This window comes from Sphingobacterium sp. N143, assembly GCF_030325625.1.
Taxonomy (GTDB): domain Bacteria; phylum Bacteroidota; class Bacteroidia; order Sphingobacteriales; family Sphingobacteriaceae; genus Sphingobacterium.
In genome coordinates this window covers 1-57,671 of sequence record NZ_JACAIS010000010.1, presented here as the reverse complement: position 1 = coordinate 57,671, position 57,671 = coordinate 1, and the positions used below count along the sequence as shown (strand labels likewise).

Sequence of the window (57,671 nt, the reverse complement as noted above, 5' to 3'; positions counted from 1 at the left end):
ATCCAATTCCGGCGTCAGCGTAATTTTATTTTTGGACATAAAATACTGCGGTAATGAAGCGCGGTATTCCGAAGCTTTTTTACCCAGCTTAGCTAGATGTGTCAAGAAGATTGCCACACCCACCAGGGCATCACGGCCGTAGTGCGACGCCGGGTAGATCACTCCCCCATTGCCTTCGCCACCAATGACAGCGTCGACTTCCTTCATTTTAGTCACCACATTGACTTCACCCACGGCAGCGGCATAATATTCACCACCATGTGCCTTGGTGACATCACGCAATGCGCGTGTGGACGATAAATTAGAGACCGTATTTCCTTTTTTATGTTGCAACAGATAATCTGCTACCGCAACGAGTGTATATTCCTCGCCAAATAGTTCACCATCCTCCATCATGAAGACCAATCTGTCCACATCTGGATCAACTGCGATCCCCAGGTCAGCCTTATTTTCGATCACAGCAGCTGATAGGTCCGTCAAATGTTCCTTGAGCGGCTCGGGATTGTGCGGAAACTGGCCGTTAGGTTCGCAATGGATCTTGTAAACCGTCTGCACCCCCAGCGCATCCAACAAAGCTGGAATAAATGTTCCTCCTGTACTATTAACTGCATCCAGGGCAACTTTAAAGTTAGCTGCTCGCACAGCCTCCGGATCGACATACTCCAATGCCAATACAGCATCGACATGTTTCTGTAAATAAGAATAATCTTTATGCACTTGCCCCAATTCTCCGACTTCGGCAAAGTCAAAATCCAATGATTCCCCAAGTGCCAGCACTTCTTGGCCCTCAGCATCTGAGATAAATTCACCCTTTGCATTTAATAACTTCAGGGCATTCCATTGACCAGGATTATGGGAGGCTGTCAAGATGATCCCGCCAGCAGCCTGCTCCATCGGAACAGCAATCTCAACCGTCGGTGTAGTGGATAAGCCCAGGTCAACTACGTCAACACCAATGCTCTGTAAAGTACCAATGACAAGATTACTGACCATTTCACCTGAAACACGGGCATCTCTGCCCACCACAATTTTATTTATACCACTTTGTTTCACAATGATTTTCCCGTAAGCGGCAGTAAATTTAACAATGTCTATTGGCGTAAGACCCTCGCCTGCACGACCGCCTATCGTACCACGTATTCCTGATATTGATTTAATTAAAGTCATTTCCTTTGAATTGATTAACGTGTAAATTTAGCATTATGGCAATAAAATATCGAATTAAAATTATAATTAATGAATATTTAACGTATCTTTGTTGCAACAAAGTTGTTTTTAAAAGAAACAATCGTTTGCAATGAAATTATTTTTACTTTTGAAAAGGGAGTTTTAAAAGTTTGGGAATTTCATTGTAATCAGCAACATTTATGATTCAACAATTAATACACATCGATCAAGAAATTTTTCTTGCCATCAATCAAGGCTTGAGTAATCCTGTATTTGATTGGTTATTGCCGATATTGCGCAATCCATACACATGGGCACCTTTGTATTTATTTCTGATCATCTTTTTCATCAAGACCTATGGGAAGACAGGTATATTAATTGTTGTGATGACTTTGGTTACATTCGGAATTTCTGATGGTATATCATCTCATCTGATCAAAAAAACAGTAAAAAGAATCAGGCCCTGCAATGATGTGGAGTTCAAGGAGAATGTCAACATCCGTGTGCGCTGCGGTTCAGGCTTCAGTTTTACATCTTCCCATGCAGCCAATCACTTTTCATTGGCATTTTTCTGGATTGTGCTGTTCCGGAGGAGATGGAAATATGTCCTGTGGCTGTGTATTGCCTGGGCATTTCTGATTTCTGTTTCTCAAATTTATGTTGGTGTCCATTATCCGTTTGACATCCTCTGTGGTTCAGCCCTGGGTATCCTGGTAGGCTTAGCAACGGGCTATCTGTTCAAGCGGTTCGTACCAAGCTTTTTTAAAACTGAACACATATAATGAATTCAATTTTATTGATTTTAATTTTATTCATACCTGCATTTGCAAGTGGAATTGCTGTATTTTTTGTACAAAAAAAAGGGACCAATTTTCTAAAACTGATCCTTTCTTTCAGTGGAGCTTATTTATTCTCCATTACGGTGCTGCACCTCATTCCACATGTTTATCAATCCACCAATACCTCCCCCGAAGTCTTGGGGATCTATGTGCTTGCAGGCTTTTTATTTCAGCTTTTTCTCGAACAATTTTCCCAGGGCATAGAACATGGGCATATCCATTCCGAGCATGGGCATCATAGCCATAGTTTCCCTATTGGCATCATGTTCAGCCTCTGTTTGCATGCTTTTCTGGAAGGAATGCCCCTGGCAGCCACACATCAGACTGAGCTGGCACTGGGGATATCCATCCATCATATTCCGGCGGCATTTGCGCTGGGCAGTATCCTGATCAGCACACAGCTGAAAAAGAATACTATTATCATCACCCTGGCCCTATTTGCGGCGATGACTCCTTTTGGCTTCTTGCTCAGTAAAGCAATCAGTGCCGGAGAAGTGGGTGATATTCAGCAATATTTTGATAAGATCATGGCCGTTGTGATCGGTATATTTTTACATATCTCCACCACCATATTATTCGAATCCGGATCCATAGACCATCATAAATTCAATAAAAAGAAAATGATCGCTGTCATTGCTGGCGTAGCCATTGCCCTGGCAAGTTTTGCATTTGTTGACGAACATGGTCATGATCATAGTCATGGTGAACATAACCATCAGGAACACCATGATCATGATCATCATGATCACAACCATTAAATTTGGCTGTACAGGAGCGGCTTTAACCTCTCATTTTATCCAGCAGTTCACTCAGTTGAACCGCCTCCTCTTCGCTAATTCTATTGGGAAGAATATCCTTCAGCAACATGGTTTCATCAAGATTTTTAAGCGTGGTCAGCCCTTTATCCGTAATCACTAAATCCACAGCACGTTTGTCCCCACCAGATTGGCAGCGTGAAACAAGGCCTTTCATGACCATCCTGTCAATCATGCGGGAAATATCCGGTGTCGTACTTAACATTCTGGATTTGATCAGGCTATTGGTTGCTGGCTTAGGATATTGCCCCCTGAGGATACGCAGGACATTAAACTGTTTCAACGTGATCCCTTCTTTAGCCGCCCTTTGTTCAAGCTCATTGTTAATCCAGTTGTACGTATAAAGGATATTCACTGTACAACGATGCCAGTCATTACTGAATTTACTTACCTTGATTTCGTCCTCGATCTTCATTTTGGTTGATAATTAATCCTTTTTTAAACGTAAAGATAGCTGTTTTTTGCGCTAAATACATAACTATGACATTAGAATCATTCTAAATGACAGAAAAACTGTATATTTGAAACAGATAAAAAAACAGGTAGATGCGTAATAAAAATAGCTTGGACAAGCTAAAAAAAGGGGAAAAAGCGGTGATTATTGATTTTGATTCGCAAGATATTCCAGCTAAATTTTTCGAATTGGGTTTTGTGCCCGGCACTGAAGTGGAAGTGAAACATATCGCTCCGCTGAATGGCCCAATATGTTTAAGTATTATTGCTAATAATGCCTTGATTGCCATACGTAAATCAGAAGCTAAAGTCATCCTTATTGATCAGAAATAATGAATAACCCGATTATTGCACTTTTGGGTAATCCAAATGTGGGTAAAACTTCCCTTTTTAACCGGATTACAAAATTAAATCAGAAAGTAGGAAACTATCCCGGCGTCACGGTCGAAAAACGTGAAGGACAGGTTAAAGCCAACAACAAGACCTACCGTATCATTGATCTTCCGGGGACATATACGCTATTCCCAAGTTCAATGGACGAGGAAGTCGTCTTCAATACCTTAGTCAACAAGGAGAACAACTTCAGACCAAATCTTGTTATTGTTGTCGCTGAACCAACCAACTTAAAAAGGTCTATCATACTTTATCAGCAGGCCCGCGAACTTGGGCTTGCGGCCATCTTCGTCATCAATATGATCGATGAAGCCAAAGAAAAAGGGATAAGCATAGATATTCAGCAACTCGAGCAGCTGCTGAATACAAAAGTCTACCAAACCAATGCCCGCACAGGCCAAGGTATTGATCAGCTGATCAAAAATTTTGATGCTGTACCACCGATGTACATCAGTCAGTTCAGCCTTCCGGCCGAAGCAAATGATGCTTTGGAAGAGACCAAACGCCTGTTTCCACTGGAAACGGAATACCACACCTGGCAATATTTAGCAAAAGGTGAGGTTTCATTCTTGTCCAAGGAGAAAAACCAGGCCATTCAGCACATCCGGGATAAATATCAGCTGAAAGCTGAGAAATTACAAAAAGATGAAGCCATACTCCGCAGCAAATCCCTGGATCAGAGCCTCGCTACGATCTATGCCAAGGATGAGACTTCAAATACGAACAAGACCAATACCATTGACAAGATACTCCTCCATCCCATTTTTGGATATATCATCTTCTTTGGTATCCTTTTCTTGATTTTTCAGGCCATATATACCTGGTCAGGGCCCGCCATGGATTTTATCGATGGTCTTTTCGGTGACCTGGCAGCCTATACACAAACCGTACTTCCTCCAGGTCCATTGACTGACCTGCTCAGTAATGGTATCATTAAAGGCATAGGTGGTATTGTGATCTTCATTCCACAGATCGTCATCTTGTATATCTTTGTTTCCATCATGGAAGAAACAGGCTATATGAGCCGGGTGGTATTCTTAATGGATCGCTGGCTCCGCCCTTTTGGACTGAACGGCAAATCTGTCATTCCATTGATATCCGGTGTGGCCTGTGCCGTTCCGGCAGTCATGTCTGCGCGGAATATTGAAAATACAAAAGAAAGACTTGTCACGATATTGGTGACGCCTTTCATGACCTGTTCAGCACGTCTTCCCATCTATATCGTCCTCATCGGACTGGTGATTCCCGACACAACCTATGCTGGTTTTCACCTACAGGGAATAGTATTGTTCGTCATGTACCTACTCGGTATATTTGCGGCCTTATTTTCAGCCATCATCCTGACCAAGATCATTAAATCCAAACACAGATCGTTTCTGATCTTTGAACTTCCGACCTATAAATCGCCGGACTGGAAGAATGTCGCTTTAAACGTTTGGGAAAAAACCTCGAGCTTTGTATTCGGCGCTGGTAAGATTATTTTGGCCATCTCTGTTATCCTTTGGGCTTTGGGCAGCTTTGGTCCAAATGACAAATTCAGCCGGGCAGAAGAAATCGTGCAGCAAAACAACCCTAACTTATCAGCGGAAGACCTGGATCATGAGGTCACATCCTACCGTCTGGAGCATTCCTTCCTGGGTTATCTTGGCATGGCCATTGAACCTATAGTAGCACCCTTGGGCTACGACTGGAAAATGGGAATTGGATTGATTTCTTCCTTTGCGGCACGTGAAGTCTTTGTGGGGACAATGGCTACAGTATATAGCCTTGGTGACGAAGTCGACATCGAAGATGAAGCCACCAAAACAACGGTACTGAGCAAAATGAAAAGCGAGATCAATCGCAACACAGGCCTACCCGCCTATAATTTTGCTTCTGGCATATCGCTTTTGTTATTTTATGCTTTTGCCATGCAATGCATGAGTACAATAGCAGCAGTAAAAAGGGAAACAGGCTCCTGGAAATGGACCTTGATTCAGGTTGGTTTTATGACAGGCTTGGCCTATTTAAGTGCATTAATTGCCTATCAGCTTTTGAAATAAATAACTTGCCTAATTACATCACTTAAAAAAATAGGCTATGGATAATTTAACAGTACAATATCTCATCGTTGGAATTTTGGTCATAGCGGCAGTATGGTATGTCGTTAGGAACATCCAAAAATCACTGAAAGGTAAGTCGAGCTGCTCCAAAGGTTGTGGCTGCAGCTGCAACAGCGCAGAAAAACCTCAAAAAGCAAATTAATTTGTCTTTTCGTGTAACATTTACGAACAAAATTTCGTTTTATAGTAAAGTAGCCAAAAATCACACTAGCTACTAAAAAAGAGAAACGCTGTCTTATACCGGACAGCGTTTCCTATTAAAAACGATATTTTCCCGCATTGTTTAACACGCTCAGCTCCCACAGCACAAAAAACCAATACATAAAGTGCTTTAAATACCTAAGTGTTTTATTAACTTTATGCGCTTGAGAGAGATCGCTATAGTTGGCGTATAGCACACAAATATCAAAACATACAGGGCTTGAAAGAGCCGACAAAAATGTAACCGTATTAACCATACACATGGAGAAACAGAACAATAAGGATTCAAAACAATTAAAGCGGGGCCTTCAGAATAGGCATATTCAATTAATTGCTTTGGGAGGAGCCATCGGAACCGGCTTATTTTTGGGTATTGGAAAAGCGGCTACCCTTGCCGGGCCCGCCGTTATCCTCGGCTATGCATTTGCCGGAATAATCGCCTTTTTTATCATGCGACAACTGGGGGAAATGGTCGTCGAAGAGCCTGTTTCAGGGAGTTTCAGTTATTTTGCCAATAAATATTGGGGGGCCTTTGCCGGCTATGCCTCAGGCTGGAATTATTGGGTACTCTATATTTTGGTCAGTATGGCCGAACTGACCGCAATAGGGGTCTATGTCCAGTTCTGGTGGCCTGAAATCCCATTATGGGGATCCAGTTTGTTTTTCTTCTTTGCCATCAACGCATTAAATCTTGCTTCTGTAAAGATTTATGGTGAAACTGAATTCTGGTTTTCAATCATCAAGGTCGTGGCTATCATTGCCATGATTGTCTTTGGTGTCTACTTGCTGCTGAGCGGCAGTGGCGGTGAGGAGGCTTCACTGAACAACCTGACAGCACATGGTGGATTTTTCCCCAAAGGCTGGTTCAACCAGACAGCAGATGGAAATTATGAGGGCCTGCTCTCAGCCATAGCACTTATTATGTTTTCTTTTGGCGGTCTGGAGTTGGTGGGCATCACAGCGGCCGAAGCTGAACATCCCGAAAAAAATATTCCAAAAGCGACCAATCAGGTTATCTACCGTATCCTTATTTTTTATGTGGGCGCCCTGGTCATCCTATTTTCCTTGACACCCTGGACCAATATCACGGCAGATACCAGCCCCTTTGTGCTGGTATTTGACAAGCTCAATGGCTTTGAATTCACGATTTTTGGTCAGACCTTTTATTTCACAAAAATTATCGCCAACGCTTTAAATCTGATCGTTCTTACCGCAGCATTATCCGTTTACAATAGTAGTGTCTATAGTAATAGCCGGATGCTGTATGGTCTGGCAGAACAGGGCCATGCACCGAGGTTTTTATCCAAACTCAATAAAAACCATGCACCGATCAATGCAATCCTGGTCTCAGCTTTCTTTGCTGCGATCTGCGTATTTATCAATTATGTAGCACCAAAGAATGCCCTGGAAATACTCATGTCATTGGTTGTCTCTTCCTTGATCATCAATTGGCTGATGATTTCCATTACACATCTCTATTTCCGGAAAAATAAGCTCGAAGCACATTTACAGACCAAGTTCCCCTCATTTATGTACCCGCTCAGTAACTACATCTGTCTTATCTTTCTGGTCGCTGTATTGGGTATTATGTGGGTGACCGGCATGAAATTACCCGTCGAACTGATCCCTGTCTGGTTAGTATTGCTATATATCAGTTATATATTGATCAAAAGAAAAAAGTAAGGAAATTAAAATAACCCCAATTGCTTCCCTGCGTCCGGTAGGCGAAATAGATCTCTGCGCAGGGAAGGCAAGACAGCATTACCCATATATTTTTTGACCGACAGCTTAAACAGATGCTGCAGGCTGTCGGCCATATTGCCATCCCCTTTTATCCTTCGTCCAAAGTCGGTATCATTAATTTTTCCGCCATGACAGGCTTCGATCCAGTGCAGTACCTTTTCAGCACGCTCTGGATAATGCTGATACAGCCAATCCTTAAAGATGGCACCGATCTGTCCATTGAGCCTCACAATGGTATAAGAGGCTGTAATTGCACCCGCATTTGCACCCGAGCGGATTAAATCTGAAATTTCATCACTATTGATCCCGGGAACGATGGGTGCCATCATCAGCATCACAGGTACGCCTATCCCCGTCAATCCCTCGATGAGTTTTAAGCGTGCTGATGCAGTAGCGGTACGGGGCTCCATCTTTTGGCGCACATCTTCCCGCAAAGAATTGATGGTCACGGCAACCGAGATCAGATTAAGTGCCGCCAGCTCGCGCAGGAGATCAAAATCTCGCCGCATCAATACATTTTTGCTGATGATGGAAACAGGATGTTGATATTTTAGCATCAATTCTAAAAGGGACCGGGTGATGCCCAGTTTGCGTTCAATAGGCTGATAACAGTCCGTATTTCCGGATAACATAATCAGTTCCGGCTGATAGTTTGGTTTGCGAAACTCGTGCTCCAAAAGCTGAGCTGCATTGTGTTTGACCAGAATCTTGCGTTCAAAATCCAACCCGGCACTAAAGCCCCAGTATTCATGCGAATTGCGTGCATAACAATAGATGCAGCCATGTTCACATCCCTGGTAAGGATTGATCGATCGTTCAAACCGGAGGTCCGGACTATTGGATTTGGATATGATGGATTTGGGATGTGTGGGAATAAATTGAGTTTTTTCAGCCCCGAGAAATTCTTCATCCAACCCTTCAATATGCTCCTGTACGTACTGGTTGGCAAAGAATTTATTATTGGGATTGATCTGTGCCCCTCTGCCCTTAAAATATGCTGACTGATTCATAAGTTAAAATTACTAAAAATATTAGCAATAATCGCAAAAATATGTCACCCTTTCTTTCCATTAGAAAGCAGAGACTAAGCAACACACAAATTCACCCCGATCTGCCACATATATTTCCTATGTTAGTAGGCTTGAAACTCCAACAACTGCTCTTCCATAATTGCTCAAATAAAAAGCAATTTAGATCAATTATTGCTTTTTATTTGAGCAATATAACCTACTAAACCTATTATCATCTTAAGGTCCCTCAATCCGACCTGAGTCCGTGTTCACTCCGTGTTGACAGCGACTATATCACGCTTACAAATCGGTATGATCACCGAAACATCCCGCTCACACTCCCTTTCTTAACCGAATCTATACTCTATCTCAACTAGAGCTACAGCGAACAATACTGGTATCCATTGCCAATTTAATAATCGTGAAGTACCCAACATTTCAAAATTCATAAAACGCAGTATATCACTATTTTAAACCTTATAAAAGTTGTAAAAAACTACCTTTCAGCGATTTAAATAGTTAACTTTAACTATGGCAATAATTGAAAATGGATATTTGAAAGGCCAACTTGGAAATTTGGTCAATCGTAAAGTTGGAGACAAAAATGTCGTACAGACTAAACCTTCGGACAAAATGCGTCAAACGATATGGACGGAAGCTGCCGCGTCTGATTTCGGGACAGCGAGCACAGCAGGCGCAATAATCCGCCGGGCTTTCAATGCTGTACATCAAAAACTACATGACAGCGAAATGCACAACCGACTAGTTAAACGTATGCAGCGTGTATTGCTTGGCAATGGAAAACACAACCCCGGCGATCAACGAGTTAGCCAGGGAAATATCCAGCGATTGGTCGACTTTCAGTTCAATAAGAATTGTCATATCTACGATTACCTTTATTTCGATACCACCGTGAATTTCGCAACTACAGGGGCTATATCAATCCACATACCCGAATTAAAAGGAGATGAAAATTTCTATTGGCCCAAGTCATGTAGCCATATTGTCTTAAAGATTGAAATTGTAAGCCTGTCTTTTGATAAAAGACAGGCTCAAACGATTGTCTCCCACGAAATCGAATTAACACGGTATAGTAGTGAACGACATGAGGCAAAAACACTTACTTTTGGTTTAACTGATAAGGATTACGATACAATTTTAGTATCGCTTTCGACCCTCTATCTTGACAAAAGAAATAGTTACGCCTTTCTGCTCAATTCGATCGACTTAAATCCGGCAGGCATCATAGCCGCCCATAATCTCAGAAATTCCTAATGAAAAAAATCCCTATACTGTAACAGCATAGGGATTAAAATTTTATTCTGGAATTCAGACCAGCTTTATTTATTTCATCAAGAAACCACCGCCTAAAAGATCATTTCCTTCATAGAATACGGCGGATTGTCCCGGCGCAATACCTTTCACATTGTGTACAAAATCTATACGCACTTTATCGCCCTCTTGCGAGATGGTAGACAGAGCTCCTGAATCTTTATACCGCACTTTTGAAATTGCTTCCATCGGTTGATCCAGTCCTGCATATTTGACAAAGTTCACATTACGAACATAGGCATGTGATTTTTCAAGTTCGTGTTCCTCGCCCAATACAACGGTATTACTTTCAGGGAGAATTTCGATCACAAACATCGGTTTGCCTAAAGCGATGCCTAAGCCCTTACGTTGACCGATCGTGAAATAGGGATAACCAATATGTTTGCCCACAACCGTTCCATCTGAAAGGATAAAGTTACCCGGACCGATCTGTTGATCCAACGTCGGTACCTTATGCCTTAAAAAGGCACGGTAATCATTGTCAGGGACGAAACAGATCTCATAGCTCTCCGATTTATTGGCCAGCTCTTTTTGTCCCATATCCAACGCCATCTGACGGATTTCTTTTTTGGTGAACGATCCTAACGGGAATTGTGTACGCGCCAGGTTCTCTTGGGATACCCCCCATAGCACATACGACTGATCCTTATTCTCATCCTTACCTTTGGATATCACATAACGGCCATTATCGTGCATACGGATGTTGGCATAATGCCCCGTAGCGATAAATTCACAATCCAATTTATCGGCACGCTTCATCAGCGCTTCCCATTTAATATGCGTATTGCAGAGCACACACGGGTTAGGTGTACGCCCGGCAATGTATTCTTCGACAAAATTATCAATCACAAAATCTCCAAACTCATCACGTATATCCAATATATAATGAGGGAAACCATAGTTTACGGCTAATGTACGAGCGTCATTGATACTGTCAAGACTACAACATCCGGTTTCCTTTGACGAACCGCCTGCGGATGCATAATCCCAGGTTTTCATGGTGATACCTATAACCTCATATCCTTGTTCGTGAAGCATGACGGAAGCTACAGAGCTATCCACCCCCCCACTCATTGCAACTAAAACTCTTCCTCTTTTACTCATCGCTAATTATTGAAATGCAAAGATACAGCTTATTCCCTTTCCGATGTGTTAGTTTCTTGTAATTTTATCTCGATCAAAATCAACCTGTTCGAAAAAAGAGTAAAAATAATATGCCCAAAAATTTTAGAATTCAAATTATCACACTATATTTGCAACGCAATCGGGAATAAAAACGACTGCAAAAAAGCGGTGCCATAGCTCAGTTGGTAGAGCAAAGGACTGAAAATCCTTGTGTCGCTGGTTCGAATCCAGCTGGCACCACGCTTCAATCTGATGATCACAGATTTAAATAAAAGGTCAGCATGGTGCCATAGCTCAGCTGGTAGAGCAAAGGACTGAAAATCCTTGTGTCCCTGGTTCGAACCCAGGTGGCACCACAAAAAAAGCCTGTTCAAATGAACAGGCTTTTTTTGTTTGTATCTTTTTGTCTCCAACAGCGCCTGTGGAGTATTTTCTCATCAGCGGTTGTTCTGCATAAAATTCATATTGGACCTTGGCCGTAAATGAGCAGCGCTGTGCGATCCCCTCATGTTTACCTTCCAAAATCCAATATGTGCCAACTTCGCTTATTCAGCGATAATGGAACGGTCCAGATGAACGTATCCACCGTCCACATGAATCAATTGCCCTGTGGTATGGCTTGATTTATCGGACAACAGAAATACAGTGGTATTCGCAATCTCCTCAGCTGTAGTCATCCGATGTTCCAACGGAATACGGTCTGTAATTTTTTTCAAGGTCTCCACTGGATTTGGCAAAGTCTGGATCCAGGTATCATATTGTGGTGTCGCACATTCGGCAACAATAATCGCATTCACACGGATCGAATAGGGCAACAATTCTACAGCCCATTCGCGTGTCAGCGCATTCCGTCCACCGTTAGAAGCTGCATAGGCAGAGGTATTTCCCTGTCCTGTTTCCCCGGTTTTCGATGAAATATTCACAATACTTCCTTTGGCTGCTTTCAGTGCATCTAAAGCATGATGGGCCATTAAATAGTAATGAATTAGATTTTTATGCAATGAAGCGACGAATTTTTCATAATTACCGGAGGCTAGGCCAACACCATCATTCTGTCCGGCATTGTTCACCAGACCATCTATGCGGCCATAGATTTCCAAGGTCTTCTGCACAGCCTTTTCACAATCCTCAGGTTTAGACAATTCAGCTTCGATACACAGCGCATCGATTCCGAACTGTTTGATTTCTTCCTTGACTTTTTCATTGTCTGCCTGCTTGCGCCCTACGATGACGGGGGTAGCGCCTTCTTTTGCCAGGGCATGTACCACGGCACGTCCGATTCCCTTTGCTCCCCCGGTCACAATAATAATTTTATCTTTTAAATGAAGATCCATAATGTTTTTTTCTTAGAGATTGTATATACGTATTGCGTTTTCTGCCCAAAATGCCTTCTTTTCAGCTGCTGTAAAGTCACCCAGTTTATCTTCGACAATGGCAATGCTCTCTTCATAAGAGGCGGCCAATAAACATACTGGCCAATCAGATCCATACATAATGCGCTGTTTTCCAAAACGGGTGAAAATATGGTCCAGGTACTGTTTGAAATCATCGAGCTTCCATCCAGTCCAGTCCGCTTCAGTAGCCAGGCCGGAGACTTTACATACCACATTCGGATAAGCCGCTAGTGCATCAATAAAGGCTGCCCATTCATCAAACTCTCTAGTTTTTATCGGCGGTTTGGCAATATGATCCAGCACAAATTGCAAATTTGGGTTTTGGTCCACACATTGTAATGTTGCTTTGTAATGCCGTGGACGGATCAACAGATCATAGGTGTAGCCATAATCTGCCAAGGCCTTTAATCCATTCAGCACAGCTGGACGGATCAGGAAATCCGGATCGGCTTCCCCTTCAACGACATGACGGAAACCTTTCAGGACCTGTACAGTCTGATAATTTTGCAGTTGCTCGCTGATATTTTCAGCCTGCAGATCAATCCATCCAACCACCCCTTTAATGAAAGGATAATCTTTGGACAGCTGAACCAAGTAGTTTGTTTCTTCATCGGATTGACTGGCCTGAACAGCAACAGTCCCTGAAAATCCATTACGCTCCAGCACAAACTGAATATCCAGTGGTGTAAAGTCGCGCTGTATGGCCTTCATTTCATCCGTAATCCAGCTATCTCTGACCGGATCGAACTGCCAAAAATGCTGATGGGTATCTATACGCATAATAAACGAGAAAGGTTACTAAAATTATTTTTTCGAATAAGCAACGACCGTTTGACGGGACTCTCCAAGACCTTCTGCTCCCAGTTCGATCACATCGCCTGCTTTAAGGTAAATCGGCGGATTGAATCCCAGCCCCACTCCTGCAGGTGTACCTGTCGAAATCACGTCTCCAGGCAACAATGTCATAAACTTAGAAACGTAAGATACCACATGTGCAATGGAGAAAATCAGATCTTTGGTATTTCCATCCTGATAGGTTTTACCGTTTACCTTCAACCAGATACGTACATTGTTAATATCCTTGATCTCTTCTTTGGTTGCCATAAATGGTCCCATCGGAGCAAATGTGTCGCAACCTTTCCCCTTGTCCCAAGTACCACCACGTTCCAATTGATATTCACGTTCAGACACGTCATTATGCAAGACATAACCCGCAACGTAATCCAATGCTTCATTCTCCTCAACATAAGAGGCCTTTTTGCCAATGACAATACAAAACTCTACCTCCCAGTCAGTCTTCACAGAGTCCTTAGGGATCATCACGTCATCATATGGGCCTACTAAAGAGGTTGTGGACTTCATAAAAATAATAGGTTCTGCCGGAATAGGGGCATTCGTTTCCTTCGCATGATCCATATAGTTCAGACCAATACAAACGATTTTGGAAGGACGGGCAAAAGGAGCTCCGATACGTTCTCCCTGTGGAATCTCACTCAACTGACCAGCATTGGCCTTGACAAATTCTTCCAAACGGGCCAAACCATTATCCGCAAAAAACTGCTCATTATAATCACCACCAAATGCGCTAACATCGTAATTCACACCATCGATCTGTACACCGATCTTCTCTTTGCCTGAGACTCCAAAACGTATTAATTTCATATTTTTATAGTATTGAGTATGGAGACGTTGGTTATGCGAGCCTTTGGCTTACCAACGGCCTCCATTTTAATATTGATTTTTTATTTCGACCCTAATTGTTCAATTTAATAAAACCGCCGTCAATTGGGTAATCGTTACCTGTTATAAATCCGGCATCGTCACTACATAAGAAAAGAGCCAATTTGGCAATTTCCTCCGGCTGTGCCATACGGCCTATAGGCTGGCTTGCCGACAGTTTTTCAAACATTTCCGCCTCTTTGCCCGGATAGTTTTTCGCGATGAATCCATCCACAAAAGGAGTATGCACACGGGCCGGTGAAATACTGTTAGAACGTATACCATAAGCCATATAATCACGTGCTACTGACATCGACATCGCATAAATCGCTCCCTTACTCATCGAGTACGCAAAGCGGTCGGTGATACCAACCCAGGCTGCAATAGAAGCCAGGTTAAGGATAGCCCCGCCACCCTGTGCTTTCATGATCGGTATGATGGCATATAAAGCATTGTAGGCACCTTTTACATTAACATTAAAGATACGTTCAAAATCTTCAGATTTACAATTCTCCAAGTTACCCACATGAGCAATACCGGCATTATTTACTAAAATATCAATTTTTCCGATATGTTGGGCGATCGCTATGATTTCCTGCTGATCTGTTACATTGCAACGATTGAACACTGCCTGGCCTCCAAGAGCCAAGATCTCCTCCACAACGGCATTCCCTCCTTCTTCATTCAGGTCAAGGATATGTACTTTTGCACCTTCCTTCGCAAATTGCACACTGATAGCACGGCCAATCCCACTACCACCCCCAGTTATAACAGCTACTTTTTGTTCTAATTTTCCCATTGTTATTTAATTGTTAATGTCAATACCAGATCCACCGTCTCTGACGATGGTGGCAAATCCAAGTGCAAACTATTATTTTTATGACTAAACTTAATTTCTTCTTTTCCAACAAATGTTCTTACCTTTTTAACCTGATAGGGAAGGTTGGCAATCACAAGGTTCTTTTTCTCCGGATTAAGGATATGCAGATAGACCTGATTGCCTTTTCTTGTCAACGCATAATCATCCGTCGGTGCTATCCCGCCTGCTTCAGTCCCATAGATCGTCTCCCCGTACACAGCAAGCCATTTTCCAAGCTCCTGCAGTCGGTCTTGTTGATAATCCTGGATTTCTCCATTTGGCATGGGCCCGACATTGAGCAATAGATTGGATCCATGGGCCGCGGCTTTGACCAAGTACGTCAGCACCTCCTTAAAGGACTTGCGCGTCCGATCTTTCAGCTCAAATCCCCATGATCCGGCGATGGTGCCACATACTTCCTTTGGCAACTTACCCACATCATCTGCTTTTGTTCCAAATCCTGTCGTGTTCTCTCCCGGCAGGTCGCGCTCAAACATCTGAAAATCTTCGCCCTCAAAAGGTGCCAGATGGTGATTATTCCCGACCAGGCACTGCGGCTGAAGTTTGTGGATCAATTCGTAGATCTCAGTGAAACGCCAGTCTTCTTTCGGCTTATCCCAATGGCCATCAAACCAGATACCATCAATTTGCCCATAATTGGTCAGAAGTTCTGTCAGCTGATTTTTCATAAACTGCACATAATGATTCCAATCGCCTTTGGTAGAATCGCGGCCAGCTATTCCACCACCAGTTTTACCTGCCGGCAAATAATCATTCCGGTTCCAGTCAAGCAAAGAATAGTAAAACATGACTTTTATCCCCTCACTACGGCAGGCTTCGACCAATTCTTTCACAATATCCCGTTTGAATGGTGATTTTTTCACAATATTGTAATCGGAGACCTGGCTATCCCACATGGAAAAACCATCGTGATGTCTTGTGGTAAAAGTAATATACCTGGCTCCGGCCTGTTTGAATAATTTTGCCCACTCTTTTGCATTGAAAGCAATGGGATTGAAAAATTTTGGCAATAGCGCATATTCATCCAGGCTAATATTCTGATTGTTCATTACCCATTCGCCATCACCTAGCACACTATATACCCCCCAATGGATAAAAACACCAAATCTAGATTGTTCAAACCAGGCCCTGTTCTTTAAATTCTCAGGGGTCGGTTGGTAATGTTGTTGGCCATAGCTATGGGCGATAGATCCGAGCAGCAGGGCCAAACCGATGATGACATGTTTAAGTTTCATATATATTTAACTTTTAATGGTCTGATCAATACACAGATGATCATCTGCCGTGTTGTATCTTCAATCATGGGTATTTTATTACAACGAAACACCTCTTCGCCAAGGGATAAAATCATCCTGTCCCAGCAATACAGCCTTAGGTTTTACCGTTCCCGAAGCGACCTCGATCACGTAGTCCAGAATGCGGTGTGCCGCCGCCTCAATCGTTTCCGTTCCCTCGATAATGGTACCACAATTCAGGTCCAGTATATCAGGCATTTTTTCAAATGTCTTGGTATTCGTGGAGAGTTTTACGACTGGGGTGATCGGATTACCCGTAGGTGTTCCTAGTCCCGTTGTGAATAAAACAATATTGGCTCCGGCAGCTACCTCTGCTGTGGTACTTTCCACATCATTACCCGGAGTACATAATAAATTTAAGCCTGGACCATTGGCCAATTCAGGATAGTCAACCACAGCAGCAACAGGAGATGTTCCCCCCTTTTTAGCTGCTCCTGCAGACTTAATGGCATCCGTGATCAACCCATCCCGGATATTGCCCGGAGATGGATTCATATAAAACCCAGACCCATCGGCTTCCGCCTTCGCATTATAAGTGCGCATCAAGGACATAAATTTTTCTGCAGTGGCTTCATCCACACAGCGATCACTCAATTCCTGTTCTACCCCACACAATTCAGGGAATTCGGCTAAAATCACCGATCCGCCCAAAGTCACCAGAATATCCGAGACAAAGCCCAATGCTGGATTGGCTGAAATTCCCGAAAAACCATCCGAACCACCGCACTCCAGACCAATGCACAGCTTATCCAAAGTGGCCGGCTTACGCTCGTTCTGGTCAGCCTGCATCATACCGGCAAAAGTCGCCTTGATGGCCTTTTGCATCAGTTCTTTTTCTGTACCTTCTTTTTGTTGTTCGAAAATATATAAAGGACGGTCAAAACCTGGACTTCTCTTCTCGATCTCAGCTTTTAGGATAGAAGCCTGGGCATGCTGGCAACCTAAGCTCAACACCGTGGCGCCCGCCACATTTGGATGGGTAATATACCCGGCCAAAAGTCCGCATAAAGCATCCGAGTCCATACGCGTGCCCCCACAGCCCATCTCATGATTTAGAAACTTGATGCCGTCCACATTTTTGAACAGACGTTCAGCTTCATGTGATGCTGAACCTGTCAATAAATCCTGATTGAGAATCTGATTGACATCTGCGCCGGATTTATACAATCCGATCAGGTCTTCAACTTCAGACACATAATTATTGGCTTTCACCTTATAGCCCAGCTTTTCTTCAAAAGCAGCTTTTAAGGTCAGGACATTGCGATTTTCACAGAACACCAACGGGATGACCAACCAATAGTTCGCCGTACCTACGGTACCATTGGAACGGTGAAACCCCCTAAAAGTTTTATCTTTAAATGCTGATACATCAGGTTTAGTCCATACCGTTTTTCGATTGCCCATTCTAAAGTCTTCCGAAGCATGACGTAGATTTTCGGTCGTAATCAGCTCTCCCTCACTTAGGTTGCTGTTCAGTTTACCGACGAGAACACCATACATCAAAATGTCAGCATCTTGTGGCATCGGTTGGATGGTAAATTTATGTTTAGCCGCAACAGCCTGCTTCAATGCAAACTCTTTATCGTTGAAAACAATTATTGTTCCTGCTGCCAGATCCTGCAAGGCAACAAGGACATTATCCATTGGATGGATTTGTAAATAGCGTTGTACAGCCATATGTTATACTAATTCAAATATTTTATTCATCATTACCCACTTCTCTCCCGGTTGGGCTCCAGGTATTGCCGCTTGATATTTCCACATCAGCTGCTCCCATTCCTGCACCTTTTCATTGGCCGCATCCATGGCAGCTTTCTGCTCAAATGAAAAATCGTCACCAACTTCCATTTGCATAAATAATCTGTTCTCAAAGCGATAGATCTCCATTTGAGTCACACCAGCATCAAGGATGGAACGCTTGATTTCGGGCCACACGGCCTTGTGATAATCTTCATATTCTTTGATCAGTTGTGGATCATTGACCAGATCCAATGCCATGACATACTTTTTCATTGCTATCTATTAATGTGATTTAAGATTTTCTGTTTCAGCGATGCTCACGTTCCTATTCTGAAAGGCAAAGATCAATACAACAATAAAGCAGATCAAAGGCACAAAATAACCATATTGAAAATGACCTGTTTTATCAGAAATTAACCCCAAAAGTGGTGGCAATAAAGCTCCCCCAACAATGGACATCACAATGAGACTGGAAGCTGATTTTGTATCGGCACCGATCCCCTGTACCCCAAAAGCGAATATAGTCGGAAACATGATAGACATAAAAAAGGCAATCCCGATCAGCGCATATAAAGTCTCCACACCTGTTCCAAAGATCACATACAGGGATAATATGATCGTGATAAACGAATAGATGATAAGCAACTTGGACGCCGACATAAAACGCATAAAAAATGTCCCGATAAAGCGTCCGAGCATAAATGCAAGTCCAGCAAAACCAGCATAATCCGCACCGTCCTTACCTGATATCCCAGCAACTTCTGTTGCGTATAACACCAAAAAGCTTAACACGCAGACCTGGGCACCAACATAAAAAAACTGCGCTACCACAGCCCATCTTACATTTTTATGCTTCAAAGCATGGAAGAATCCAGACTTTCCCTCTTCTTCGTCGTCTTTGATATCCGGCAATTTGGTAAAGAAAAACAATGCTGCAATCAACAAAATCAAAATACCCAAAACCAGATACGGCATTTTGACCGCAGCAGTTTCCGATTGAATATAAGCCAGTTTGACCTGCTCCGTCATCTGCGCGATCTCTTCCTGCGATTTAGGTGCATGGGAGAGAATAAATTTTCCTCCGAATATAGGGGCCAAAAAAGCAGCCAGACCATTGAATGACTGTGCAAAATTGAGCCGTTGTGCCGAAGACGAAGGGTCACCCAAAATAGCAACATATGGATTAGCCGCAGTCTCCAGTATGGTCAGGCCACAAGCCACCACAAACAGTGCCCCCAAAAAGAAGGCATAACTAATCGTGTTCGCTGCCGGTACAAATAGAAAACAGCCAATGGCAAAGAAAAGCAACCCGATCAAAATACCTGCTTTATAACCATATCGTTTCATAATGATCCCTGCCGGAATCGCCATTACAAAATAGGCAATAAACACCGCTGAATCAACCAATGATGCCTGGAAATGCGATAAACTAAAGGCATTACGTAGATGTGGAATCAATATGGGATCTAGGTTATGGATAAATCCCCAGAAAAAGAATAAGGATGTCACCAAAATCAAGGCAAATGTGTAACTCTTTTTATTCGTCATATACTCAAAAGGTTATAAATAGTTATTTCGTTTTTGTAAAATAAGCTTAAAAATCCTAGACAACATTCAAGTATATTATCAAATTATTAAGCTATATTACCATAACCAAACTGAAATATGTAACTTTACAGCATATATTTCGTAGTCATGAAAGCCCAGTTACTGCATTTAAACAACAATCTCACGCATTCATTCAACGCCAGAAAAGACAGTACACCACAATACCATAATCTTTGGCATTACCATGAAGAACTTGAACTGATCTATTTTGCGCAAGGTTCAGGCACACAGTTCATCGGCGACAGTGTCCGGCGTTTCGAATCTGGGGATATGACTTTAGTGGGATCCAATTTGCCACATTACTGGCTCTTCGACGAAATCTATCTCCGGGCAGATCCCATACCCGCAGATATCCGGGTAATCCATTTCAAGGAGAATTTTTGGGGTAATGAATTCATGAACCTGCCGGAAAACAAAGATATCAAAGATTTGATGTGGATCTCCCAAAGAGGAATTGCACTTTCTGCATCAAGTAAAAGAAAAACAGAACCTTTAATGGATGCTATCTTGGCCACGACGGGCACCTCACGCATCATCCATCTGCTGGAAATCCTGAACATTATTGCAGGCGAACAGCAGCAGGACCTGCTGACCAGCTCGACTTTTACCATTCAGCTACAAAATCAAGATGCCGACCGCATGCGTATAGCCATGCAATATATTGGAGAAAATTATCGGGATCAGATCCGCCTGCAGGAGCTGGCTTCTTTGACCGGGATGACGCCAAATTCTTTTTGCCGTTATTTTAAATCACAGATTGGAAAGACTCTTTTTCAGTTCCTGATTGAAATGCGCGTAAAAACGGCCTGCACTTTATTGCTCGAGAACAAACATACGGTCAAACAGATCTGTTTTGAAGCTGGATTCCAAAACTTCTCGAGCTTCCATAAATATTTCAAAAATATAACGGGAACAACACCGCTAAACTTCCAAAAATCAAAAGCTTAGCACAATTTTACCCAATAAGTCTGAGTTTTCCATCAGCCGATGTGCCTCTGGGGCTTCCTCAAAAGGAAGGATACTGAATAGTGTAGGTTTAAATTCCCCATTGGAAACTTTGGGCCATACATGCGTCCAGACTGCATCACGTAAGGTTTGCTTAAATTCATGATCCCGCCCCCTAAGCGTACTCCCGGTCAGCACAATCCGCTTTTGCATGAGCTTGAGCAGGTTCAGTTCGACTTTAGCGCCCTGCATGGCATTAATATATACAAGCCTTCCGTCATCATTCAGCAGTGCGAGATTTTTCTCGAAATAGTCCCCACCTATACTATCCAGAATGACATCAATTCCAAAATCAGCCAATTCATTCTGAAAGTCCTGTGAAGTGTAGTTGATGATTCTTTCAGCCCCCAGTCCTTGACAGAACAGTGCTTTTTCAGCTGAGCTGACAGTCGTGCAAACGACCGCACCAAATAATGCGCCCAACTGAATAGCGGTACTGCCGATACCACCGGCACCACCATGTACCAGCAGATGGTCGCCAGGCTGAATCTTCCCTCTCCGAAAGACATTGTCCCATACGGTAAATACGGTTTCTGGCAAGGAAGCCGCTTCCGCAAAAGTTAAATTGACCGGGATAGGCAAGCAGTGTCCCTGGGGGACGTTGACATACTGTGCATATCCTCCTCCAGCGACAAGTGCGCACACGCGGTCGCCCAGCTGCCAGTCTTCTACATATTGCCCTCTTTCCACCACGACTCCTGCCACTTCAAGTCCGGGCACCCGCGGATCCACACCTGCGGGTGCCGGATAGTTCCCCTTACGCTGAAAAACATCAGGCCTGTTCACTCCGGCAGCCTTCACTTCCACCAGAACTTCAAAATCACCGACCCGGGGACGGTCAATTTCAGCAACCTTTAATACTTCAGGTCCGCCAGGAGCGGTAATGACAACTGCTTTCATCATGATTTTTTAGGATATTTTTGTAAACGCACATTCAGCGAAAGCATAAAATAACGCGCCAATCGATTATTTTGCACATCCAAAATATCATTCCCTACCACGGCACGGGAAATTCCAGTATTTTGATTCATCAGATCAAAACCCTGAAATCTCAGCAGCCCAAAGTTATTCCGGCCGAAGGTATATTCCATATAGGCATTAATAATGGTTGGATTAATATTGTTCCACGAACTCGAATAACCGGCATTAAATTTCTGGGACAACTCCAGCCCCAGTGTAAAATGCTGACCGAGATAAGCTTTGGACCCCAATCCAACAATACCTGAATGTGCCGTAATATTATCCTGAACGGGCCAATCAAACGTGGCTCTGTTCAGCGAATAGTTACCATTCAGCTCTGCCTCCAGGATGTCATTCCAGGTGTAGCGAAACTGAACGGCCTGTGAAAACAGAAAATGGCCGCCAAAGCTCTTCTTATCGTTAACAAATGATATATTATTATAATAATCAGCGTTTCCATTGAGACTCATCTGCAAATTATCCGAAATCAAAGATGCTGTAAAAAGATAGTAGCTCTTAATATCATAATAACCTTCGGTATTGCGGTACGTGGTTTTCTGCACGGTTGAGTTCGGTTCGATGGTACGGTTTGCAACAATCTTTTCATTGATCAAGTTATAGGCAAGACTGGCCTCAAGATACTGCCCCTTCCGTGTCATTGATTTCCGGTACTTTGAAACAATGCTATGTGCAAATTCGGATTTCAGGTCTTTGTTTCCGACAATAATATTCTGCGTGTTTGTATTGTCAACTACGGGCTGTATCTGGTAAAAGCTCGGTTGATTATTTCGTCCATAGTAATCAATAGATAGATCCTCTTCTTTTGTAAACTTCCATTTCAGTCCTGCGGAAGGAACAAAGTTCACATTTGAATAAGAAGTCCTTATCGATTTATCGGATGAACTTCCCGTCAGTTCGGATGGCTGCACTGCAAATCCAAAATTTGCCTTCACATTTTTGCCCAGATCCTGACGGTAGATCATACCCACTTTATTACTGGCGAATGCATAGTCATATTTCAGGCTCAGTGAATCCACCAAAACAGGGCCATTGTTAAAATCGCTGTTATTATCAAATGTAGAGCGGCTAGCGTCAATTTTGGTATAGTCAAAGTCGTAATTGATCTCCAATGTCCCCCCAAGGTCAACCGGCTCAATAAGAGACAGACGACTCTGAATATTCTTATTTTCATTGTTGGAGCGCACCATTTGATTGAGATAAGTTTCTTTGATCCTGGACGGGATCAGGCTGCTATCGATCGCCCTATTGAAATCACGCACCTCTTCATCCTTATCTAATGAATTAAAATCAGTATGTAGGGTATACAATACCTTTCGGCCTGGTTTATCGAAACTCCGCACATAAAATAGATCAAGCGCCGCACTTGGGCTTTCCGTGCTATTTACCGCACCGTAATTACCTGTACTGCTCAGATTATTATTTTTTATCCGTCTATCCTTTATGGTCTGACTGGAGGAATTGGTCCAGCCAAGCTTGGGCGATATCTTCAGCTGATCCTTTGCAGAAAGCTTCACATCAAAATCCCAGTCCATCTTGTGGGTGCGATCGACAGTCTTTATCTTATAATCCTCATAATTACTGATCGAGTTGGTTGTTTCCTTACCATTTCCATATATTGACTGTAAAAATGAATTGCCCTCCGTATAATTATTGCGTTGTGCAAAAGAATATTTTCCACTTGCGGTCACTGTTTTTGAGAGTGGGCTGGAAAAGCTACCACCGATGGAGCTTATTTTATTGACCCCATCCGTTGGGTCAGCAAAATCTGCGAGTTCACCCATTTCCCGTTCCCGTTCCCCACCATTTGGCGATCCAAAAGAAAATAGATTCGTATTTGTATTATTGATTGAGGTGACCACGGAATATTCCTTTCCATTATCAAATCTGTTTAGCCCAACACTTCCAAGGTACCGTTCGGCCGTCCCCCCGCCCAATGTTGCCTGGCCAAAGGTAATTTTCTTCTTATCTTCCTTCAGGACAATATTCAATATCTTTTCGGACTCGGCCCCCTTAATTCCTTTTGCGGTAGCTTCGTCCCCATAAAAATCAATTACCTGCACATTTTTGACAAAATCTGCCGGAAGATTTCGTGTTGCAGTCAACACATCCCCGCCAAAAAATTTGCGTCCGTCGACTTTGACAGAAGATATCGGTTTACCATAAGCATACACAGAGCCATCCCTAGACACCTGTACATTAGGTAAAGCTTTTAATGCTTCTTCTAGCAATGCCCGCCGGTCAAATTGAAAGGCATCCAAATTAAACTGTACGGTGTCTTGTTTATAAACAATGGGTTTGTATTTCTGAATGACGATCTCCTTTAATTGGGAAACATGGGGAAACATAGTCAATTTTCCAACATCCAGCTTGGCGGTCGTACTGCTGTATAGTGGATAGCTGCGTTCCAGTATACTCAGACCTAACTGACTGCAGCTGATACGGATATCATTGCCCAGCACCCTACTGAAGTGAAAGTAACCAGTCGTGGAGGTGGAGGAAAATAAGGTATCACGGGAACTTGTCAAGTGAACACTGACTCCCTTCAGAGGCTTTCCTGCTGTATCGACAACAATCCCATAGACTTCCTTTTTTGTCGCCTGACCGAAGGTACACACTGGCAGAAAAAAAAAGCTTATGGCACACAACAAAAATATAAACCGGATAATATTCCCGCCCCTTAGTTCCATCAAATAGACTTTGCAATAATACAATTCAATATAAGAATTCTTAAGCTATTAACGTAAAAAGTTGCTGTTTTGTATAAAAAAAAACGAGTTGTCAGGAAAACAACTCGTTTTTTACAAAGAATTTTTTACAATTTATTATTCACCAGCAAAGGTTACTTTAACAAGATGTTTATCAATTTCCCAGCGACCAGTACCCTCTTCGCCGATGACATCGAACAACTCCAGGATACGTCGTGCCACAAACTCCTCTTCAACTTGCTCTTCTAGGAACCATTGTACAAAGTTGAATGTTACATAATCCTTCGCTTTGGCACATCGGTCAGCAATATTATTAAATTGCTCAGTGACAAACATTTCTTGCTCCAAAGTCTGCTCAAACACACCACGGAAAGATTCGAAATCTTGTGGAATACCAGTTATTTCTGGTGAAATTGCACGTCCGCCACGGTTATTGATGTAGTTGAAAAGTTTCAACATATGCTCTCGCTCTTCGTTGGATTGTTTTGCAAAAAACTCAGCAGCATTTTCTAATCCTTGATCATCACACCATGATGACATCGCTAAATATAAAGCAGACGAATGGGCCTCAACTTTGATCTGTGCGTTTAGTATATTTTCGATCTCTTCTTTCAAAGAAGATTTTAATTTCAATAAATCTTTCATATTTACCTTAAGTTTAATTTCTAAAACAATGTACAGGTACCTGACCTTAGCACCTGATGATATCACAAAGATACGGTAGATTTATAAATTGTGTAGCAACAATATGCAATACAAATTCAGTCTAAATTAGCCTTAAAGAGCACAACTTGTTTAGAATCAGTACAATTACAAATACGTTGTATTGATACTTTCAATAGGCAATAAATTAAAACAATGTTACTCCGGAAATGGTCAAAATGAGGTATTCGGCCTAGCGGCAAGCAGGCTTCACAAGAGACTTATTTAAATTTAAATTAAATAACCCTATTAAATATAAAAGCGGTGCGCATCTTTGTTGATACTCCACCGCTTTTACGTTGTAATATATTGTACTATTCTATGTTATTTTTTAGGCAAAGACAGCAAATGGGGACATTTGCAAACAGGTTCTGACGACACTATTCAATTCCATCATAAATTTGGCGCCATCCAATAATTCCCGCAGTTGAAGCACATCCTCCACAGCAAGTATAAAGCAGCGTTCGGTACGAAAAGGCATAATAATTTCAAAATCAGATGAACGCGTCGTATCATTGATCATATGTTCCACATCGATTGCATCAATACGTTTTTTGAATGTAAAAAAATCTGACACCGAAAAAGCAGTTGTCTCCTGATTATACTCCAACCAGAAACAATTTTTACGGCTGCATTGATACACTGCTCCAGCGGTGGTTGAAAATACTTCTTCAACATTTGCTAACGGACAAACCAATTCTGACATTTCTATTACCCTTATCTTTTAAACTGACCAAAAGTAAATATTATTTATAATCAATCCAAGTAAAACTAAACATTATTTTGATTTAATATAAATAAAATGGCCCCGTCAGTCTGTTGGTTAATCCGTGCCCAAAGCTGTTATGGAGCCAGTAGACCATCCAATCCGTCCACAATAAAAAAGGAGGCCAGTTCATGGCCTCCTTTTAACTAAAAATGTGTATCTATATTTTAATTTTAATCGTACTCTTCCTCTTCTTCCTCTTCGATGGAAAGTACTTCTTTACGATTGCTAATAACGGTATTTTTTGCTTTTGTTTTGTGTTTATTAATCTGTCTACGCAAGGATTCTACGGCCAGATCCGTTGCCTCCTCAAAACTTTTTGCCTGTCCTTTGGCAAAAAGCTGGCTTCCGGGGATATTTAATTTAATTTCCGAAATCTTATTCGCTTCGTCATCGACATTTTCCAATCGCAGATAGCATTCACCACCAATGATTGAATCCAAAAACTGCTCTAATTTTCCTGTTTTCTTTTTAATGAATTCGATTAACTTTTGATCTGCATTAAATCGAATGGATTGCACAGTAATGTTCATTTTTCCTCCTTTTTTTAAGCTTTTGGATGAGCTTGTTTATAAATTGACTTCAGTCGTTCTGCCGAGTTATGCGTGTACACCTGCGTTGCAGCAAGCCCCGCATGCCCCAACAGTTCTTTGATTGCATTTAAATCTGCCCCATTATCCAATAAGGCTGTTGCGAATGTATGTCTCAAAATATGAGGGCTCCTCTTACCTTGAGTGGAAATCAGTGTCAAATACCGATGCACAATATCGTAAATCAGTTTGGCATAAGCTGGTTTCCCTTCTTTCGTAACGATCAGTAAGCTGTTATTAGTATCAACAAATTGCGCTGCTTTTTGTTGCAAATAGTTTTTCAATTCTTTTTGTAAAAGATCATTGATCGGAACCAGGCGTTCTTTGTTCCTCTTACCTAATATAAGGATATTTTTATTAAAAAAATCAATATCCTGTTCCTTAATCTTTAACAATTCCGCCAGCCGGATCCCGGTTCCGAAAAGCAATTCCATCACGAGATAATTACGGCATGATTCGAAGTCTTCCCGCTCTTGTTCCAAATGGTCCAGCAAACGCACCAATTTTTCCTTTTCAACCACCACAGGCAATTTCTTTGCTGTCTTCAGCGCCTTGATCAGAGTCATCGGATTTTTAGCGATGCATTCCTCCCGTTGAAGAAATTTAAAATAAGTTCTCAAAGAAGACATACTACGGTTGACCGAGCTTGCATTTTTGCCCCCTTCCATCATCTGCGCAAAATAATGACGTAAGTCCCGGTACTCCACTGCCCCGACCTCCAGACCTTCCACCGTTAAAAAAGACTGAAACATCTCCAACTCATGCCGATAAGCGATCACTGTATGTTCCGAATATCTTTTCTCAAACTGTAGGTACCTCATGAACTCCTTTTCCAACATAATTTCCCTTGCTATACTATCCTTAAATTACAAACTTAAAAGCACAAAAAAAAGGGAAAAGCATTGCTTTTCCCTTTATATTTTAAAATTCTCAGCGAATCAATTAGTTAGCCACATCTTGATTCAAAGATTGTTTGTAAATCGCTTTTTTCACTTGAATGCGACGAGTTACAGATCTCTTTTCGTAAGCTTGACGTGAACGCAACTCTCTTAAAACTCCAGTTTTCTCGAATTTCTTTTTGAAACGTTTCAATGCTCTATCTAAAGATTCTCCTTCTTTTACATTTACGATAATCATGCGTTGTATATACCTCCTTTCGTCGCTTTTAAAATTTAAAGTGGGACAAAGGTACGATATTTCTATTAAATATGAAAAGAAAAATAATTTTTACAACAGCTCAAATTGTTCCAATAAAACCGACAATGGTTTCTCCTTGGTACACAAGGCCGTATGCCAACCAAGCTGGCTGGCTGTTGCCAAATGCTGCGGGCTATCGTCTATAAACAATGTTTCCGATGGATTTAGCTGTTGTTCATCCATCACTAATGTAAAGATTTCGGCATCGGGCTTACGCATGCCGACCAAATGTGAATAATAGGTCTTCTCGAAAAAGCCCTCATTATCGGCGACACCATATTTTTCACGAATGTCATTCATACAGTAGGCATAATGTATCGCGTTATTATTGCTCAATAAAAAGGTACGGTATTTGGCTTTCAATTGCAGCAATATTTCATGGCTACCTTTTGGAACACCAACAAGTAAACTATTCCAGGCCGCATCGATCTGTTCATCGGTCAGGGCAGGATTTTTGGTCAATCCGCGGATCCCCGCCCGAAATTGCGCAGCATCAATTTTTCCCTTATCAAAATCGTCAAAAAGTGCACTTTGACCATGATGTCCAAAAACTTCATCCACATTTTCTATACCTAACTGAGTAAAAGCAGCTTTCAATTTTACAAAGTCGATCATAAAGATCACATTCCCATAATCAAGAACAATATTTTTAATTTTTTCCATCGAATTATTTTGAAATATCGATACAAATATCGATAATTGCATCGTCAAAACGGCACATCAAACGCTTAAATTGACAGAACAAATATCTGCTCCTATAGCTCAGTCGGTTAGAGTAGAAGACTCATAATCTTTTGGTCCCTGGTTCGAGCCCAGGTGGGAGCACAAAGCAAAAAGGGCTGCTTTTCTTTAAAGAAAAGCAGCCCTTTTTGCTTCTTTCCCTCAATTTTTATCGTTGAGACAATCCTAGGCAAGCTACACTCATGTAGCATAATAGCCTTAAGACTCGTATAATACTGTACTAATCAAACAAACATCCTCAAAAATGAAAAATTATTTAAAATTATTAATTCTATCCATTGCTTTTATTTCCATTACATCTTGTAAAGATGACGAGGAAGAAATACCACTATGTCTGAACTATGTATCCTTAAACGCTAATATAAATTATGTAGATGATACAGGTAAAGACTTAATCTTTGGAGACAGCCCGGTGTATCCCCATGAGAAAATTAAAATATATAAAATATTAGCGAATGATGAACCATCTCTCATCTCTTTTACAATCAACAAGGATTCAAAATGTCTTATAGTCCCTTTAAGCTATGAAGAAAATGGAACATTTTATATTGAACTTAAACCAGGAGTTACAGATAAGATTACACACACTGCAAAAATAAACGAAAATTCTCCATGCGGTGAATACAAATTAATAGATATAAAACAAAATGATCTTTTGGGGCAATACAATGAAAAGACTCAAGTCTGGACTTTAAAAAAATAGAATAAAATCTTTAAGAAGCTTATACTCCTGTTGTACGGATACTTTGTTACGTTTCTCCATGACTTAACAGGCACTTATTCAGCTTGCATCCCTGGTCTTATAACCTATGTAAAAGATATTTACTATCTTGCAGGCTGCAACGAAGCAGATAACCATGTTTCTTAAACTACTGACAGAAGAACAGAAAAGGCGAATAGCGATAGACAGGGAGGAGCCCATTTTTAAAGCTTTTTTCATAGCCAATTTAGGGGCATTGGAAAACTATGCTTTAAATTTTGTGAAAGATGAACACATTGCAGAAGATATTGCATCAGAAGTGATGTGGAAAATGTGGCATTTAGGTTCTGATTTAATATCCATTGTGTCTGTAGAAGCCTACTTGCTGCGTGCAGTAAAGAACAAATGTCTTAATTATTTACGTGTCCAACAAGCCCATCTTGTCGGACACGACGAACTTGCAGCGTATCCGAATGCTGATTATCCCAGTCCGGAAGATGATTATATTTCAACGGAAAAAGTAAGGCAGATCGAACAAGCTATTGAAGCCCTTCCACCCAAGACTCAACAAGCTTTTAAGTTGGTCAAAGATGAAAATTACACCTATAAGGAAGCTGCCAACATCATGGGAATTTCTACTAAAACCATCGACCGTCATATACAGATAGCTCTCCAAAAGCTATGGGCTACAATAAAAAATAATTTATCTCCCATTGGGGACATTGCCATCTCGCTGTGTCTTATAGAATATAGACTGGCTTTACACGATGTTAGCAGAAGAGGACGATTATTATTTAGAACTACTAAAAAAACACCTGGAGGGTACGCTTTCACTTGAGGAGCGTGACGCTTTGCATATTTTGATCAAAGATGATCCAAATAGAGCATTTTTTTTGAGTTACCTGAATGGTCATCAGGCAGATGATGAAGCACGGATAAAAGCCGAGATCATTTATGAAAAGACACAACCGAACGATTTATACCTGAAAGCGTCTACGCCCAACAAACCTTTCATTATCCGAAAAATATGGAAAAAATACCGTTATATCGCAGCCGCTGCTTGTGTCGCCTGCCTCTTAAGCTTGCTCTGGTTTACAGATAAATACCATTCTCCGGTGGAGGCAAGCGAAGAATGGGAGCAGATCGTGGCCGACAAAGGCGAACGCAAATTCTTTCGGATGAGTGATGGAACAGAAATTTGGTTAAACAGTGAAAGTACCTTGCGAATAAAAAAAGGCTACGGTAAAAAACATCGTATCATTGACCTCAAAGGAGAAGCCTACTTTTCAGTTGCCAAGAATAAAGAGCTGCCTTTGCATGTACATGCCCTAGGCAATGAAATAGAGGTATTGGGTACTGTCTTCAATGTTAGGGCTTATCCGGAAGAAAAGAAAATGGCGACATCATTAGTTGAAGGGAGTGTAAAACTGCATGTAGATGGCATACATGGGAAACGCGACTATGCCATGAATCCGGGAGACAAGGTTGAGATACCGAATAAACAGATCGTTAAACAGCAGATTAAAGCTCCTTTTAGAAATGATGCGGCATCCTCTCGAATTGTAGCTGATGATGTGGACTATAAAAAGATTTCAGCAGAAAATGAGGAAGTTTCAGAACTGATGTGGATTAATAACAAACTGGTTTTTAATGATGACCCATTGGAATATATGGTCAAAAAGATGGAACGTTGGTATAATCGGACTATCGTCATTGAAAATGACCGTTTAAAAGAAGAATCATTCTCAGGTGTTTTTCAGGAACGGAATTGCGAGCAGGTGCTGGACTTATTACAACAAACCGGAGGGAAATTTAAATATAAAGTTGAAAATGGAATTATCTACCTAAAATAACCACATATGACATAAAAGACCTATGATAAAAAGAATAAGGGTATACCAAGATGATATACCCTCGAATGTTTAACCACGAGCATCGTGCCCTAGGAAAGTGAGATGCTCTATTGATCAATTTTTAAGCTTTAAAAGTATGAAAAAAAACTCACATGCTGAAATTCATGTGCCAATCCTCTATTACCTAAAATGGCTCTTCATGATTAAGTTAACCGTATTCCTTTTGATGGCTTTTTCTTGTAATTTGTTTGCAAGCCCATCAAAAGCACAGGGGACGATTTCTGTTCGCTATCACGAAATATCGCTAAAAAACCTTCTTTTGTCTATTGAGGAACAAACTGACGTTTCATTCATTTATAATGATAACCTCATTCGGCATATCCGGTTCAAAAATGTAGACGTTTATAACAAACCATGGAATAAGGTCTTATTACCGCTATTGGAAGAAGAAGGTCTGACTGCAGATCTGATCAAAGATAATCGTGTATTGCTTCGGAAAAAAGCTGCGCAACAAGAATTGGTCGCATCCGGTAAGGTTACTGATGACCAAGGGAAGCCTTTGGCATCGGTTTCCATCAAGCAAAAAGGAAGTTCACGGGCTACACTGTCGAATAGTGAGGGGCAGTTCTCGTTAGTGGTGGATAAAGAGGATGCTGTTCTCCAATTTACTTATGTTGGCTATTTAACGAAAGAGCAACCTTTCCAACGCGGCAATATCAATATCGTTTTGACGCAAGACCTAACTCAGCTGGAAGAGGTCGTTGTTGTCGGTTATGGGACACAGAAAAAGGTCAATTTAACCGGTGCAGTCTCTTCTATTTCAGGCGATGAAATGGTGAAAAGGCCGGTTACAAATCCGAGTACGATGTTGCAAGGGCAGATGCCAGGCGTGCGCATTGTACAGGGACTTGGCCAACCAGGAAGTGAAGGTGTCCAGATCCGGGTACGTGGACAAGGTACCTATAGCGCCGCCGGGTCGGATCCCTTGGTCCTGATTGATGGTGTACCGGGTTCGCTAGCTGCATTGAACGCAAATGATATCGAAAGCGTATCTGTGTTAAAGGATGCTGCGTCCGCATCTATCTATGGCGCGAGAGCCGCTAACGGGGTTGTGCTTGTAACGACCAAGTCTGGTAAAGAAGGAGGATTTAAGATCAATTATAATACAAATGTTGGGTTTCACTCGCCAACAAAAATGCTCAAGCTGGTAACTAATTCTGCCGAATATATGGAATTGTTCAACGAGGCCAAAGCAAACTCAGGTATTTCCACTGGGCTATATACCGATGAGATGATCAATGCTTACCGCAATGCAACGGACAGAACAAAATACCCCAACTTTGACTGGTTAGATTATATGTTCAATACGGCCACGGTACAAAATCATAGCCTGTCGCTAAACGGTGGGAATAAAGGAACAACGTATAATATTACAGCCGGTTATATTGATCAGCCCGGCACCATGAAAGGATTTAATTTTGAGAAATATAATTTCAGGACAAATATTAAGTCTCAGCTCAAAGATTGGGTTACCATAGGTGTAAACCTTGCCATGGAAAAAGGCAATCAAAAAAATCCAAGACAGAGCCAGGACGATGCATTCCTGTCGACCTTGGCACAAGCACCTACTTATGCACCATTTTTACCCGATGGAAGATATGTGAGTTCAGCTTATAATTTTGAAAGTTATAATAAAAACATGGTCGCGATTGTGGAAAATGACGTCCTACGAAGAACCACCAATTATGATGTTCAGTCTCAGGTATGGGCAGATATTAAACTGGCCAAGGGGCTGCAATGGTACTCAAAACTTGCGGTAAACCTAGGTGACGTTTCTTATAAGGACTGGCGCCCGGTCGTCAATCTGTATGACTTTCACTCGGGCGATTTTACGAGAACATTAGACGTGGGTGGGGAAGGTCTGATTGCCAATAATAGCAGAAATTACTATACAAATCTGTTTTCTTATTTGAAATACGATTTCAATCTTGCGCAGAAACATAATTTTGGCGTACAAGTCGGATATAGTCAAGAGTACAATAACTACCAGTACTTACAGGGCTATCGCCAAAAATATATCACAAATAATCTTCCGGAGTTAAACGCAGGAACCGCAGCTATTCAGACCGCTGAAGGTAATACCACAGAATGGGCCCTACAGTCCTTGTTCGGTAGAGTAAACTACAATTTCTCAGAGAAGTACCTACTCGAAGCAAATATCCGTTACGATGGGACATCACGAATTACGAAAAACAGCCGCTGGGGCTTCTTTCCTTCATTCTCTGCAGGATGGCGAGTCTCAGAGGAGGAATTTATTAAAAAAGCAGATTTCAATTGGTTGACCGATCTGAAATTCCGGGGCTCATATGGTCTGTTGGGTAATCAGAATATCGGTGGAGACTTTCCTTATCCCTATCAGGATTTATTGAGCTTTATTGGGGATTATCCATATGACAACTCCGTATTAAGTCCGGGAGTAGCGCAGACCGCTCTTTCTAATTCCTCCATAAAATGGGAGTCTACTGCTGTGGCCGATATCGGTGTCGATATCCGCTTGTTCAATAAACTGAATATTACTTATGATTGGTACAGAAAGCATACTTATGATATTCTGCGTCAGGCCCAAGTAACAGGTGCATTGGGCTTAACCGCTCCTTTTATCAATAGTGGGGATATGTTGAATACAGGTAATGAACTTTCCGTTCAATACAATGACAGAATTAATGACGGTTCACTTGAGGGCTTAACCTTTGGCGGTGGCTTTTATGTTGATATGTTTAAGAATAAACTTATCAAATTTGGCACACGTGAAATTGATGGCTATATGATCCGTGAAAATGACCTTCCGTACAATTCGTTTTACATGCTGGACGTTATCGGCATCTTCCAGACAGAAGAAGAAATAGCCAACTCTCCAAAACAATTTTCAGGTGAGTTTCGTCCAGGTGATTTCAAATATCGGGACGTCAATGGGGATAATGTCATTGATAACGATGACCGCACCATTATTCCAGGGAGATTTCCAAAATTCGAATATGCCTTTAATGGTAATGTTTCCTGGAAGGGCGTTGATGTTTCCTTTTTATTGCAAGGTGTAGAAGGTAGAAAAATCTTTACGGACGGATGGGGCTTGGAACCTTTTATTCAGGGAACACCACCTACGGTAGATTTTGTCAATAACCGCTGGACGGGCGCAGGTAGCACGAATGAAAATCCACGCTTATATTTCGGCTGGGACGGAACGAATCCCAATAGAAGACCAAGCACCTGGTATCTGCAGGATGCATCATTCTTACGTCTGAAAAACTTGACGATCGGATATACACTTCCGCAACAATTGACATCAAGGGCGAATATCAATCGCGTAAGAGTTTATTTTGCGGGTGATAATCTTTTCACCGTTACCAAATTCAAAGGATTGGACCCAGAGCGTTCGGGTGATGGCCGATTTGCACAATATCCGCAGAATAAAATTATTTCGTTCGGACTAAATATTGAATTCTAAATAAGGAATAAAAATGAAAAAAATTATATATGCTCTACTGGTTGCTTTAAGTTGTACGGCTTGTAATGACCTTGACTTAAATCCCAATGACAGACCTTCTTCGGGTACTTTTTGGCAAACACAGGAAGATTTTGACCTTGCACTCACAGCAAGTTATGGCAGTATGCGGCGCAGCGGGTATTCCACTACCATGCCATGCTGGGATAATCTTACGGACAATGCCTACGGCCAACATGCAGAAGGACAATATGGAATGACGACCAATATGGTTCAGGGAAGCTTAGATCCTACTTCATCTGGCTTCGTGTCGGACACTTATCTAGGAGCTCTACAAGATGTGGCACGAGTCAATATTTTTCTGAGCAAATTGAAAGAATTTGCGGGATTTGATGAGGATTCGAAAAAACGCTATGAAGCTGAGGCACGCATGATCCGTGCATTTTACTACAGTTTTCTGTATCGCAGCTATGGGGAAGTACCGATCGTCAGTGAACCGCTGACGCTGGAAACACAATATCAGGAAAAAAAGCCTGCCGACGATGTCTATAAGTTTATGATGGATGATATTGATTTTGCGATCACGAACTTACCGGAAAACACCTTTAAGGCTGCAAAAGGCAGATGGACCAAAGATGTAGCAAAAGCGTATAAGGCACGTATGATTTTATATACTGCCTATAATGATGCCGGTCAGGCGATCCAGGCTAAAATGAAAGAAGCAAAAACATTGTTGAGCGAAATTTCTGGCTATTCCTTGGCTAATGACTTTGCTGACAATTTTAACGATGCTGCCCAGGAAGCGTCACCTGAGATCATGATGTCGGTGAAATTCCTGGCCCCGAATGCATCTTCATCTGCCGATATGTGGTATGGTGAATGGGTCGTCTCAAGCCCATTGATCAATTTTATCGAAGAATTTGAAATGCTGGACGGCAGCCCCGGTTTGGCTGTTCCAAAGAAAGGGACAAGTAAGTTTACCATCAATTCAGATGTATTTACAAACGCGTCATTAACCAAACGGGATCCCCGATTGGCAAAAACGGTATTCATTGACAAATATGTTATCAATGGTGTCGCGTATACTCCGAGTAATGCAAGGCCAACAGGAGCTGGAGTAAGTAAATTCTTGTCACAAAATCAAATTGCTCCCTTTGGTTATAGTACGTTAAGTCAACAAGACTGGGTTATCATGCGCTATGCAGATGTCTTATTAATGCTTGCCGAGGCCGAAAACGAACTGAATGGTCCTACTGCACTCGTGTACACATCGCTTGACGCAATACGCAAACGGGCTGGTATGCCCAAGCTCCCTGAAGGGCTGACGAAAGATGTCATGCGGCAAAAAATCCGCCATGAAAGACGGGTGGAACTTGCCTTCGAAGGACAGCATTATTTTGACCTGAAAAGATGGAAGACCGCTAAAACGGTGCTGAATGCGGTTCAAGATGCACCGGTCGTCTATAAATTTGAAGATAAACATTACCTATGGCCATTGCCTCAATCAGAAATTGACAAGAACCAAGGAATTCTGGTCCAGAATCCAAATTATAAATAGCAGCCGAGGAAAGATGCCCAAATGCTTTTTGGGCATCTTTTTTATCTATTCATGATTAAAAAATATACAGCTATGATGAGGAGTCTATTCATCTTTTTTATAACAATATGCGTGCTTTCGGGTTTTGCGCAGCAACCTGACGAGCTGACATTGCGCTATCATGTACCTGCCACAGCATGGGAAGAAACACTTCCCCTAGGTAACGGCCGTATCGGCATGATGCCAGACGGCGGGATTGATACGGAACTTATCGTATTGAATGACATCAGCATGTGGTCTGGACGTAAAGACCCGGAAGCAATTAATCCCAAAGCATTTCCATATTTGCAAGAGATCCGGCAGTTGCTACTTGCTGGAAAAAATATGGCGGCACAAAAACTCATGTATGCACACTTTCGCAGCGGAGGGCAAGGATCTGCTCTCGGTCAGGGAAAAGACGCCCCCTACGGTTGCTTTCAAATGCTCGGAAATATGCACATTCGCTATACCTATCCCACGGCGGAGAAAACTACGAACTACGAGCGTGAACTTTCATTGAATAACGCCATCGCCTCAACCAAATTCACAAAAGGAGACGTCACTTACCAACGGGAGTATTTTGCATCGCATGCCAATGACATACTTGGAGCCCGCATCGTCGCGGATAAGAAAAAATCTGTTTCAATGGAGATTAGCCTAAGCAGGCTCGAACGGGGGAAAGTTTGGGTAAAAGACAACACTATATTCATGGCGGGACAGTTAAACGATGGGGATAACGGTAACAAAGGTGTACAGTATATCACAAAATTACAGTTAATCCATAAGGGTGGGAATTTGATCACTGGCGACAGCTCTCTTGCTGTCAAGCATGCAAACGAAGTGGTCATCTTAGTCTCCACATCAACTGACCTGCTGGATGAAAACTACAAGAAAACTGTGGATCATCTGCTGGCAAAAGCAGCGGAAAATTCCTTTGATAAATTAAAACAGCGACATACTGCATCTTACCAAGCTAAATTTAACCGGGTTGAACTAAACTTAGGTTTGCAGGATAATGTTGCCTCGACTCCATCACGGCTTGCGCATTTTCAGGCTGGTGATGATCCAGCGTTTGCTGCACTGTACTTTCAGTTTGGACGGTATCTGATGATCAGTGGGACGAATGAAAAATCGCTTCCGCTGAATCTGCAGGGCCTATGGGCAAACCAGATACAGACCCCATGGAATGGAGACTATCATCTGAATATTAACCTACAGATGAACTATTGGCCAGCCGAAGTATGTAATCTTTCTGAACTGCATAAACCGCTTATCGACTTTACCAAGTCCTTGGTACCATCGGGAGAAATTTCTGCTAAAGAGTTTTATGGTGCCCAAGGCTGGGTAGCGCACATGATGAGCAATCCCTGGAAATTTACTGCACCGGGTGAACATGCCTCTTGGGGTGCCACCAATACAGGTGGAGCGTGGTTATGTGCACATCTTTGGGAGCATTATAATTTCACCCAAGATAAAAAGTATCTGAAGACTATTTATCCTATTTTGACCGGGGCTGCAGACTTTTTCCTGAGCAGTATGATTGCTGAACCCAAGCACGGCTGGCTGGTAACAGCTCCATCTACCTCACCTGAGAATGCTTTTTATGTACCAGGGAGCAAAGAGCGGGTATATGTCTGTATGGGCCCGACGATGGATGTGCAGATCATCCATGAGCTATTTACCAATATCCTTGCCGCAGCAGAAATTTTGGGTATAAGGGATCAACATACGACCAGAATCAAAGAAACTTTATCAAAGCTTCCCCCGATGCAGGTCAGTCCAAAAGGATATTTACAGGAGTGGCTTGAGGACTATCAGGAGGTCGAACCCAAACACCGCCATGTATCTCATCTATATGGATTGTATCCTTCCAATCAAATTTCTCCCAGTACCACCCCCGATTTGGCTGCTGCTGCCCGAGCAACACTGAATCGTCGTGGCGATGAGGGTACGGGATGGTCCAGAGCATGGAAAATCAATTTTTGGGCAAGGCTGCAGGATGGTAACCGTGCTTATAAGCTATTAAAAAGTCTGCTGGAACCGACTTCAGGCAGTGAAGTGAACATGAACAGCGGCGGCGGGACATATCCCAATTTATTTTGCGCTCATCCACCATTTCAAATAGATGGTAACTTTGGGGGTACCGCTGGCGTTGCGGAGATGCTGATCCAAAGTCAAAATGGATATATCGAAGTGCTTCCTGCGCTTCCCGACGTATGGGCAGATGGAAGCTTTAAAGGCCTTCGTGTACGTGGAGGGGCTGAAGTCAATGTGAAATGGGCGAATAAAAAAATTACCTCATTAACATTACAAGCTTCATTAAAAAATAGCTTCAAATTGAAAGTTCCTGCAGATATCGCCTCGATCAGGCAGGGTACAAAAAGCTTGACCATAGAAAATGGGTTTACGAACATCCAGATGAACAAAGGAGAACGTCTCGAGCTTAAAATGATTTATAAACACTAGCACTAAAAGTTGTTGATCAATACATTTTAATTTGAATCAATCAGCAAAACTTTATACAATGAAAATACTATCTTATCTATTTACGATCTGTTTAGCATTGACTTCAGTGGCCAAGGCGCAGGAAAATACTGCAGCACTGATGCCACTGCCCAATCTAATAAAAACTTCCTCAACCAACAACAAACTTGATATCCGATCAGCAACGAGTTTCCATTACAATGCACAAACACTTGATTTTGCTGCATCCCAATTGAGCAAGGTCCTGCAACAGCGATTACAGCTGCAACTCTCCGCCGAACTAAATACAAGGTCTGCGAGTAACCTGGCTGTCCAGCTGCTACTGGATCCCTCCATACAGGGGGCTGAACATTATATACTCGATATCACGGAGAAACAGCTTTCGATCAAAGGCAGCACACCTGCTTCTGTGCTTTATGGTGTATACACACTCGATCAGCTGCTCCTGGGGGATGCTGCAGCTACCCAACAAAAATTGATTACGCCGATTTTTATCGATGATAGCCCCCTATTTCCCTTGCGCAGCCTCATGCTGGATCCGGCACGTCACTTTATCCCTGTTGAAGATGTCAAAAAATATATTGATCAGATGGCCAAATATAAGTTCAACGTATTGCAGCTCCACCTGACTGACGACCAAGGCTGGCGCATTGAAATCAAGAGCCATCCTAAACTTACACAAATTGGAGCTTTCCGAAAACCAAAAGAAAAAGCAACGGCTGGTGATAATGGCTTTTATTCTCAAGAACAGATCAAAGACCTGGTTGCTTATGCTGCCAAACGGAATGTAGAAATCATACCTGAAATCGATGTTCCAGGCCATACCGTGGCCATGCTCACGGCCTACCCCGATTTAAGGTGTGACTTCCAAAAAGATGCTGTTTTCGACATCGACAGCACTGAACATAAGATGTTGTCTGCAGCGAATCCTAAAGTATATTCCTTGCTGGACGACGTCCTCAAAGAAATTTCATCCTTATTTCCCTCTAAAAAAATCCACCTGGGCGGTGACGAATCTGACATTGCATTAAACTGGGCAAAAAGTCCTGAACACCAGGCACTAATGAAAAAGCTTGGCTATAATCAGCCCGAGCAGCTTATGCATTATTTCTTTAATAAGGTACTGGCTGCTGCAAAAAAATACAACCTACATACCATACTATGGTGTGAGCTCGATAATGTGCGTATGCCCGCCAACAAGTACCTATTCGATTATCCCCAACATGTAACTTTGGTCAGCTGGAGAAATGGGCTGACACCAAAATGTATCGAATTGACGGGAATCCATCAAAATGCTCTCATTCTGGCTCCAGGTGAATACTGTTATTTGGATTATCCTCAATATAGTGACGACTTTCCGGAAAAAGGTAACTGGGGCATGCCCATCACCACGCTGGAGAAGACCCAAAGCTTCAGGCCATTATATGATCTGCCTAAAGACAAAACGGATCATATCATCGGCATTATGGGTACCATATGGGGGGAAGCTGTAAGGGATATTAACAGGGCTAACTATATGACTTGGCCGCGGGGACTAGCATTGAGCGAAGCCGCATGGACCAAGCAGGAACTACGCGGTTGGGACTCCTTCAAAAAAAGGATGTATCCCAATATTTTGGAGCTAATGAAAAATGGCACTTCGGTAAGAGCTCCATTTGAAATAGTCAGTAAATAAAGTTCACCTGAAGAGTTAAATCAATAGTTACCATCAAAGCTTCTGTCTATCGACAGAAGCTTTGATAATTGTCGGCAGCCCACAAGCTCCCAAAAATTCAGAACTTTCGCAACAATGACTGTGTACTGCAACGGAACGAACCTCCAAAACTACGGCTGATCTGAAAGTCGACATATTCCACCTGTATATCAAAACGGGATAGCTTATCGCCAATATGCTTAAAAACTGGATCCGTTACATACACATGAGGATTGATAGGGAGCCCATTTGTCGCAAGATGGCTAGCCTCTTCAAGATCGACCACGATCTTTTCCCATTTTCTCAATTGCTGCGGAATCCCATCCAGCAACGCCGCCTCACAGACAATCATCAATCCCTCCCGGATCAGTCCAAGAGCACAGTCCAGATGGAGTATATTGGGATGTAATCTTACTTCCTCAACCTGAAAGCCATAGGGGTTGAGCAATTTGGACAACCATGCAATCCCCAAGCTATTCGAGGAAAGTCCCGAGTTACCGACAAATACATGCTTTCCATAAACTAAAACGTCACCGCCCTCGATAAAAGGACCTCGCCATAAAGCGAGCTCCCCTTGGTCAAGTGCTGGTCTAGGTGCTGACACATAGAGACAATCATTTTGGTATACCTGCTGTTCAAGTATATCCCTGATCGGCAAGATCTCATTTCTGCGTTGCATAAAGCGTATAGAGCCTTCAATTACGGCATTTCCAACAGTAAAAAAGGGATCACGAACAAAAAAATTGGAATAACCGTGTATTGTTCCTGATTCCTTTTCAAGGCTGGTCAATTTGCGCGGGCGTAGCACTTCCACACCATATTTCTCCATGACCACAGCAAAGTTGGTACGTTCTTCCTCCCAGGTCTTTTGTGCAACGGGATCCACATCAGCGAGATCTTTTCCTGCCTGTGCATCATCGAGCTCTGCTTCTGCCGAAGGCAGAAAACGAAGATCATCCGGCTTCAGCACCTGGGGATAACCGAACTCCGAAACGGTCAATATCACTCGCTTTAGTGGCGCAAATTCATTCTCAACAAATATCATGACAACAGTCTTTTTAAACGGTATTTTCCGATTTCAAATTAATCAATTTGGTTCGATAACCGCGTCATTAAATACCCAAAACCCATCTAACATCAAAAATATCTGTGACTTCAATGAATTTAGCCTGCTCATCAGGACTAACTTTCACGGCACTTTTTTGCGAGACAAGCTTATCGATAAAAGAAGCTCTTTCGATGCTATCCCGGCAGGGTAAATAGATAGCAAGATAATTCCCCACTCTCCGCCCCTCATTATGAACCAAATCAGAGCCGTGCAACACAATACGTTCAGAAATTAGCGAAGCACTGACCACAGGAATCGCTGCATATCCCTGTATGGCCTGATCCAACATTTCAAAATGCAGGGTCCCACCAAAACAGGTTTGATAAAATGTCAGTGCTGCCCTACAGTTGCCCGTAAATGTGATGAAGATTCCACTTTGTAATCGTTCTCTTTGCTCAACTAACATCATACGTGTCCATTATGCGTCCGGTATTTCGGGTTCAACGAGCTTTTTCATTTTCTCCAAAGACTCCTGCCAGCCCAGATAACACATCTCCGCTGGAATGACTTCCGGAATGCCCGTTTGTTCGATTTTAAGTTCTGTACCACAGGAAACTTGATTTAACGATACCGTGGTGGTCATTTCCCCCGGTAAATTAGGGTCATCAAACCGGTCCACATATTTAATAAATGCATTGGGTTTGATCTCAAGGTATTCACCACCAAATGAATGACCATTGCCGGTACTGAAATTAATGAAAGTCATATTAAAAGTTCCCCCTACTTTAAAATCCATTTGCTGTACAGTACAGACATAACCATAAGGTGGTAACCAGGTGGCATGTGCTACTGGATCTGCAAAAGCACGGAACACCTTTTCAGGGCTTGCCTGAATAATCCGATGTAAAGAAACACTATTTGTTTTCATTGCGATTGTTGTTTATAAAGTAAATACTCAATTTTGCTATTTTGTTCTTTTTTATTTTTTCTCTCCTCTGCTGTCAAGCTACCCATGTTAATTATATTACGATAGGGCTGATTCGCCATGATATGCTTGATTGCCTGAGAAATTAGTTGATGCTGTCATCTTTGATCGATAAACATAAGACAGCATCAGGATTCCGAGCACGACAAGAGGCATCAACATATAGGCTATGTTTTTATCCACGCAGGCATGACTGATAAAGGCAAAGATCAAACTGAAAGTCAATCCCGCATACGCCCATTCCCTCAATTTATGTGGGAAACGGGGGATTGCTATGGCTGTTACACCAAGCACTTTATAGATAATCAGTGCGTACGCAAAATAATCAGGATAGCCCAGGGGCTTTGTCCCCATATTGACATACTGTGGCGCAAAAAGTAGGGTGCCCAAAGGCATAATTCCTTCCCAGATAACAATAAATAGTGTTGCCACCCAAAAGATAATACGATTCTTTTTCATAACGTTTGTATTAAATGATGATTAATGTGTTGATTCGACAGGTTTGTTGCTAGTCGTTCCATTGTTTTTTGTTTTTGTTTATAATGATATAACAAAGTTGCAAAGGATTCGAAGATCTAAGCTGTTGCAGAAACGACAACTTTAGGGGTAGATTACGACAAAAACAATTTGTACCTTTACGTCTATAAACCAACATGCTATGCTAATTTCTGTTTTCGTCCCCCAATATGGTACAATAGAGGGCATTACACCTGCCTTTAGAACCTTTCATACCGCCAATGAATTCTTGACAACGTTCGGCAAGAAGGCCATTTTTGAGGTTGAATATGTCGGCCTAACGGAATATGTCCCCGCAAATAATGGTGAATATACCATAAGAACAAACCGACTGCTGCAGGATGTCGGTAACACCGATTTACTGATTATCCCTCCTACTTTTGGGGACATCAACACGGGCTTACGGGATAATGCCGAAGCCATACCCTATTTTCGAAAACTGTACCACAAAGGCTCCAGACTTGCAAGTCTATGCGTAGGCGCCTTTCTTTTGGCCGAAACAGGATTATTGAACGGAAAGAAATGCTCTACCCACTGGGCCCACATCGAAGAGTTTAAGGAAAAATACCCTGATATTGAAGTGGAGGATGGCGCTGTAATTACGGAACATGAAAACATCTACAGCAGCGGTGGTGCCAGTAGTTTATGGAATCTGATACTCTACCTGGTGGAAAAGTTCTCGGATAGAGAAACCGCTGTATTGATCGCTAAATATTTTGCTTTGGACATCAGTAGGGATAGTCAATCCCAGTTTGCCATCTTCAGAGGACAGCGTAATCATAGCGATCCGGACATCCAACGAGCACAAGACTATATTGAAAGAAAATATGAGGAAAAAATTACGGTGGAAGACTTGGCGAACTATGTCAATATCGGTCGTCGAACCTTTGAAAGACGATTTAAGGAAGCCACCAACAATACCCCTATTGAATACATGCAACGTGTACGAATAGAAGCTGCCAAAAAATTCTTTGAGGCTTCTCGAAAAAACGTATCCCAGGTTATGTATGATGTCGGCTATACCGACACCAAAGCATTCCGGGATATCTTTAGAAAGATTACTGGCCTGACCCCGATCGATTATCGGAATAAATTTGCCAAGGTAAGCTATGAAATATAACCTCATGGACATTGCCTAAGCTCCAGATGGTATGAACGTCCAGCAGTAATCACTCAAAATATCCCCAGAAAGTGCTAACTTCCTGGGGACAGGACAACGCACTGATATGGTTTATTTCAACATCATTTCCCGAATATATTTAACGGGAGAATTGCCAAAGCTTAAAAACTTTTCATTAAATGTTTTCAGGTTGAATTGTTGGCCTTCTTGCTGTTTAACGGCTTCCCTCAAGTCATATATTTCTTTATATCCTGTAAAATAAGAGGTCAGCTGCACACTGCTCACCGATACCCGCTTCCATTTGCCTGCCGCTTCGGCCTGCTGCTGAAAAGCTTCATCCACTAATAAATGCATTGCATCTTGTTCGCTCCAATTTTTCACATGGACACTATAATCCAATATCGCGTTGCATACCGTACGCAGATGCCATTTATACCACATCAACCACATTTCTGGAGCATTGTCCCCATAACCATTTTCCAGCATCATTTGTTCGGTATAAACCGCCCATCCCTCAATCATTGCACCGTTTCCTAAAATACTTTTTATCAGGCTTGGCGACTGATTGGCATACACCAATTGTGTGTAATGTCCTGGAATAGCTTCATGGATATTGAGTATCTGCAAGATATAATGATTATATTCTCTCAGATAGCTTTCTGAAGCCTCTTTGGACCAGCCGGCCAAACTCCCCACATTATAATAGGTGTTGCCCCCTTTATCGTAAGGCCCTGGAGCACTGATGGAAGCCCCGGCTACCCCGGCCATATAAGCCGGTTCCTTGCGTACAACTAGCGGCTTGCTATCATCGATATACAAGAGATCTTTTTCTTTGACAAAAGCCACCAATTTCGGGATCTGAGCTTCGATTGCTGTCTGAAATTCTGCGGCCTCCACATGATTGACAGATAGCGTGTCGATCATTTTCCGGATCAGCAGCAAACTGTCCCTTGGTGGTAGGGTGCTTCCAAAATACTTTGGCCATAAATCTTTGCTGATCTTGTACATTTCACCATGCAGATAGCTCTTCCGGGCGATTGCTGCATCGTAAATCTGTGCCGCCGTGGAACCTGACTGGATATCAAAGTTGAATTTTGCCTCATACAATTCCTGTCCCAACCTAAAACTACGGGGAGCAGGGTTTGGGTTGGTTTTCAAAAATTGAATGAATCCTTTGATCGCAACAACAGCCTGATTTGAGGCTTTTTGAATTGCAGACTGCTCTGCCGCCGATAGATTGGAACTTTTCAGTGAATCGCGTAAATCATGTTCAAAAACCGACAATCCGCCCAGATTTTGCTGGATGGCTAAATCGGTCAGGACCAAAGCAGGGTTTTTAACTTGTTTTTTGGCCGCTTCATAATAAGCAGGAATCTTCACCAACCGCTGGTGAACAGCTTCGAGACGTGTAGCCAAAGGTGCATAGTTCTCTGCCAGCATAAATGCGATCAATCCGCTCACATTGTAGGAAGAAGGATTCCATTCATAAGAACGTTCCTCCTCGATCGACCAAATGTTCGACTCCAGGTAGTTCTGAATCAAATGATAATCGGTCTGCTGAGAAAGGTTCAGCTCATTCAAATCAAAACCTTTTAAACTGTCCAGGTGCCTTTTGGAAAATTCCAATCGTAGGGTTCTGGCCTTGGCATCCGGTATCGTTAACAACGAGTCGTACTGATGAAAGCCAACCTGTGTGGCCCATTCCGGATTTTCCTTCCAGAGCTGTTCGATAAACTGGTCCTCATAAGCTTTAAACTTTTGATTAGTGACCGTATCCACACTAGATTGCTTGCCATGGGAACCAGGTCCACATGAGGCTACCCCCAGGCCAAGGATAGCGAGCGTATATGTTATAAATTTCATTGGAGTAATTTGTCTAAAAATAATATAATTGTTTGTGATTTCCAGCTTTTCCAACCCTCATTTTGACCACAGGGGCAATACTTTATGCTCGGCAACAGTTATATTCTACACCTTCGATCAGATTATTTTCTGACAGCTTTCTTATTCAAATCCATTGTACATTGTCCGTATCCCTGTAAAAAAACAAAATATATAAAACTGATATACAGTGTATTAAAAAATATCCTAAAAATATTTTAAGCCTTGTGTCCAATTTCTTTAACTTCAAGCATTATTGTAGTGTAAATCAGTTACACTTAAAAACAATAATAAAATGGAACAACGAATTAATTTTTTCGCAAATGGGCAAAATGCCATGAAAGCAATGTATGGATTGGGAGCATATCTCGGTAAATGTTCAATCGAACAAGAACTGTTGCATCTGGTTTATTTCAGGGTATCACAGATCAACGGATGTGCTTATTGTTTGGATATGCATTCAAAAGATCTACTTGCTACTGGAGAAAATCCACAACGTTTATTTGTGTTGGATGCCTGGCGTGAAGCCCCTTTATATAGCGAACGTGAATGTGCCGCACTGGAATGGGCCGAGGCGGTAACAAAAATCAGCAATGGCGATGTCCCAGATGATGTATATGCCCGTGCGAGCAAACAGTTTACCCCGCAGGAGCTTGTCGATCTGACATTGGCAATTACAACGATCAATGCATACAACCGCTTTAATATCTCTTTTCGTACAGAAGCAGGCGGCTATATAGTGGGGCAGCATAAAGTACAGACAGCATAATAATACGAACAAAAAGGATCAACAAATCGATTAGACAATTTTAAACCATAAAAATGAAAGATTTCATCTTGTTATTTCGTCAAGCAGGCAACGAGCAAAGTCCACTGACAGCAGAACAAATAGCCACGACAAATAAAAAGTGGCATGATTGGATCGCCGACATTGAAGCCCAGGGAAAGTTGAAAGACCATGGCTCCCGTCTCGAACCCGCTGGCAAAGTACTAAAACCCGGGGGTGTCATCACCGATGGTCCCTTTGTTGAAATTCGGGAACGGCTTGGAGGTTTTATCGTTGTATCAGCAGAAAATCTGGATGAAGCCACCACATTGGCACATGGTTGTCCAATACTGGAGTCTAATGGTAGTGTTGAAATAAGAGCACTTTTCGTTTAAAGTTATCATAGGGCGGTGCATGTTGATGACACTGCCCTATATCGTACTATGGAACCTAACTTTTTAAAACAGCTATTTCAGCAAGAATTCACCAAAATAGTCGCAGTTATCACCAAAGGTTTTGGACTTCAATACATCGAAATTGCCGAAGACATCGTGAGTGAAACCTTTCTTACTGCGACTGAGTCCTGGCAGAAGAAAGGTGTACCTGCAAATCCAGCGGCCTGGTTGTATACGGTTGCGAAGCAGAAGACCTTAGCTTATTTCCGAAGAAACAAAATTTTCGCAGAGAAAGTCATACCGGAGCTACAGCAAAATGAACAGGCAGAAGATAACCTGGAAGAACTGAGCTTTTCCCAGGAAAATATCAAAGACAGCCAGTTGAAAATGTTATTTGCAATCTGTACACCGGCAATTGCAAGTGAAGCCCAGATCGGCCTTGCTCTTCGCATTCTCTGTGGGTTCAGCATCGAGGAAATTGCCGAAGCTTTCCTATCCAACAAAGAAACCATCAATAAAAGGCTATTCCGGGCCAAAGAAAAATTACGTTCAGAACAGGTGGAACTTGCGCTGCCCTCTGAAAAGGAAATCGTCAATCGTTTGGACAATGTCCTCCACATTATTTACCTTTTATTTAATGAGGGATACTATTCCAAAACCCAAAATCAGATTCTGAGAAAAGATCTTTGCATAGAGGCATTACGTCTGGCCTTGATGCTTACTGCTTATGAAAAAACAAATATTCCCAAAACCAATGCCCTCATTGCCTTAATGTGTTTCCACTCTTCACGTTTTGATGCACGACAGACCAACGAAGGTGATTTTATTTTATATGAACAACAGGATGAAAACCGCTGGAACCAGCAACTCATCCATCAGGGAATACATTTCTTGGGGCGTTCCACAGGTGGAGATGAATTGACATCTTATCACATTGAAGCCAAAATTGCCCAATATCACTGTTCAAAAGATGACAGTTCTGAGAAATGGGAAGAGATTTTACGATTATACGATCGTTTGCTGACTGTCAACTATTCCCCTGCAGCTGCATTAAACAGAACATTTGCACTATACAGGGTAAAGGGAGCAAAGGCTGCGCTCCTGGAGGCAAAAAAACTAAACCTCGAAGACAATCATTTTTATTTTATGCTGCTGGGCGAACTCTATAGGGATATCGACAGACAAAAGGCGATCGCGAGTTTCAAAACAGCTCAGGCATTGGCAAAAACTTCTTTAGAACAGGAGTTTATCCAACGGAAGATCAATAGACTGTGAAAACTCGCGATGTGGCCTGTATAATTTATTTTTCTCCTTTTGCACCCCCTGCGGTCTTCCAATAAGACATAAACAGTTCATAAAGTGCTGTGGCATCTATATCAATGACAGAAGCTGAGTACATAATATTCAACTCTTGAGAAGGTTCATGATAAGCCATCTTCCATAGGAGTGCAGGAAGTCGGTCTTTATAGGCGGCTATATTGTCCAAAGTGACAATCACCATGGTATCACCGCCAACTTTTTGCAGCCTTACAGCAACTACATCTTCCCACTTTCCAGCGCCAAAGGCTTTAGATAAAGGGGTTGTTTTTCCTTGGAAATGGGTTTCATCCAATATGATCTGAGCAGACTGATCACGAAGATTCAATAAATTTACGATCAAAAGAATAAAGAGCACACACAAGACGGCGCCAGAGAATACGGCAAGCTTTACCTTTAATACACCATCAAATATCCCAATAGCGTACAGCAATACAAGCATAAGGAATAGACAGATCGCTCCTGAAACTGACAGCAGTTTAATAGTCTTCTGCCTATTTCGATATAATTTAGTTTCTTGTGCCATTTTAATTACCCCAATTCACATTAAGGTTATGCTTCTCGGCATAGGCTTTTCCTAAGACATACACACGGTCAAATACCGTATTGATATCAGGCATATAATCTTTATCAATCTTTTGCAGCAACGCCTGCTTCTCTTCATCAGATCCTTTGCTGTCACAAAGTTTAGCATAAGCTGTATATTCATTTTTGTACACGGGTAAAACCTTTTCAAACAATTGAATGGACTGCTCTTTCAATTCCTTCGCATCCTCATCCGAGACATTCAGCCCTCTGATATCCCCCAATGCTTTTTCGACAACCTGAATCTTTAATGCGACCGTTTTTTGTGCTTCATCACCCACTTTTTTACTTGCGGGAACATCCGGAAATTCGACTGTTTCCTGCTCGAGATGTTTACCGAAACGTTCTGGCGTAAAATCTGCAATGAGATTTGTGTTTAAAACAACTTTTCCAAAAAAGGTCTCCGGACTAGGCGATTGACAAGCCGTAAAGAATAAACTCGTCGACAGACAAATGATAAACAATAAGTGCTTCATATAATTTTTTATTTTACCGCCAAAGTAATTAATATTACTTAAACACACAAACCTTCATTTGTGGCCAATTTTCCTAGCTAAAATCCCATCCCGACGCCTTATGCGTAATATCTTACCTACAATCCTTGTCCAACACATTAATTTTTAATATTTTAGTATAAAAAAAACAAGAGTTTAAAAATCATAATTATGGGCTATGATATTAGTTACCACCCCATTTCAGAACAGCAAATAAATGCCTGGTATTTTGACCTGCTCAAATATCCCGAAAAGCTGGAAGAACTTGCTGGTACCTATCATCTAAAAGGTTTCTATAAAACAAAATATCAGGATACCTTGAATGCTGGCCGGGAAACAAGTGAAACTGACTATTTCGATAAGACCCATGGCTTTTTCATTGCTGTTATTCAAGGTTTTATGGATAGCTATTTTTATATTCGTGGTGCTGCATTATCCTTTTCAAACAACGCGCACTTGAATGCTTATTATAGAACTTGGGAGGAGTTTATTCCACCAGAATACCTTACAAAAAAAATTCAAAATAGATTAATTGAAAACTATTGCTCCGGTGTATTCATTCCACCTGAATATGTAATACAGCTATTGGAAGATTATCACAATAAAGCCGAAATTAAAACCGAACTGGACACACTGTTTTCCGACGGACGTATTTCCATCTTCATCAAAGCTTTGCAATTTGCAAAAGAGCGGGGCTTAGGTCTTCTTGAGGCTACTGAAGTAGTAGAACCACAGCCCTTTGATCTCCATGAATCAAAAAGCTATTCTGATCTTTTCAATTGTGATCAAGAAGGTCTCCAGCTCTACCAAGCTACTGCCTTTCAGCAGATAAAAGAGGTCGAACGGCAAAATAGTTTTCCCGAAAATGAAATATTACATAACTTAAAAGTCGAAACGGTACACGTCGAACCCCTAACGGCAGAAGATGATGCAGATCCTATCAAGAATAAAGAAAAAGGTTTTTGGCTTAGATTATTTGGAAAATAAGCCATCATAATATATAAACAATTCTTTAAAACAATTTCATATGCATCAGTCATCTTTCCCAATGGATAATGAGATCATGAGCAGCAGAACATTGAATGCTCCCGCTGGAGTCGTGTTCAGGGCTTTCAGTGAACCCGCTCATTTAAAAAACTGGTGGGGTCCGGCAGGATTTACCAATACGTTTGAAGAGTTTGATTTCAGACCCGGGGGACGATGGAAGTTTATTATGCATGGACCGGACAAAGGGAATTATCAGAATGAATGCATTTTTTCTGAAATCGTTAGCCCCCGTTTAATTACATGGGATAGATTATCCAAACCACTTTTTCGGATGGAACTATCTTTTGTCGACATTGCTCCCGGAAAAACAAAATTCGTATTTCGAATGATCTTTAAAACTGCCGAAGAATGTGATAAGCTCAAGGATTTTGTCATGGATAAAAACGAAGAGAATTTTGACAGGCTTGAAGACGAATTGATTAAAATGACCGCGCTGTAAACATCAATTCAGTAAGGGGGATGTCCACCATCCTTCTCTCTTTGGCATCTATATCCAACTTTACTTCTCCACAGCCAATAGTGCTGTGGTATTAACTTTTTATACAATGGACCAAAACGATCATTTTATTATCCTAACGGGAGGACCTGGCGTAGGAAAGACTACTCTACTCAAAGCATTGCAGGAAGAAGGCTTCGAAACTGTTCCTGAAGAAGCACGTAGAATTATCCAGGAGCAATTGGAAGGCCATGGTGATGGTCTGCCCTGGAAAAATAAATACCATTATGCCGCCCTGATGTTAGCAGCATCCACAGCAAGTTATGGCATCCAAAAAAGCAAAAATCATCGGCAATTTGTCTTTTTTGACCGTGGTATCCCCGATACGCTCGCTTATATTGAGATGGAAAACCTAGCGATCCCACAGCAGCTTTTGGATGAAGCAAAAAACTACCGTTACCATACAAAAGTCTTTATCCTTCCTCCATGGAAAGATATTTATGAAAATGACAACGAGAGAAAACAAACTTGGCAAGAAGCAGAAGCCACTTTTACAGCTATGAAAAACAGCTACTCACAACTCGGCTATGTGGTTGTCGAGGTCCCCAAAACAACAGTAGCACAGCGTGTCCAATTTATACTGGAAAACCTGGAATCTCGGACTGAATGATTTTCTCCTCTCCGCTTTCGGCTTGTAAGTTCTCTTTAACAACAATTGAGACAAAAACAATGTAATTTTCTTAGCTTCCGTTATTTATTGAACTACATCAATAAAATTGAATCAATTCAAGCGTAATTTTGTTTATCACCAACAGAGGAATTATCATATGAAATATATTTTAGAAAATCCAGTAACTGGTCATATCGCCCAACAGAAGTATACAACGACAATTCAGTGGAGAAACGGAGAATTTATAACAGATGAACCCGAAAAACTTGGAGGGAAAGATCTAGGTCCTGATCCCTATACGCTTTTGGTCTCTTCGCTGGTATCCTGTACTTTAGCGACCTTACGCATGTATATCGACAAAAAAGGCCTTGATATCCAAGAGATCCAGGTCACTTCAAATATGTATCTCCGAATTGAAAAAGAGCAGGTAGTAACCTATTTTGAACGGGAAATAAAATTTGGTCAGTTATTGGAAGATGATCTTGTGGAACGCCTCCAACAGATTGCTGAGGAATGTCCCATTTCCAAAATCTTAAAAGGCAACGCGGTTGTCAATACAGTAATCAATACCGGTCATTAATAATTTACTCCAATGAGAACGTTAAACTTTGTCGTATTCGGCAAGAACGAAGAAATTCTGCTTACGTTAAAGAGAATAATCGAAACTACACCTGCCTGGAAAACGACCGTACAGCAACAACTTTCATCCTGTAAAAATTATCTTTCGGCCCATCCTGTCGATATACTGTTATTGAGCTCTGGGCTTTCGGCAGAGGAAGAACGCGACATCATCGATCACCTCTCCCATCTCAACTATCCCATCGGCCTGATCCAGCACTATGGTGGCGGTAGCGGACTTTTAAAAAATGAGGTTTTCAGTCTATTCCCAGACTTAACTCAAGAACATTAAGCAGGAATGGAAAATCGATATCCGATGATATCATTTTAAATACTAACATCATGGACAAACGTAATTTTATCAAAAAGGGGCTTCTAGGCTCCGGAATATTTGCAAGCTCGGCTACTTCGGGCAATATACTCAAGAATGATATTGACGAAATTGAGCCTTTAGAAGCCCTGGAGGCAGATGCAGCGACCGGTTATCACACGGATAAGCTGGAAAATCACAGCGTCCTCCATAAAGCTTCAAGCCGTGGCCATGCAAATCATGGCTGGTTACAGAGCAATCATACATTTAGCTTTGCTAATTACCATAACCCCGAACGTATGCATTTTGGTGTATTACGCGTATTAAACGACGATACTGTGGCTGAAGGAAGAGGCTTTGGATTGCATCCGCACGATAATATGGAAATTATCAGTATTCCCTTGGCGGGTGATCTTGAACATGAAGATAGCATGGGAAATAAAGCCACTATCCGACAAGGTGATATTCAGGTAATGAGTGCCGGAACGGGGATCATGCACAGTGAATACAACAAAAATAAGGATCAGATTGTCAAATTTCTTCAGATCTGGGTATATCCTAATCAACGTAACGTCGCTCCAAGGTATGATCAAATTACGCTTGATGTTTCGCAAAGACATAATAGATTCCAGCAGATCCTTTCACCCGATCCAAGTGCTGAAGGTGTTTGGATACATCAGGATGCCTGGTTCTATATGGGGCATTTTGAACAGGGCATTGAAACAAGTTACTCAATCAAACAAACCGGAAATGGTGTTTATATTTTTGTCATTAGTGGCAGTGTTACAGTAGAAGGGCAGCAGCTAGAAACGAAAGATGGCTTTGGAATTTGGGATGTCACAGAAATCAAACTTAAGGCTACCTCAGCTGACACTGAAATCCTTTTAATGGATTTAAGCATGAGTTTAAATTAATAAAAACGACCTCACTTACTGATTATTAGCCCATAAAAAAGGGGAAATACAATGTATTCCCCCTTTTTTATGGACTGGATAATTCGCTTAAAAACCAATTGAGTTGAGTTTTTTATCCACTAAAATACCATCTACAGCTTTCAAGTTAAAGCTTACATTTCTTTTCGCTTTCAATTTAATTTTAAACAGCACTTCCGAGCCATTCAATGTCTCTTTATTGCCCAGATTCACAAAAGTAGGATACAGGGCCTTATTACCATTGGTATGAAGGCGATCATTGGTATAATTGCTCATTTCTTTCATGCCAAGGGATTCTATTCCAGCAAATTCAAAATCACCCTGGTTATAAGGTAAGGCAAAACTAAGGGCATTGACTGCTTTAAGATTTTCACCACGCACTGTGATTTCGACCATCTCGCCCAATTTTAATACCGTTTTGGATGGCACCAATTTCACTGTACCCGCTACTTTCTCCTCCTTCGTAGGTTTGGCTCTCCCTTCGATCATAACAGCAACATTAGAAATATCATAGGCATCAATCAACTTATTTTTGTTGACGTCGCCATTGCTTACATACCCTTCAAAATCGCCATCGCCCGTCCGTAGTCCGGTATAATTAATATAAGAGGTCAAATCATTTTGGTCGATCAAACGGTCATTGTTGATATCGCCGGGCAGATAGCTTGAAGATCCAGGGACCTTAAATACATACAACTCGCGGCCAGAACCAAAACCACCCACAGCTTCCGATACAGAAATTTTAATAAAGCGGGCGATAGGATGGGTACCGAAATTAAAGCGTTTCATTTCACCATCACGTTTCCATTCAAAACTACCTGCCTCGGTCCAGGTATCCTTATCGTTGCTGTAATATACTTTTCCTTTCAAAATAATACCATTTCCACCATCTGTTCTCGGCAGGTATTCAAACTTATCCAATTGATTAACAGATTTAAGATCTAAGGTCATATCAAATGGAACTGCCGTCTGTCCCCACTTCGTATGCCACATATCTCCCTCATCATAATTGAATAACTTGTTGATACCATTTCCACCTTGATTTGCAGCCGAAGTTTCTGCTTGGACACCTTCAATGGCAAATTCCAAAGGATTGGCTTTTGTTCGTGCGGTGAATGGACTCCACTCAGATACTCCCGATTTATTTACTGCACGAATTTTAAACTCATAATCTGTTTCAGCATCCAAACCCTCAAAAATCAACTGATTATCTTTGATTGTAGAATAAAGCAAGCCGTTAAACTCGATCTCATAATAATCTGTATTTGCCACCTTCTCCCAAGTCGGTGTCAATGTATATGCTTGTGTATTCGCATCAGTCACCACAGCCTTGGGACTTGTCAAAGAAGCTGTCTGTGTCAAATAGCGATTTGTTGGTGCATATTTAAAACCATCGATATGTATATCAATAGTTGCTGAAGAGATATCCTGTTTTCCTATACGGACCAAAATCATCGGGTTTTTGACCAGGGAAACTTTTTCAAACTCCGAGCCTTTGGTAGCAAATTGGTTCAGATCGGGCTGCGCCTCATAAAAGTATACATTATCCGAGCTATTTAATTCTGTAAGTGAATGTACTTGCTGAAGTTTAATCCTTTTGTTATTCACAATGGCCGTCAGCTTTTTCGGAGGCGCTGTCACATTAAAACGGACTTCAGTGGATTTCATCCTTTCAAAACCTTTAAAATCACCTGTTGATGCAGCAATAGAGAACTGAACTTTATCACCTTTAAGGCTAGAAGAAAGTTTGGTACTCACCCCTTGCCCATAACGATATGCCTCCGTTTTCCCATCATCATCATACTCTATAAAACTAGAATTTCCAGACGGATAGACTTCATAGATACGTAGATCCTTTTTGATTTCCTGAACATTATTATTTGGGTTTGCCACTGGAATAATTGCCCCGTTTTTCACAAAAACAGGTAGTTTCCAGATTGGCACATCAAAATTATTGATGATACGGCCACCGCTATACTTCTCACCAGTAAAATAATCAATCCATTCACCCTCGGGCAGGTAGATACCATTTCGAATATCATTCCCTTTCTCATCCACACGTGTTTCTTGATAGATGGGTGCAACCAAAAAGCTAGGGCCGTACAAGTATTGGTACTGTGTTGCTTTTCCTAAGGTATATGGACTGGCCTGCTCCAAAAACATGGCCCGGATCATTGGCAGACCATCTACAGCTTGTTTGGCAATACTATAGCTATATGGCACAAGCTGTGATTTCAGTTTCAGGTAAAGTCGGTTAATGGAAGTTGCCGGTTCACCCAAAGCATGTGGATACTTTTCATTGGCCCCCCAGCCATCCATGTTGAGCTGCATTGGTGTCCAGGTTTTCCATTGGAAGTCCCTGATATTGACTTTAAAATTTTTGCCACCAAATATGCCATCCATATCCGAAGTTATGTTGGGCTGTCCCGATAAGCCCGAACCAATATACGTCGGGATATGGAAGCGAATATATTCCCATACGCCCCCGGTCTGATCGCCCGACCAAATACCAGCATACCGCTGTGTGCCTGCCCAACCATCCAGCGAGATAATAAATGGTCGTGCATCACTGCCATAATAAGGCATGATATGCCCTACATCTGCCACTCCGTTCAAACCAAACGAATATCCTGGACCTACCCAGGCTACATCTGTTTTCAACACCCGCACCCCTGCATCACGTACCTCCTTCACAATATCACGTTGTAGCAGTGCACTGATACTGTCTTTCGGATGCAAGTCAGATTGTGTCCACAGGCCGATTTCCACGCCATTTTTCCGTGCATAATCGCCAAACTCCTTCAAATTTTTGATATTTCCGTCGAGTGTTTCAGTTTGGCCATATCCCGCCCCATAACCATCATTGGGTAAGATCCAGCCCAAAGGCATATCATGTGCTTTATAGCGGTCTATGACCGCCCGGGCCGAAAACTGGTAATTATTTTTTTCTCCATTCAACGATTCTTTGATCCCGCTATTATCCTTTTGGCTTTCTTTATAGCGTTTGCCATCCTCAAATAATATCCCTTTTGCATCTTCCTTCCAAAAATCACGGTTATATGCATTCAAATGGCCTTCATACAGCCCAAATTTTGGTAAGAGGATGGGATGTCCGGTCAATTGATAGAAATCATTCAACAAAGGAACCGTTCCATCATTTATCATAAAAAAAACATCCAGATAGTCTGTATCATGCGATAAACGTACCGTCCCTTTTATCTTTGCGCCAAAGGCATAGCTTCCCTTCTTAAAGGTATGCCACATAAAGCCGTAACCATTGGTCGACCAAAAGTAAGGTGTCGGGGAGGCTACTCCACCATCAGTCCAGCTATTCTGATTTTCAATAGCAATAGTTCGGCCTTTATGTGAAAAACGTCCGTTCTGCACCCCGCCCCCAAAAAAGTACTCATCCTTATTTTCTTTCAGTTCCAGGCTCACCCGCTTCTCTTCAAACGCGATCGGTTTTAAACTCTCAACAACGACTTTATTGCTTTTACGGTTCAAAATACTAAACTGCGAAGTCTGTTTATCAATGGAAAACAGGATGTCCATTGTCGCAATGTCCACTTTATTGCCTTCATCTTTTACAGTAAGTTCTGTTAAAGCTTTCCTAGGTTGTTCAACTAAAATCTTTGCATCTGGTTCTGCTTCTGGGTCTCTGAGAATTCCTCCATGTACATCCTGAAACATTCTAAAAATATGATCGCCATAGAAATCCAGGGTCAGCCTTTGGTTATTATCGTATACAACCTCCACTGTCGTTGGGTTGATTTTTTGGACAGCAATAATACGACTGTCTCCATTTTCTGTGGCCTGCATACTATAACGATCGATCACGTTCGCTTTTGCATCCACATTAGCTGATTGAAAAATAAAAGGAGAAGCCAATCCCACTAACAAACTAACTTGTGCTTTCGTACTCCAAAAAGATATCTTCATGTGTATGATTTATAATATTGAACAGCCTATTTTGCATTCCTACTCTTTTATGCAAGCAACAGACCTTTAAATTAACTTAACAATAATACAATAGTAAATCCAAGTAAAAAAGCAATGATGAAATGCAAACGATTGTCCAATAATAATGTTGCATCCATCGTTTGAATAAGCCAGCCATCCTCCATCGCATCAGCAGTGTCCTGTTGATCAGTCAGGTGGTAGAGAACTATCCAAACGCAAGAAGCCCTTGACTGTTTCCAGCAAGGGCTTCCGTGTAAAAAAAGGCACCGACCTACTCTCC

At 41.8% G+C, this 57,671-nt stretch carries 54 protein-coding genes and 3 tRNA genes (1 of these 57 running past the window's edge); 28 read left to right on the top strand and 29 right to left on the bottom strand.

The window, feature by feature from the left end:
• A protein-coding gene (glmM, locus tag HX021_RS18065; protein ID WP_286591948.1) for a phosphoglucosamine mutase crosses the window boundary here: on the bottom strand, positions 1–1,167 show its 5' portion. The gene continues 216 nt to the left of window position 1, outside the view; 1,167 of the gene's 1,383 nt are visible here — the first part of the coding sequence; it begins with the start codon at positions 1,165–1,167; its stop codon lies off the left edge, out of view.
• A gap of 200 nt (positions 1,168–1,367) precedes the next feature.
• Between glmM and HX021_RS18060 the strand changes: the two genes are divergently transcribed.
• Together HX021_RS18060 and HX021_RS18055 are read left to right on the top strand one after the other, a co-directional pair.
• The gene (locus tag HX021_RS18060) at positions 1,368–1,949 is read left to right on the top strand and encodes a phosphatase PAP2 family protein (RefSeq protein WP_286591946.1); all 582 of its coding nucleotides are present in this window, start codon (positions 1,368–1,370) and stop codon (positions 1,947–1,949) included.
• Entirely contained in the window at positions 1,949–2,764 is an 816-nt protein-coding gene (locus HX021_RS18055) for a ZIP family metal transporter (protein WP_286591945.1), read from the top strand. The genes HX021_RS18060 and HX021_RS18055 overlap by 1 nt, the downstream gene beginning before the upstream one ends.
• 22 nt (positions 2,765–2,786) lie before the next feature.
• Here the strand turns inward: HX021_RS18055 and HX021_RS18050 are convergent, their stop codons facing one another.
• A complete protein-coding gene (locus HX021_RS18050; protein WP_286591944.1) occupies positions 2,787–3,236 on the bottom strand; it encodes a MarR family winged helix-turn-helix transcriptional regulator in 450 nt (149 codons plus the stop codon).
• Positions 3,237–3,367: 131 nt separating this feature from the next.
• Here HX021_RS18050 and HX021_RS18045 point away from each other — a divergent pair, with 131 nt between their 5' ends.
• From HX021_RS18045 to HX021_RS18030, 4 genes are all read left to right on the top strand, one after another.
• Positions 3,368–3,607, top strand: a complete 240-nt coding sequence (locus HX021_RS18045) for a FeoA family protein (RefSeq protein ID WP_286591943.1) — start codon at positions 3,368–3,370, stop codon at positions 3,605–3,607.
• Entirely contained in the window at positions 3,607–5,709 is a 2,103-nt protein-coding gene (gene feoB / locus HX021_RS18040) for a ferrous iron transport protein B (protein WP_286591942.1), read from the top strand. The genes HX021_RS18045 and feoB overlap by 1 nt, the downstream gene beginning before the upstream one ends.
• Before the next feature lie 37 nt (positions 5,710–5,746).
• Positions 5,747–5,911 carry a FeoB-associated Cys-rich membrane protein gene (locus HX021_RS18035; RefSeq protein WP_286591941.1) on the top strand — a complete coding sequence of 55 codons (165 nt, stop codon included), beginning with the start codon at positions 5,747–5,749 and terminating at the stop codon, positions 5,909–5,911.
• A 320-nt stretch (positions 5,912–6,231) separates the two neighbouring features.
• The gene (locus tag HX021_RS18030) at positions 6,232–7,653 is read left to right on the top strand and encodes an amino acid permease (protein WP_286591940.1); all 1,422 of its coding nucleotides are present in this window, start codon (positions 6,232–6,234) and stop codon (positions 7,651–7,653) included.
• Between the two features lie 5 nt (positions 7,654–7,658).
• Here HX021_RS18030 and HX021_RS18025 read toward each other — a convergent pair whose 3' ends face one another.
• Positions 7,659–8,723 (bottom strand): PA0069 family radical SAM protein, encoded by a 1,065-nt coding sequence (locus HX021_RS18025; protein WP_286591939.1) that lies wholly within the window; start codon positions 8,721–8,723, stop codon positions 7,659–7,661.
• A gap of 531 nt (positions 8,724–9,254) precedes the next feature.
• On the opposite strand from HX021_RS18025, the gene HX021_RS18020 reads away from it, so the two are divergent.
• Complete coding sequence (locus tag HX021_RS18020; protein ID WP_286591938.1) at positions 9,255–9,998, top strand: hypothetical protein; 744 nt, start codon at positions 9,255–9,257, stop codon at positions 9,996–9,998.
• Between the two features lie 69 nt (positions 9,999–10,067).
• On the opposite strand, the gene mnmA is transcribed toward HX021_RS18020, so the two are convergent.
• Entirely contained in the window at positions 10,068–11,159 is a 1,092-nt protein-coding gene (gene mnmA / locus HX021_RS18015) for a tRNA 2-thiouridine(34) synthase MnmA (protein WP_046672147.1), read from the bottom strand.
• A 188-nt stretch (positions 11,160–11,347) separates the two neighbouring features.
• Between mnmA and HX021_RS18010 the strand changes: the two genes are divergently transcribed.
• A tRNA-Phe gene (locus HX021_RS18010) sits at positions 11,348–11,420 on the top strand.
• Between the two features lie 43 nt (positions 11,421–11,463).
• Positions 11,464–11,536, top strand: a tRNA-Phe gene (locus HX021_RS18005).
• A gap of 189 nt (positions 11,537–11,725) precedes the next feature.
• Here the strand turns inward: HX021_RS18005 and HX021_RS18000 are convergent.
• The 8 genes from HX021_RS18000 to fucP form a co-directional block, all read right to left on the bottom strand.
• Positions 11,726–12,514: an L-fucose dehydrogenase gene (locus tag HX021_RS18000; RefSeq protein WP_286591936.1), complete on the bottom strand. Its 789-nt coding sequence runs from the start codon at positions 12,512–12,514 to the stop codon at positions 11,726–11,728.
• A gap of 12 nt (positions 12,515–12,526) precedes the next feature.
• The gene (locus tag HX021_RS17995) at positions 12,527–13,354 is read right to left on the bottom strand and encodes an amidohydrolase family protein (RefSeq protein WP_286591935.1); all 828 of its coding nucleotides are present in this window, start codon (positions 13,352–13,354) and stop codon (positions 12,527–12,529) included.
• 24 nt (positions 13,355–13,378) lie between these two features.
• Positions 13,379–14,236 (bottom strand): fumarylacetoacetate hydrolase family protein, encoded by an 858-nt coding sequence (locus HX021_RS17990; protein WP_286591934.1) that lies wholly within the window; start codon positions 14,234–14,236, stop codon positions 13,379–13,381.
• Positions 14,237–14,327: 91 nt separating this feature from the next.
• Positions 14,328–15,092: an SDR family NAD(P)-dependent oxidoreductase gene (locus HX021_RS17985; protein ID WP_286591933.1), complete on the bottom strand. Its 765-nt coding sequence runs from the start codon at positions 15,090–15,092 to the stop codon at positions 14,328–14,330.
• 2 nt (positions 15,093–15,094) lie between these two features.
• A complete protein-coding gene (locus tag HX021_RS17980) occupies positions 15,095–16,408 on the bottom strand; it encodes an alpha-L-fucosidase (protein ID WP_286591932.1) in 1,314 nt (437 codons plus the stop codon).
• 78 nt (positions 16,409–16,486) lie between these two features.
• Complete coding sequence (locus HX021_RS17975; protein WP_286591931.1) at positions 16,487–18,145, bottom strand: UxaA family hydrolase; 1,659 nt, start codon at positions 18,143–18,145, stop codon at positions 16,487–16,489.
• A 3-nt stretch (positions 18,146–18,148) separates the two neighbouring features.
• Positions 18,149–18,481, bottom strand: coding sequence for an L-rhamnose mutarotase (locus HX021_RS17970; RefSeq protein ID WP_286591930.1), 333 nt, complete (start codon positions 18,479–18,481; stop codon positions 18,149–18,151).
• Between the two features lie 9 nt (positions 18,482–18,490).
• Entirely contained in the window at positions 18,491–19,756 is a 1,266-nt protein-coding gene (gene fucP, locus HX021_RS17965; RefSeq protein WP_286591929.1) for an L-fucose:H+ symporter permease, read from the bottom strand.
• Between the two features lie 147 nt (positions 19,757–19,903).
• Here fucP and HX021_RS17960 point away from each other — a divergent pair, with 147 nt between their 5' ends.
• Positions 19,904–20,764 carry an AraC family transcriptional regulator gene (locus HX021_RS17960; RefSeq protein WP_286591928.1) on the top strand — a complete coding sequence of 287 codons (861 nt, stop codon included), beginning with the start codon at positions 19,904–19,906 and terminating at the stop codon, positions 20,762–20,764.
• On the opposite strand, the gene HX021_RS17955 is transcribed toward HX021_RS17960, so the two are convergent.
• The 8 genes from HX021_RS17955 to HX021_RS17920 form a co-directional block, all read right to left on the bottom strand.
• Positions 20,753–21,724 (bottom strand): NAD(P)H-quinone oxidoreductase, encoded by a 972-nt coding sequence (locus tag HX021_RS17955; protein WP_353621060.1) that lies wholly within the window; start codon positions 21,722–21,724, stop codon positions 20,753–20,755. The genes HX021_RS17960 and HX021_RS17955 overlap by 12 nt on opposite strands.
• Positions 21,721–24,489 carry a TonB-dependent receptor gene (locus HX021_RS17950; RefSeq protein ID WP_286591927.1) on the bottom strand — a complete coding sequence of 923 codons (2,769 nt, stop codon included), beginning with the start codon at positions 24,487–24,489 and terminating at the stop codon, positions 21,721–21,723. The genes HX021_RS17955 and HX021_RS17950 overlap by 4 nt, the downstream gene beginning before the upstream one ends.
• Before the next feature lie 135 nt (positions 24,490–24,624).
• Positions 24,625–25,152 carry a ferritin gene (locus HX021_RS17945; protein WP_286591926.1) on the bottom strand — a complete coding sequence of 176 codons (528 nt, stop codon included), beginning with the start codon at positions 25,150–25,152 and terminating at the stop codon, positions 24,625–24,627.
• A 388-nt stretch (positions 25,153–25,540) separates the two neighbouring features.
• A complete protein-coding gene (locus tag HX021_RS17940) occupies positions 25,541–25,915 on the bottom strand; it encodes a DUF6686 family protein (RefSeq protein ID WP_286591925.1) in 375 nt (124 codons plus the stop codon).
• Positions 25,916–26,148: 233 nt separating this feature from the next.
• Positions 26,149–26,508, bottom strand: a complete 360-nt coding sequence (gene hpf / locus HX021_RS17935; protein WP_286591924.1) for a ribosome hibernation-promoting factor, HPF/YfiA family — start codon at positions 26,506–26,508, stop codon at positions 26,149–26,151.
• Between the two features lie 14 nt (positions 26,509–26,522).
• Entirely contained in the window at positions 26,523–27,386 is an 864-nt protein-coding gene (locus HX021_RS17930; protein ID WP_353621059.1) for a tyrosine-type recombinase/integrase, read from the bottom strand.
• Between the two features lie 121 nt (positions 27,387–27,507).
• Positions 27,508–27,702 carry a 30S ribosomal protein S21 gene (gene rpsU / locus HX021_RS17925; RefSeq protein ID WP_046672133.1) on the bottom strand — a complete coding sequence of 65 codons (195 nt, stop codon included), beginning with the start codon at positions 27,700–27,702 and terminating at the stop codon, positions 27,508–27,510.
• Between the two features lie 90 nt (positions 27,703–27,792).
• A complete protein-coding gene (locus tag HX021_RS17920; RefSeq protein ID WP_286591922.1) occupies positions 27,793–28,425 on the bottom strand; it encodes an HAD family hydrolase in 633 nt (210 codons plus the stop codon).
• 88 nt (positions 28,426–28,513) lie between these two features.
• Here HX021_RS17920 and HX021_RS17915 point away from each other — a divergent pair.
• The 8 genes from HX021_RS17915 to HX021_RS17880 all read left to right on the top strand — a co-directional run bounded on the left by HX021_RS17915 (position 28,514) and on the right by HX021_RS17880 (position 40,293).
• Positions 28,514–28,587: transfer RNA gene (locus HX021_RS17915), tRNA-Ile, on the top strand.
• A gap of 160 nt (positions 28,588–28,747) precedes the next feature.
• On the top strand, positions 28,748–29,206 hold the full coding sequence (locus HX021_RS17910) for a hypothetical protein (protein WP_286591921.1): 459 nt from the start codon (positions 28,748–28,750) through the stop codon (positions 29,204–29,206).
• A 154-nt stretch (positions 29,207–29,360) separates the two neighbouring features.
• Positions 29,361–30,041, top strand: coding sequence for a sigma-70 family RNA polymerase sigma factor (locus HX021_RS17905; RefSeq protein WP_286591920.1), 681 nt, complete (start codon positions 29,361–29,363; stop codon positions 30,039–30,041).
• Positions 29,971–31,056, top strand: a complete 1,086-nt coding sequence (locus HX021_RS17900; RefSeq protein ID WP_286591919.1) for a FecR family protein — start codon at positions 29,971–29,973, stop codon at positions 31,054–31,056. The genes HX021_RS17905 and HX021_RS17900 overlap by 71 nt, the downstream gene beginning before the upstream one ends.
• A gap of 199 nt (positions 31,057–31,255) precedes the next feature.
• On the top strand, positions 31,256–34,561 hold the full coding sequence (locus HX021_RS17895) for a SusC/RagA family TonB-linked outer membrane protein (RefSeq protein ID WP_286591918.1): 3,306 nt from the start codon (positions 31,256–31,258) through the stop codon (positions 34,559–34,561).
• 13 nt (positions 34,562–34,574) lie between these two features.
• Entirely contained in the window at positions 34,575–36,116 is a 1,542-nt protein-coding gene (locus tag HX021_RS17890) for a RagB/SusD family nutrient uptake outer membrane protein (protein WP_286591917.1), read from the top strand.
• Positions 36,117–36,188: 72 nt separating this feature from the next.
• Positions 36,189–38,600 carry a glycoside hydrolase family 95 protein gene (locus HX021_RS17885; protein WP_286591915.1) on the top strand — a complete coding sequence of 804 codons (2,412 nt, stop codon included), beginning with the start codon at positions 36,189–36,191 and terminating at the stop codon, positions 38,598–38,600.
• Between the two features lie 58 nt (positions 38,601–38,658).
• A complete protein-coding gene (locus HX021_RS17880) occupies positions 38,659–40,293 on the top strand; it encodes a beta-N-acetylhexosaminidase (protein WP_286591914.1) in 1,635 nt (544 codons plus the stop codon).
• Positions 40,294–40,390: 97 nt separating this feature from the next.
• Here HX021_RS17880 and HX021_RS17875 read toward each other — a convergent pair whose 3' ends face one another.
• The 4 genes from HX021_RS17875 to HX021_RS17860 all read right to left on the bottom strand — a co-directional run bounded on the left by HX021_RS17875 (position 40,391) and on the right by HX021_RS17860 (position 42,803).
• Positions 40,391–41,356 carry a dimethylarginine dimethylaminohydrolase family protein gene (locus HX021_RS17875; RefSeq protein WP_286591912.1) on the bottom strand — a complete coding sequence of 322 codons (966 nt, stop codon included), beginning with the start codon at positions 41,354–41,356 and terminating at the stop codon, positions 40,391–40,393.
• Positions 41,357–41,423: 67 nt separating this feature from the next.
• On the bottom strand, positions 41,424–41,828 hold the full coding sequence (locus HX021_RS17870; RefSeq protein WP_286591911.1) for a VOC family protein: 405 nt from the start codon (positions 41,826–41,828) through the stop codon (positions 41,424–41,426).
• A gap of 9 nt (positions 41,829–41,837) precedes the next feature.
• Positions 41,838–42,287, bottom strand: coding sequence for an SRPBCC family protein (locus HX021_RS17865; RefSeq protein WP_286591910.1), 450 nt, complete (start codon positions 42,285–42,287; stop codon positions 41,838–41,840).
• A gap of 96 nt (positions 42,288–42,383) precedes the next feature.
• A complete protein-coding gene (locus tag HX021_RS17860; protein WP_286591909.1) occupies positions 42,384–42,803 on the bottom strand; it encodes a DoxX family protein in 420 nt (139 codons plus the stop codon).
• Positions 42,804–43,002: 199 nt separating this feature from the next.
• On the opposite strand from HX021_RS17860, the gene HX021_RS17855 reads away from it, so the two are divergent.
• Complete coding sequence (locus HX021_RS17855; protein ID WP_286591908.1) at positions 43,003–43,980, top strand: GlxA family transcriptional regulator; 978 nt, start codon at positions 43,003–43,005, stop codon at positions 43,978–43,980.
• Positions 43,981–44,091: 111 nt separating this feature from the next.
• On the opposite strand, the gene HX021_RS17850 is transcribed toward HX021_RS17855, so the two are convergent.
• Positions 44,092–45,843 (bottom strand): DUF885 domain-containing protein, encoded by a 1,752-nt coding sequence (locus HX021_RS17850; protein ID WP_286591907.1) that lies wholly within the window; start codon positions 45,841–45,843, stop codon positions 44,092–44,094.
• Between the two features lie 313 nt (positions 45,844–46,156).
• Between HX021_RS17850 and HX021_RS17845 the strand changes: the two genes are divergently transcribed.
• From HX021_RS17845 to HX021_RS17835, 3 genes are read left to right on the top strand one after another with little or no spacing between them, the layout of a single operon-like run.
• Positions 46,157–46,630 carry a carboxymuconolactone decarboxylase family protein gene (locus HX021_RS17845; protein ID WP_286591906.1) on the top strand — a complete coding sequence of 158 codons (474 nt, stop codon included), beginning with the start codon at positions 46,157–46,159 and terminating at the stop codon, positions 46,628–46,630.
• A 53-nt stretch (positions 46,631–46,683) separates the two neighbouring features.
• Complete coding sequence (locus tag HX021_RS17840) at positions 46,684–47,022, top strand: YciI family protein (RefSeq protein WP_286591905.1); 339 nt, start codon at positions 46,684–46,686, stop codon at positions 47,020–47,022.
• A gap of 48 nt (positions 47,023–47,070) precedes the next feature.
• Positions 47,071–48,297: an RNA polymerase sigma factor gene (locus HX021_RS17835; RefSeq protein WP_286591904.1), complete on the top strand. Its 1,227-nt coding sequence runs from the start codon at positions 47,071–47,073 to the stop codon at positions 48,295–48,297.
• A 25-nt stretch (positions 48,298–48,322) separates the two neighbouring features.
• On the opposite strand, the gene HX021_RS17830 is transcribed toward HX021_RS17835, so the two are convergent.
• Entirely contained in the window at positions 48,323–48,865 is a 543-nt protein-coding gene (locus tag HX021_RS17830; RefSeq protein ID WP_286591903.1) for a hypothetical protein, read from the bottom strand.
• Position 48,866: 1 nt separating this feature from the next.
• The gene (locus HX021_RS17825; RefSeq protein WP_286591902.1) at positions 48,867–49,400 is read right to left on the bottom strand and encodes a hypothetical protein; all 534 of its coding nucleotides are present in this window, start codon (positions 49,398–49,400) and stop codon (positions 48,867–48,869) included.
• Between the two features lie 189 nt (positions 49,401–49,589).
• Between HX021_RS17825 and HX021_RS17820 the strand changes: the two genes are divergently transcribed.
• The 6 genes from HX021_RS17820 to HX021_RS17795 all read left to right on the top strand — a co-directional run bounded on the left by HX021_RS17820 (position 49,590) and on the right by HX021_RS17795 (position 53,413).
• Positions 49,590–50,405, top strand: a complete 816-nt coding sequence (locus HX021_RS17820) for a hypothetical protein (RefSeq protein ID WP_286591901.1) — start codon at positions 49,590–49,592, stop codon at positions 50,403–50,405.
• A gap of 40 nt (positions 50,406–50,445) precedes the next feature.
• Positions 50,446–50,904: an SRPBCC family protein gene (locus HX021_RS17815; protein ID WP_286591900.1), complete on the top strand. Its 459-nt coding sequence runs from the start codon at positions 50,446–50,448 to the stop codon at positions 50,902–50,904.
• Positions 50,905–51,010: 106 nt separating this feature from the next.
• Positions 51,011–51,571, top strand: coding sequence for an AAA family ATPase (locus tag HX021_RS17810; protein WP_286591899.1), 561 nt, complete (start codon positions 51,011–51,013; stop codon positions 51,569–51,571).
• Between the two features lie 157 nt (positions 51,572–51,728).
• Positions 51,729–52,151 (top strand): OsmC family protein, encoded by a 423-nt coding sequence (locus HX021_RS17805; RefSeq protein WP_286591898.1) that lies wholly within the window; start codon positions 51,729–51,731, stop codon positions 52,149–52,151.
• Positions 52,152–52,163: 12 nt separating this feature from the next.
• Entirely contained in the window at positions 52,164–52,481 is a 318-nt protein-coding gene (locus HX021_RS17800; protein WP_286591897.1) for a hypothetical protein, read from the top strand.
• A gap of 50 nt (positions 52,482–52,531) precedes the next feature.
• The gene (locus HX021_RS17795; protein WP_286591896.1) at positions 52,532–53,413 is read left to right on the top strand and encodes a pirin family protein; all 882 of its coding nucleotides are present in this window, start codon (positions 52,532–52,534) and stop codon (positions 53,411–53,413) included.
• A gap of 87 nt (positions 53,414–53,500) precedes the next feature.
• Here HX021_RS17795 and HX021_RS17790 read toward each other — a convergent pair whose 3' ends face one another.
• Positions 53,501–57,370 carry a TIM-barrel domain-containing protein gene (locus HX021_RS17790; RefSeq protein ID WP_286591895.1) on the bottom strand — a complete coding sequence of 1,290 codons (3,870 nt, stop codon included), beginning with the start codon at positions 57,368–57,370 and terminating at the stop codon, positions 53,501–53,503.
• Between the two features lie 71 nt (positions 57,371–57,441).
• Positions 57,442–57,671, bottom strand: a 230-nt coding sequence (locus tag HX021_RS17785) for a hypothetical protein (RefSeq protein ID WP_286591894.1), incomplete at its 5' end; no start/stop codon positions are given.

What these genes read in the sequence shown, in the direction of transcription:
- HX021_RS18060 (WP_286591946.1), top strand. Translation starts at nt 1,368, where the DNA reads ATGATTCAACAATTAATACACATCGATCAAGAAATTTTTCTTGCCATC.
- HX021_RS18055 (WP_286591945.1), top strand. Translation starts at nt 1,949, where the DNA reads ATGAATTCAATTTTATTGATTTTAATTTTATTCATACCTGCATTTGCA.
- HX021_RS18050 (WP_286591944.1), bottom strand. Translation starts at nt 3,236, where the DNA reads ATGAAGATCGAGGACGAAATCAAGGTAAGTAAATTCAGTAATGACTGG.
- HX021_RS18045 (WP_286591943.1), top strand. Translation starts at nt 3,368, where the DNA reads ATGCGTAATAAAAATAGCTTGGACAAGCTAAAAAAAGGGGAAAAAGCG.
- feoB (WP_286591942.1), top strand. Translation starts at nt 3,607, where the DNA reads ATGAATAACCCGATTATTGCACTTTTGGGTAATCCAAATGTGGGTAAA.
- HX021_RS18035 (WP_286591941.1), top strand. Translation starts at nt 5,747, where the DNA reads ATGGATAATTTAACAGTACAATATCTCATCGTTGGAATTTTGGTCATA.
- HX021_RS18030 (WP_286591940.1), top strand. Translation starts at nt 6,232, where the DNA reads ATGGAGAAACAGAACAATAAGGATTCAAAACAATTAAAGCGGGGCCTT.
- HX021_RS18025 (WP_286591939.1), bottom strand. Translation starts at nt 8,723, where the DNA reads ATGAATCAGTCAGCATATTTTAAGGGCAGAGGGGCACAGATCAATCCC.
- HX021_RS18020 (WP_286591938.1), top strand. Translation starts at nt 9,255, where the DNA reads ATGGCAATAATTGAAAATGGATATTTGAAAGGCCAACTTGGAAATTTG.
- mnmA (WP_046672147.1), bottom strand. Translation starts at nt 11,159, where the DNA reads ATGAGTAAAAGAGGAAGAGTTTTAGTTGCAATGAGTGGGGGGGTGGAT.
- HX021_RS18000 (WP_286591936.1), bottom strand. Translation starts at nt 12,514, where the DNA reads ATGGATCTTCATTTAAAAGATAAAATTATTATTGTGACCGGGGGAGCA.
- HX021_RS17995 (WP_286591935.1), bottom strand. Translation starts at nt 13,354, where the DNA reads ATGCGTATAGATACCCATCAGCATTTTTGGCAGTTCGATCCGGTCAGA.
- HX021_RS17990 (WP_286591934.1), bottom strand. Translation starts at nt 14,236, where the DNA reads ATGAAATTAATACGTTTTGGAGTCTCAGGCAAAGAGAAGATCGGTGTA.
- HX021_RS17985 (WP_286591933.1), bottom strand. Translation starts at nt 15,092, where the DNA reads ATGGGAAAATTAGAACAAAAAGTAGCTGTTATAACTGGGGGTGGTAGT.
- HX021_RS17980 (WP_286591932.1), bottom strand. Translation starts at nt 16,408, where the DNA reads ATGAAACTTAAACATGTCATCATCGGTTTGGCCCTGCTGCTCGGATCT.
- HX021_RS17975 (WP_286591931.1), bottom strand. Translation starts at nt 18,145, where the DNA reads ATGGCTGTACAACGCTATTTACAAATCCATCCAATGGATAATGTCCTT.
- HX021_RS17970 (WP_286591930.1), bottom strand. Translation starts at nt 18,481, where the DNA reads ATGAAAAAGTATGTCATGGCATTGGATCTGGTCAATGATCCACAACTG.
- fucP (WP_286591929.1), bottom strand. Translation starts at nt 19,756, where the DNA reads ATGACGAATAAAAAGAGTTACACATTTGCCTTGATTTTGGTGACATCC.
- HX021_RS17960 (WP_286591928.1), top strand. Translation starts at nt 19,904, where the DNA reads ATGAAAGCCCAGTTACTGCATTTAAACAACAATCTCACGCATTCATTC.
- HX021_RS17955 (WP_353621060.1), bottom strand. Translation starts at nt 21,724, where the DNA reads ATGATGAAAGCAGTTGTCATTACCGCTCCTGGCGGACCTGAAGTATTA.
- HX021_RS17950 (WP_286591927.1), bottom strand. Translation starts at nt 24,489, where the DNA reads ATGGAACTAAGGGGCGGGAATATTATCCGGTTTATATTTTTGTTGTGT.
- HX021_RS17945 (WP_286591926.1), bottom strand. Translation starts at nt 25,152, where the DNA reads ATGAAAGATTTATTGAAATTAAAATCTTCTTTGAAAGAAGAGATCGAA.
- HX021_RS17940 (WP_286591925.1), bottom strand. Translation starts at nt 25,915, where the DNA reads ATGTCAGAATTGGTTTGTCCGTTAGCAAATGTTGAAGAAGTATTTTCA.
- hpf (WP_286591924.1), bottom strand. Translation starts at nt 26,508, where the DNA reads ATGAACATTACTGTGCAATCCATTCGATTTAATGCAGATCAAAAGTTA.
- HX021_RS17930 (WP_353621059.1), bottom strand. Translation starts at nt 27,386, where the DNA reads ATGAGGTACCTACAGTTTGAGAAAAGATATTCGGAACATACAGTGATC.
- rpsU (WP_046672133.1), bottom strand. Translation starts at nt 27,702, where the DNA reads ATGATTATCGTAAATGTAAAAGAAGGAGAATCTTTAGATAGAGCATTG.
- HX021_RS17920 (WP_286591922.1), bottom strand. Translation starts at nt 28,425, where the DNA reads ATGGAAAAAATTAAAAATATTGTTCTTGATTATGGGAATGTGATCTTT.
- HX021_RS17910 (WP_286591921.1), top strand. Translation starts at nt 28,748, where the DNA reads ATGAAAAATTATTTAAAATTATTAATTCTATCCATTGCTTTTATTTCC.
- HX021_RS17905 (WP_286591920.1), top strand. Translation starts at nt 29,361, where the DNA reads ATGTTTCTTAAACTACTGACAGAAGAACAGAAAAGGCGAATAGCGATA.
- HX021_RS17900 (WP_286591919.1), top strand. Translation starts at nt 29,971, where the DNA reads ATGTTAGCAGAAGAGGACGATTATTATTTAGAACTACTAAAAAAACAC.
- HX021_RS17895 (WP_286591918.1), top strand. Translation starts at nt 31,256, where the DNA reads ATGATTAAGTTAACCGTATTCCTTTTGATGGCTTTTTCTTGTAATTTG.
- HX021_RS17890 (WP_286591917.1), top strand. Translation starts at nt 34,575, where the DNA reads ATGAAAAAAATTATATATGCTCTACTGGTTGCTTTAAGTTGTACGGCT.
- HX021_RS17885 (WP_286591915.1), top strand. Translation starts at nt 36,189, where the DNA reads ATGATGAGGAGTCTATTCATCTTTTTTATAACAATATGCGTGCTTTCG.
- HX021_RS17880 (WP_286591914.1), top strand. Translation starts at nt 38,659, where the DNA reads ATGAAAATACTATCTTATCTATTTACGATCTGTTTAGCATTGACTTCA.
- HX021_RS17875 (WP_286591912.1), bottom strand. Translation starts at nt 41,356, where the DNA reads ATGATATTTGTTGAGAATGAATTTGCGCCACTAAAGCGAGTGATATTG.
- HX021_RS17870 (WP_286591911.1), bottom strand. Translation starts at nt 41,828, where the DNA reads ATGATGTTAGTTGAGCAAAGAGAACGATTACAAAGTGGAATCTTCATC.
- HX021_RS17865 (WP_286591910.1), bottom strand. Translation starts at nt 42,287, where the DNA reads ATGAAAACAAATAGTGTTTCTTTACATCGGATTATTCAGGCAAGCCCT.
- HX021_RS17860 (WP_286591909.1), bottom strand. Translation starts at nt 42,803, where the DNA reads ATGAAAAAGAATCGTATTATCTTTTGGGTGGCAACACTATTTATTGTT.
- HX021_RS17855 (WP_286591908.1), top strand. Translation starts at nt 43,003, where the DNA reads ATGCTAATTTCTGTTTTCGTCCCCCAATATGGTACAATAGAGGGCATT.
- HX021_RS17850 (WP_286591907.1), bottom strand. Translation starts at nt 45,843, where the DNA reads ATGAAATTTATAACATATACGCTCGCTATCCTTGGCCTGGGGGTAGCC.
- HX021_RS17845 (WP_286591906.1), top strand. Translation starts at nt 46,157, where the DNA reads ATGGAACAACGAATTAATTTTTTCGCAAATGGGCAAAATGCCATGAAA.
- HX021_RS17840 (WP_286591905.1), top strand. Translation starts at nt 46,684, where the DNA reads ATGAAAGATTTCATCTTGTTATTTCGTCAAGCAGGCAACGAGCAAAGT.
- HX021_RS17835 (WP_286591904.1), top strand. Translation starts at nt 47,071, where the DNA reads ATGGAACCTAACTTTTTAAAACAGCTATTTCAGCAAGAATTCACCAAA.
- HX021_RS17830 (WP_286591903.1), bottom strand. Translation starts at nt 48,865, where the DNA reads ATGGCACAAGAAACTAAATTATATCGAAATAGGCAGAAGACTATTAAA.
- HX021_RS17825 (WP_286591902.1), bottom strand. Translation starts at nt 49,400, where the DNA reads ATGAAGCACTTATTGTTTATCATTTGTCTGTCGACGAGTTTATTCTTT.
- HX021_RS17820 (WP_286591901.1), top strand. Translation starts at nt 49,590, where the DNA reads ATGGGCTATGATATTAGTTACCACCCCATTTCAGAACAGCAAATAAAT.
- HX021_RS17815 (WP_286591900.1), top strand. Translation starts at nt 50,446, where the DNA reads ATGCATCAGTCATCTTTCCCAATGGATAATGAGATCATGAGCAGCAGA.
- HX021_RS17810 (WP_286591899.1), top strand. Translation starts at nt 51,011, where the DNA reads ATGGACCAAAACGATCATTTTATTATCCTAACGGGAGGACCTGGCGTA.
- HX021_RS17805 (WP_286591898.1), top strand. Translation starts at nt 51,729, where the DNA reads ATGAAATATATTTTAGAAAATCCAGTAACTGGTCATATCGCCCAACAG.
- HX021_RS17800 (WP_286591897.1), top strand. Translation starts at nt 52,164, where the DNA reads ATGAGAACGTTAAACTTTGTCGTATTCGGCAAGAACGAAGAAATTCTG.
- HX021_RS17795 (WP_286591896.1), top strand. Translation starts at nt 52,532, where the DNA reads ATGGACAAACGTAATTTTATCAAAAAGGGGCTTCTAGGCTCCGGAATA.
- HX021_RS17790 (WP_286591895.1), bottom strand. Translation starts at nt 57,370, where the DNA reads ATGAAGATATCTTTTTGGAGTACGAAAGCACAAGTTAGTTTGTTAGTG.